Below are 54,100 nucleotides of genomic sequence, written 5' to 3'. Positions count from 1 at the left end.
GATGCTGCTCATCGAGGCCGCCCGCCAGGCGGCCCAGGCGGTACGGCATCCCGCGCCCGTCCTGCCCGCGGGCATGGAGACGGCCTTCCGCCGTTACGTCGAGTTCGACGCTCCCTGCTGGATAGAGGCGCAGCCTGTGGAGGGGGACGCGGACGCCGTCCGGGTCGTCGCCCGCCAGGACGACGAGGTGCGGTTCACTGCGGACGTACGGACGGTACGGACGCAGGCCTGCTAGGACAGGTCCGGAGCCGGCACGGCCGAGCCTGTCCTAGGAAGCCGCCGCGTCCCCGGCGTCGTACTGCTCCCGCGCCTCCCAGACCTCCTCGATGTGCGTCTCCGCCCAGTCCTTCACCGCGAGCAGCAACAGGCTCAGGCTGCGGCCCAGTTCGGTGAGTTCGTAGTCGACGCGGACCGGGACGGACGGGGTGACCGTGCGGGTGAGGATGCCGTCGCGTTCCAGTGCGCGCAGGGTCTGCGTGAGCATCTTGGGGCTGACGCCGGCGAGCCTGCGGGCGAGGTCGCTGTAGCGCAGGGGGCCGGGGGCGAGGGCGGAGACGACGAGGCTGACCCACTTGTCGCTGAGCCGGTCCAGGAGCTGGTTGGTGGGGCATCCCTTGAGGAACGCGTCGTACTCGGTGCGGGCCTCTTCGCGCCGCTGGGCCGCCGTCATGGTCGCCATGGCTCACCTCCGGGGTATGTACGCACCTGCGGGTAACTACTTCCCAATGGATAGTAACTCTTCCTAGGGTTGCCGGCAGCTGAGGAGATACCGAGGCAGTCAGTGATGTATGGGGAGTTGACGGACATGCGAGCTGCGGTGGTGACGACGTTCGGCGGGCCCGAGGCCGTGCGGATCGTGGAGACGGAGCTGCCCGAGCCGGCCGAGCGGCAGGTGCGGATCAAGGTGACGGCGGCCGCGCTGAACCCGGTGGACGCCGGGGTGCGGTCGGGGGTCTTCGGCGGCGAGGGCAAGCAGCTCGGGCTCGGCTGGGACGTGGCCGGGACGGTGGACGCGGTGGGTACCTCCGGGGGTGACTGGCGTGTCGGGGACGAGGTCGTGGCGCTCGACCACGGCATGGTCAATCCGCTGGGCACCCACGCCGAGTACGTGGTCGTGGACACGGACGCGGTGGCGCTCGCACCGAGGTCGGTCGACGCGGTGGCGGCCGCGACCCTGCCGCTGAACGCGCTGGCCGCCGCACAGGCCCTGGACCTGCTGGAGGTGACGCCGGGTCAGTCGTTGCTGGTGACGGGGGCCGCGGGCGCGCTCGGCGGATACGCCGTCCAACTCGCCGCGCACCGAGGGGTGTCGGTGACCGCGCTGGCCCGCGAGGAGGACGCGGAGCTCGTACGGTCGCTGGGGGCCTCGTCCTTCACCACCGGTGCCGTCGAGCCGGGCAGCGTCGACGCCGTGCTGGACGCGGCCATCGTCGGCGAGGCGGCCCTGGAGTGGGTGCGGGACGGGGGCGCCTTCGTCGCCGTCATTCCGGGGACGGCCCCGGACCCGGTGCGCGGAGTGCGGACGGCAGCCGTCGGAGTGAGCGCCGACGGGGCCCGGCTCGCCGAGCTGGTCGGCCTGGTGGACGAGGGGGTCCTGACCCTCCGGGTGGCCGAGACGTACGCCCTGGACGAGGCTGCGAAGGCGCACGCGCGGCTCGCGGAGGGCGGGGTGCGGGGGCGGCTGGTGCTGGTTCCCTGAGCGCCGGGCGGGGTCAGGCCAGTGCGCCCAGTGTCATGGCCGCGACCACCGGGGCGGCGTACACCAGCGGGAACGGGATGTGCGCGTACCACCGCGCCCGTACGACGGTGACGACCGCCCCGGCGAAGTACAGCACCAGCCCGGTCCCGGCCGCGATGCCGATGACCGGTACGAACAACCCGACCAGCAGGCCGACGGCTCCGGCGATCTTCGCCGCGCCGAGCCAGGGCCACCACGAGCTCGGCACCCGGTAGTCGGCCAGGGCCTTGGTGATCCACTCGGCGCGGGTGAGGACGACGCCCCCGGAGTAGCCGGCCATCGCGGCGGCCAGCAGGGTGACGACGGTGTGGGCGACGGACATGGGGTGCTCCTCGGTGGTGGGCTTCATCGCGTTCACCGGGTTGACGGGGAGCGGGGCGGGAGTGTGACAGGCCGGGGTCTTTTTTTCTTGCGCGGCGGACAAGTGCCGCGGAGGGCCGTCAGTGCACGCCTTGCGCGTACGCCGTCGGCGGGACCCCCACCGTCGCTGTGAAGTCCCGGACCAGATGGGCCTGGTCGGCGTAGCCGAGGTCGGCGGCCAGTGCCGCCCAGTCCACCGGCGCCTCCGTCTCCGCCCGTTCCAGCGCCTCGTGGATGCGGTGGCGCAGGATGACCCACTTGGGGCCGACGCCGACGTACGCGGCGAACAGGCGCTGCAGCAGTCGTACGGACATGCCCTCGGACCGCGCGAAGTCGGTGACGCGGCGGATCGTGCGGTCGGCGCCGATGCGGTCGACCAGGGTGGTGGCGAGGTCGGCCTGGGGGTCGGGCTGGGGGGCCAGGCCGAGGAGGAAGGTGTCGAGGGCGGCGACCCTGGCCTTCTCGTCGTCCGGGGAGAGGATCGTCAGGGGGTCCGTGTCCGGGAAGACCTCGGGGGAGCGGATCCGGTGGCCCGTCCAGTGTGTGACCGGGTGCTCCGGGGCGAAGGGGCGGAAGCCGCCGGGTCTGAACTTGATGCCGCACACTCGGCCCCGCCCCTCCAGTTTCTGCGCGAAGAGGCCGAGCTGGATGCCCGCCACCTCGACGAAGGGGTCCTGGCCCTCGAACCGCTGGAAGACGATGTTGACCGCCGGATGCGGGACGACATGGGAGACGTACGGCTCGGAGAGGTTCCAGTCGATCAGCCAGTACTGCTCGACATACCGGCGCAGCGGCTCCGCCGGCTCCACACGGCGGAAGTCCACGTGCGTGAAGAGCTCCGCGGCGTCGACGATGCCTCGGGTGTCACGGCGTACGGGGGCCATGAGGCGATCGTAGGGCGGGGCACGGACAGTCGACGGGTACGCGGGATGACGGGTGCGGGATACGGGTGCGGAATACGGGGGAGGGCGGGGCAGTTGTCAGGCTATAGTTGAACGGTCAACAACTTTGGAGGTTGAGCGACCATGCAGTTCGGGATCTTCAGCGTCGGCGACGTCACGCCGGACCCGACCACGGGCCGTACGCCGACCGAGCGCGAGCGCATCAAGGCCATGGTCGCCATCGCGCTGAAGGCCGAGGAGGTCGGGCTCGACGTCTTCGCGACCGGCGAGCACCACAACCCGCCCTTCGTGCCGTCGTCGCCGACGACCATGCTCGGCTACGTGGCGGCGCGGACGGAGAAGCTGATCCTCTCCACCTCCACCACCCTCATCACCACCAACGACCCGGTGAAGATCGCCGAGGACTTCGCGATGCTCCAGCACCTCGCGGACGGCCGGGTGGACCTGATGATGGGGCGCGGCAACACCGGCCCGGTGTATCCGTGGTTCGGGCAGGACATCCGCGAGGGCATCAACCTCGCCATCGAGAACTACGCCCTCCTGTACCGGCTGTGGCGCGAGGACGTCGTGAACTGGGAGGGGAAGTTCCGTACGCCTCTCCAGGGGTTCACGTCCACACCCCGCCCGCTGGACGGCGTACCGCCGTTCGTCTGGCACGGCTCGATTCGGTCCCCCGAGATCGCCGAGCAGGCCGCCTACTACGGCGACGGCTTCTTCCACAACAACATCTTCTGGCCGGCCGACCACACCAAGCGGATGGTCGAGCTCTACCGGAGCCGGTACGCCCACTACGGGCACGGCACCCCCGAGCAGGCGATCGTCGGCCTGGGCGGCCATGTCTTCATGCGGCGCAACTCGCAGGACGCGGTGCGGGAGTTCCGGCCGTACTTCGACGTCGCGCCGGTCTACGGGCACGGGCCGTCGCTGGAGGACTTCACCGACCAGACCCCGCTGACCGTCGGCTCCCCGCAGCAGGTCATCGAGAAGACGCTCGCCTTCCGCGAGTACGCCGGTGACTACCAGCGTCAGTTGTTCCTGGTCGACCACGCCGGGCTGCCGCTGAAGACCGTGCTCGAGCAGCTCGACATGCTCGGCGAGGAGGTCGTGCCGGTGCTGCGCAAGGAGTTCGCCTCGAGGCGTCCGGCCGGGGTGCCTCAGGCGCCGACCCACCAGTCGCTGCTCGCGGCCGCATCGAAGGGAGTGACCGTCGAATGAAGCTCGTCGTCGTCTCGGCCGGGCTGAGTGTCCCGTCGTCCACCCGTCTGCTGGGGGACCGGCTGGCCGCGGCCGTGGGCCGGGACCTGCCGGTCGAGGTCCAGGTCGTGGAGCTGCGCGACCTCGCCGTGGAGATCGCGCACAACTTCACCAGCGGGTTCCCGGGGAAGAAGCTGTCCGCCGCGATCGACGCGGTGACCGGGGCGGACGGGCTGGTCGTCGTCACGCCGGTGTTCTCCGCGTCGTACAGCGGGCTGTTCAAGTCGTTCTTCGACGTGATCGACAAGGACGCGCTGGCGGGCTTGCCGGTGCTGATCGCCGCGACCGGCGGTACGGCCCGGCACTCCCTCGTGCTGGACCACGCGCTGCGTCCGCTCTTCGCCCACCTGCGGGCCGTCGTCGTCCCGACCGGGGTGTACGCGGCCTCGGAGGACTGGGGCGCGGAAGGGCTGGACGGGCGGATCGAGCGGGCTGCGGGTGAGCTGGCGGCCCTGATGACGGGCATGTCGGCGGCCAGGCCCGACAAGGACGCCTTCGCAGCGGTCGTGCCGTTCGAGGAGCGGTTGGCCGCGTTGCGGGTGTGAGTGCGGGGTGGTGACGTCGGGTGGGCCGGGTGCGGCCGGGGCGGCGGGCCGCGGCCCGGCCCGGCCGCGTCGGTCTATCGGCGGCGGAAGGTGTTGATGACGGGGCTGTCCGCGGCCAGGCCCGTCACGGGCGCCTTCGCAGCGGTCGTGCCGTTCGAGGAGCGGTTGGCCGCGTTGCGGGTGTGAGTGCGGGGTGTGACGTCGGGTGCGGCCGGGGCGGCGGGTTGGCCGCACCCGGCCGGTCCAGGGCCTGGCCGGCGGATCATGCCGCAGACGCGGGGCAGCAGTGACATCAGCCGCTCCCCGGCGTTTTCGTCGCAGGTGCTCCGCATCGCTGCTCGACGCACCCTGCCCCGCTCACCCGCGTCGATCAGGCACCGCCGACGTCCTGCGACCTACCGGCGGCGGAAAGCGGCGTCCAGTGTGGACGTGCTGGTGTGCCACATGTTGTCGGCGACGTTGACCGTGTGGCCGGGCGGCACGATCTCGTCGATGCGGTCGAGGAGGTCGTCGGACAGCTCGATGCCGTCGGTGGTCAGGTAGGACTCCAGGTGGTCCATGGTGCGCGGGCCGACGATCGCCGAGGTGACCGCCGGGTGGCGGACGACGAACGCGATCGCCATCTGGACGAGCGTCAGCCCGGCCGCGTCGGCGAGCGCCCCCAGGGCGTCGGCGGCGTCGAGCTTGGCCGCGTTCTCCGGGGACGTGGCGTCGTAGGTGGCGGCGAAACGGGTCCGTCGGGCCACCGAACCCGGCCCGGCGATCTCCTGGCCCTTGCGGTAGCGGCCGGTCAGCCAGCCGCCGGCCAGCGGGCTGTAGGCCAGCACGCCCATCCCGTGGCGCAGGCAGGTCGGCAGCACGTCGTACTCGACGGCGCGGGCCAGGAGGGAGTACGGGGGCTGCTCGGTGCGGAACCGTTCGCGGCCGCGGCGCTCGGCGGTCCACTGCGCCTCGACGATCTCGGAACCGGAGACCGTCGAGGCGCCGAAGGCCCGGATCTTTCCGGCGTGGACCAGATCGGACAGGACGCCCAGGGTCTCGTCGATGTCGACGGACGCGTCGAGACGGTGCACCTGGTAGAGGTCGATCCAGTCGGTCCCCAGCCGGCGCAGCGAACCCTCGACCGCCTCCGTTATCCAGCGCCGCGAGGTTCCCCGTTGGTTGGGGTCCTCGCCGAACGGCAGACCGACCTTGGTGGCGAGCACGACGTTGTCACGCCGCCCGCCGGCGAGCGCCTTGCCCACGATCTCCTCCGACTCCCCGCCGGAGTAGAAGTCGGCGGTGTCGACGAAGTTGATCCCGGCGTCCAGGGCACGGTGGATGATCTTGGCCGAGTCGTCGTGCTCGCTGTTGCCGAAGGCGCCGAACATCATCGCGCCCAGGCACAGCGGGCTGACCGAGACGCCGGTGCGTCCCAGGGGGCGGTACTCCATGGTGGAGGCTCCTCGAATCGCCGCGAATCGAGCCGCGGCAGGTGGATAGAATCAGGCCGGACGCAGAAGCGGATAGCCTGTCCGTTCAGCGTAGCGGATAATCGGATAGCCTATCCACTTAGGAACGTGATGACCCCGGACCAGCCGCCGCCCACACCGTCGAGACGTGCCGACGCCGAGCGGAACCGCGACAAGATCCTCACGGCCGCCCGCGCCGCCTTCGCCGAGCCCGGCGTCCAGGTGTCGATGGCCGAGATCTCGCGGCGCGCCGGCGTCGGCATGGCGACGCTCTACCGCAACTTCCCCGGCCGCCGAGAGCTCCTGGAAGCCCTCTACCTCGACGAGGTCGACGCCGTCTGCGCGCCTGCCGAGACCGTCGACGGCCGGACGCCGGGAGCGGTGTTCACGGCCTGGCTGCACCGGTTCTTCGCCTTCGCCACCGGCAAGCACGACATCGCCACCGAGCTGCTGACGCACTCCGACAGCGAGGACGCCGTCTTCAGCGAGAGCCGCACCCGGGTGCTGGCCGCCGGCCGGCCGCTCCTCGTCGCCGCACAGCAGGCCCACGAGATCCGCGAAGACCTCACCCTCGAGCAGATCTGCGACATGATCATCGCCGTCGCCACGATTCACGGCACCCCCGACTACGTCGAGCCGATCCTGCGGGCCGCGCTCGACGGCCTGCGCCCGTGAGCTCCCCGGCGGGGAGAGTGAGAGGACGGTAGGGGTGCGCCCCCGGTTGCGCACCCGGCGGTGAGAGGGCAGTAAGAAGGGCGCCCGGTGAGCCGCTCATCACGTCGCGCGGGTCGGCGGGCTTGGCACACTGAGGGCGTGCCCCAAAACGTGCTGCTCGCCGAAGACGACCGCGCCATCCGCCATGCGCTGGAGCGCGCCCTGACCCTGGAGGGCTACCGGGTCACCGCGGTCGCCGACGGGATCGAGGCGCTGGCGCACGCCCACAAGAGTCCGCCCGACGTGCTCGTGCTGGACGTGATGATGCCCGGGATCGACGGACTGCAGGTCTGCCGGGTACTGCGCGCCGAGGGGGACCGGACGCCGATCCTGATGCTGACGGCGCTCGTGGAGACCCAGGACCGGATCGCCGGGCTGGACGCGGGCGCCGACGACTATGTGGTCAAGCCCTTCGACGTCGAGGAGGTCTTCGCCCGCCTGCGGGCACTGCTGCGCCGGACCAGCCCGGTCGGCGCGCTGAGCGGCGCACCGAAGCCGCAGGCGCTGGAGCACGCCGAGGGGCGGATCGAGGCGGGCGGGCTGCGGATGGACGTACAGGCGCGGCGCGCCTGGCGCGGGGGGCGGGAGCTGGAGCTGACCCGCACCGAGTTCGAGCTGCTGGAGCTGCTGGTCCGCAACGCGGGGATCGTCCTCGACCACTCCACGATCTACGACCGGATCTGGGGCTACGACTTCGGACCGGGCTCCAAGAACCTCGCCGTGTACGTCGGCTACCTGCGCCGCAAGCTCGACGAGCCCGGGGCGCCGCTGCTGATCCACACGGTCCGCGGTGTGGGTTACGTGCTGCGGGAGGACTGAACGGTGGGCCGCCTCGGGCGGCTGCCGGTGGGACGGCGGCTCCGGCTCCTGTCGCTGCGGACCACGTTCGCGGTGTCCTTCGCCGCCGTGACCGCCGCCGTCACCCTGCTGGTCGGCGTGCTGTCCTACAACGCCGCCGCCCGGCTGGTCCGGGTCGACCAGGAATCCGTGTTCGACCAGGTCGTGCAGGACCTGCGGGACGAGGTGCGCACGCACCGGATGACACCCGGCGACTTCTCCTCCACCGAGCCCGGCCACGACCTCGTCCGGCCCGCCCGCACGGACGTGCAGGTGCTCGGGCCGGACGGCAGCGTCGTCGACCCCGGCCGGCCGGGGCTGCCGGTCGTCGCCGGCGACCGGCGGATCGCGGCCGACGCCACCGCCGGGACGATGGTCGAGCACAAGGACGTCGACGTCGGCGACGACGTCTACCGGGTCGCGACCGTCGCCCTCGGGGACGGGCGGGGCGCGGTGCAGGTCGCGCAGGAGTTCAGCGACACCGAGGACCTGCTGCGGGCCCTGCAGCAGCGGACGCTGATCCTGATGCTCGCGGTCGTGACAGCGGCCGGGCTGTTCGGCTGGTGGCTGGCCCGGCGCATCACCCGCCGGCTGGTGATCCTCACCTCCGCCGCCGAGGACGTCGCCCGTACCCGACGCCTCGGCATCCAGGTGCCCGTCGCCGGCTACGACGAGGTCGGCCGCCTCGGCCGCGCCTTCGACCGCATGCTCGGGCGGCTCGCCCAGTCCGAGGAGGACCAGCGGCGGCTGGTCCAGGACGCGGGGCATGAACTCCGTACGCCGCTTACCTCCCTGCGGACCAACATCTCGCTGCTGCGCAGGATCGACGAGCTGCCTCCCGGCACCCGGGCCGAACTGGTCGCCGACCTCGGCCAGGAGGCCCGCGAACTCACCGACCTGGTCAACGAGTTGGTCGACCTCGCGGCCGGGCAGTCCGACACCGAGCCGCCCCAGCGGGTCGACCTCGCCGACATCGCCGAGGACGTCGCCGGGCTCGCGCGCCGCCGTACCGGGCGGGAGATCGTCGTCCGCGCGAGCGGTGACACGACGACCGACGGCCGCCCGGCGATGCTCCAGCGCGCCTTCTCCAACCTCGTCGAGAACGCGGCCAAGTTCGACCGCGACGGCAGAGGGCCCATCGAGATCAGGGTCAGCGGTCCGGCCGCCGGCACCGTCCGCGTCGAGGTCCTCGACCGGGGCCCGGGCATCGCCGACGCCGACCTGGTCCGCGTCTTCGACCGCTTCTACCGCGCCGCCGACGCGCGCTCCCTGCCGGGCTCGGGCCTCGGCCTGTCCATCGTGCGGGAGGTGGCCCTCGCGCACGGGGGCGCGCCGTTCGCCGTGCGGCGGAACGGCGGCGGGACGGTGATCGGGTTCACGGTGGGCGGGGATTGAGGCAGGCAGGGGCGCCCCTCAACGGTTCTCCGTGGCCAGCCACCCGGCCAGACCCAGCATGGCCGCACCGGTCAGCGCGTCCAGCCACCGGCGGGCGCGCCGGGCGAGCCCATGCGTTGCAGACGGCTGCCCAGAGCCGCGTAACCGCAGGCGCAGCAGAACTCGACGCCGATGTACGCGGCGCCGAGGGCCAGCAGCGGTACGGCGACGCGGTCGGCGTCGCGCGGCAGGAACAGCGGCAGGAACAGCGGCAGGAACACGGTGAACAGAATCAGCGCCTTGGGGTTCGAGGCGACCCGCCGCCGTTCAGGCCCTCGTCGGCAGGCTCGCCGCCGGCTGCGGCCCGCGACGCCTTCCCGCGTACGGCCGCCAGCAGCGTTCGCGCTCCCAGCCACCCCAGGTAGGCCACGCCGTACCACTTGATGACGTTGAACGCCACCGCGGACTCCGTGAGTACCGCTCCGAGCCCCGCCGCGACCGCGATCACCATCAGCGCGAACGCCGCGAAGCGTCCGAGGGACGCGCTGACGGCGGGCGCCAGTCCGTGCCGCAGCCCGTTGCGCAGCGCCAGTAACTGATTCGCCCCGGGCGTGGCCGCCAGCAGCAGCGCCGACGGGACGAACGTCGCCCACTCCACCTCAGTGATCACGACCGTACGGGTACCCGCGCGGGGGGAGCATCGCCTTCATGGCAGGTGCCTTTCGGGGCCCGCTCCACCCACGGCCCCGTCCTAGACGCGCGCGGCCGAGTCCCGGGCCACCGAAACCACGAGGTCCCGCAGCCCCTCGACGTACAGCCGCATGTTCTTGTACGCGACGTCGTTGTCGGGATAGCGGCTGGCGAACTGCAAGCCCTCGTGGAGCCGGTTCAGCCACACGCACACCTGGTCGCCGTACGAGACCCGCAGCAGTCCGGAGGCCTTCAGGTCCTGCCACCGCTCCGACCCCGGAGTGCCGCGCGTGTCGACGTACGAGACGATCGAGTACAGGTCGGGAGACGTGGGCCGGAAGTCGGAGCCCAGCAGGCCGAGCACGCGGGCGATGGGCATCCGGGCCAGTGACCGGTTCTCCCGCAGCGCGGTGCGGACCATCGCCAGCGCGCTGTCGAAATCCGCCGCCCGCGCGACCGGAACCTCGATCGGCGCGCCGCCCACGTACCAGCCCACCGAGTCCGACCACTGGGACTTCGCCCTGGTGTGAAACGGCACGACGGTGCGGTACACCTCCTGGCCGCCGATCTCGCGGACGACGAGGGCGGTGGCGGCGAGGATGCCGACCAGACTTCCGCCGTACGGACGGCAGTACGCCTCGAAGGCCGCTGCTTCCGCGTCCTCCACCAGCATCTCGCGCATGAGCTTCTGGGCGGGCAGCGGTCCTTCGGGGTCGAGACCGAGGTCGACGGGGAAGTTCGGCAGTTTGCCGTCGCATCGGGAGATGAACTCCCGCCAGCGGGCGACCGTCGCGTGCGAGTCGTCGATCCCGTCGGCACGCGTGCGCTCGGACGCGCAGAAGTCGACGTAGCTGGCGACCGGTGCCGTGTCGGCGGTGCGCCCCTGGAGCCCGGCCGCGTAGAGGTCGTGGATCTCGCCAGGGACGCGCTGCAGCGAGTACGAGTCGACGTTGCTGTGGTCGAACGCCATGTAGACACTCGTGCCGTCGTCCCTGACGACCGCGGTGAAAATGAAGTTCGGCCAGGTGAGCGCGTCCGCCGCGACGTCGAAACGGTCCTGCAGATAGCGGGTCAGCACCGCCGTGTCGGAGAAGGTGCCGATGTCCTCGCGGTGCAGCACGACCGCGTCGGCGTCCAGCGTGAAGCGTCGCATCTCGTCGTCGGTCCAGCGGAATCCGCTGCGCAGCGTCTCGTGCCGGAGTGTCCAGGCGCGCAACGCGCCTTGGAGTACGTCGAGATCGATCCGTCCCGGAATGTCGAAGGCCGCCCCGAGCCAGGTCGGTACGAACAGGCCGTCCTGCCGTACCGATCGCGTCGTTCGAACATGGGACTCCTGTACGTACGCGGGAGGGCGGGAATCGTCCGGCAACCTCATCGCGGCCTCGACGGTCGTCGGGTGCAGCGTCCATTCCACGAGACGTCCGGACCGAAGCTCGCAACGCTGGATGTCGGTGATTCGCAAGGGGCTCTCCGTTCGCGGCATCGCTCGATGGCCATGTGGCCCAACGAGAGATTGCTCCGAAAGAGACGCTACGGGCGGGTTCCGACGATTTCGGCATTCAAAAGGGCGGGGTCCGCAAACCCCGCCCGACTACCGGAAAACCTCAGCTCACGGCCACACAAGGCAGTACGGCTGATGCCCCGCCTCATGCAACCGGTGGCTGAAATCCTGCCACTCGTGCAGCAGTTGGTACACGTTGAACGCGTCCCGGGGCCCGCCCCGGTCCGGCACCGTCGACCAGATGAACGCCGCCGCGCCCACCGCCTCCTCGCCGATTCCGCGGAGCGGGTCGACGACCGTCATGGGGAGCTTGACCACCGCGTAGTCGGGGTGCAGGACGACGAGTTCCAGGGGCGGCACCTTGTGCAGGGGGACGCCCTCGATGCCGGTGAGGACCATCGCCGCCATGGTCTCCGGCTTGATCTTCGTGAACATGCCGTTCATCCCGAGCTCGTCGCCGCCGAGTTCCTCGGGACGCATCGAGATCGGGACACGGGCTGCGGTCGCGCCGTCGGGCGCGCCGAAGTACTTGTACGTCACCCCCACCCGACCACCATTCCTGCTCCCCGCCCTCAGCCGGTCGATCCGTCGGTCGGACCACTCCGACTCCTCACCAGGTACAACGTGTCCCTGGCGTGCTTCGTTCGATTCCTCCGCGTCGCGTCGGTGCTTCCCCCGCCGGGCACGTCGAGGACCCAGGTCGTCAGTCCCCTCGCCCAGTCCGCCACCGCGATGCATATCTCCACCCGACTGCTTTTCTAGGACGCGCGGGCCCCGCCGCGCAACCCGATCATCGTGTCAGTGACCTCCCCCACGGCCGCCCGCCGAAACGTGCGCTGAAACACCTGTCCGCAGGATCTTTGCAGCCCCTGAACAGGGCGCACCACAACATCGTCCCTGTGAGCTGTGTGTATCAGGTGCCAGTCTCGCAGATGACGGGGGCCCGGGACTGGTCGCCGGGTCAGTAGCCGTCTCGGCAGCCCCGTCCACAGCGCCCCCGCTGTCCTCGGTGCCCCCTGGCCTACCCTGAGGAGGTCACTGGCAAAACCGGAGTCCGAGCAGTCGGAGAAGGTCGGAGAAGTCGCAGGACATGAGCGAATTGCCCTATTCATACGATGCGCCTGTCTCGCAGGCCCTGTTCGACCGTGCGGCCGCCGTCACGCCCGGCGGCGTGAACTCCCCGGTGCGCGCCTTCCGTGCCGTGGGCGGAACGCCCCGGTTCATGGTGTCCGGCAAGGGTCCGTACCTCACCGACGCCGACGGGCGCGAGTACGTCGACCTGGTCTGCTCCTGGGGGCCCATGATCCTCGGGCACTCCCGCCCCGAGGTCATCGCCGCCGTACAGGACGCCGTCTCCCGCGGCACCTCCTTCGGTACGCCCGGTGAGGGCGAGGTCACGCTCGCCGAGGAGATGGTCGCCCGGATCGAGCCGCTGGAGCAGGTGCGGCTGGTGTCCAGCGGGACCGAGGCCACCATGTCGGCCATCCGGCTCGCCCGCGGGTTCACCCGGCGCACCAAGGTGGTCAAGTTCGCCGGGTGTTACCACGGTCACGTCGACTCGCTCCTCGCCTCCGCCGGATCCGGCGTCGCCACCTTCGCGCTGCCCGACACCCCCGGTGTCACCGGCGCCCAGGCCGCCGACACCATCGTCCTGCCCTACAACGACCTCGACGCCGTGCACGCCGCCTTCCAGGCCCACCCCGGCGAGATCGCCTGTGTGATCACCGAGGCCTCTCCGGGCAACATGGGCGTCGTACCGCCGCTGCCCGGCTTCAACCAGGGGCTGAAGGACGCGTGCGCGAAGAACGGCGCGCTGTACGTCTCCGACGAGGTCATGACCGGCTTCCGGACCAGCAAGGCCGGCTGGTACGGCATCGACGGCGTCCGGCCCGACCTGATGACCTTCGGCAAGGTGATGGGGGGCGGGTTCCCGGCCGCCGCCTTCGGTGGCCGCGCCGATGTCATGGGGCACCTCGCGCCCGCCGGGCCCGTCTACCAGGCCGGCACCCTCTCCGGTAACCCGGTCGCCACCGCCGCCGGTCTCGCCCAGCTGCGGCTCCTCGACGACGCGGCCTACGCCAAGGTCAACGACGTGTCGGCGCAGATCCAGGCGCTGGTCTCCGGGGCCCTCGCCAAGGAAGGCGTCGCGCACACCGTGCAGAACGCCTCCAACATGTTCTCCGTCTTCTTCACGGACCGCCCGGTCCGCAACTACGAGGACGCGAAGGCGCAGGAGTCGTTCCGCTTCACCGCCTTCTTCCACTCCCTGCTGGCGAACGGCGTCTACCTGCCGCCGTCGTCCTTCGAGTCCTGGTTCGTGTCCACGGCCCACGACGAGCGGGCCGTCCAGCGGATCGCCGACGCCCTTCCGGCGGCGGCCCGAGCGGCTGCGGAGGCCACGCACGCATGAGTGACAACGGCAACGGCAACGACGACATCACCGTCGTCCACCTGATGCGGCACGGTGAAGTCGCCAACCCGGACGGTGTCCTCTACGGCCGTCTCGCGGGCTACCACCTCTCCGAGCTCGGCCGGCAGATGGCCGACCGGGTCGCCGAGCACCTCGCCACCCGCGACGTGACACATGTCGTCGCCTCCCCGCTGGAGCGGGCTCAGGAGACGGCGATGCCGATCGCCAAGGCGCACGGCCTGGACATCGCGACGGACGAGCGGCTCATCGAGGCCGAGAACATCTTCCAGGGCAAGACCTTCGGGGTCGGGGACGGCGCGCTGCGGCGGCCGGAGAACTGGAAGCACCTGGTCAACCCGTTCAAGCCGTCGTGGGGCGAGCCGTACGTCGAGCAGGTCATCCGCATGATGGGCGCGCTGAACGCGGCGAAGGACCGGGCGCGCGGGCACGAGGCGGTGCTCGTCAGTCACCAGCTGCCGATCTGGATCGTGCGGTCGTACGTCGAGAAGCGGCGGCTGTGGCACGACCCGCGCAAGCGGCAGTGCACCCTCGCGTCCCTGACGACCTTCACGTACCGGGGCGACAAGATCGTCTCCGTCGGCTACAGCGAGCCGGCCCGCGATCTCGTCCCCGCTCATCTCCTCGCCGGCGCCAAGCCGGTGAAGGGGCAGGGCAAGGCCTTCGGGGCGTAAGCGCATTCTCGGCGCCTCTGTTACGGAATCCGTAAGTATCGGAGGAACCTCCCCGTTCGTCGCCGCCTCTGACTGGGTGACCACCAGAGAACGTGACGAACGGGGACGCAATGCGCACTCTCACCCGAAGGGGAGCACTCGGACTCGGCGCGGGCGCCGCGGCCGCCGTAGGACTGGCGGGGTGCGGCACGCTCACCCCGTCGGACGGGTCGAGCCATGCCGGAGGTTCCGGCGACGGCCGCCCGAGCGGCCCCAAGCCCACCGCCCGCCCCCTCGGCGACGGCTCCACCTCCTTCACCGGCAGTCAGCCCCACCAGCCCGCGAAGCCCGAGCCGTTGGAGCCGGGGCAGACCCCGCCGCAGTTCGTGATCTTCTCCTGGGACGGGGCCGGTGAGGTCGGCAACGGCCTCTTCCCGCGCTTCCTGGACCTCGCCAAGGAGCACGGCGCGAGCATGACCTTCTTCCTCTCGGGGCTGTATCTGCTGCCCGAGTCGAAGAAGCGCCTCTACGACCCGCCGAACAACCCGCGCGGCGCCTCCGACATCGGCTACCTCACCGACGAGCACGTCAGGGCGACGCTGACGAACGTCCGCCGGGCATGGCTCGAAGGCCACGAGATAGGCACCCACTTCAACGGCCACTTCTGCGCCGGCACCGGCACCGTCGGCAACTGGACGCCCCAGCAGTGGCGCAGCGAGATCGACCAGGCCAAGTCCTTCGTCAAGGAGTGGCGGACCAACACGGGATGGACCGACCTGCCCGCGCTGCCCTTCGACTACGACAAGGAACTCGTCGGCGGCCGCACGCCCTGCCTCCTCGGCCAGGACAACCTGCTGCCCACCGCCCGCGACCTCGGCTGGCGCTACGACGCCTCCTCGCCCGGCGGCCGCCAGGTCTGGCCGCAGCGGAAGGAGGGGATGTGGGACCTGCCCCTGCAGGCGATACCTTTCCCCGGTCGCCGTTTTGAGGTGCTTTCCATGGATTACAACCACTTGGCGAACCAGTCCGTCAACTCCACCAACGCGCCCGCCCACAACTACCCGGCCTGGCGCGAACAGTCCGCCGGCGCCTACATCCAGGGATTCCAGCGGGCATACGAGACAAACCGCGCACCCTTCTTCGTCGGCAACCACTTCGAGCAGTGGAACGGCGGCATCTACATGGACGCCGTCGAGGAGGCCTTCAAGCACATCGCGCGGGAGAAGGAGAAGGGCGAGGACGTACGCCTGGTCTCCTTCCGGCAGTTCGTCGACTGGATGGACGTCCAGAAGCCCGAGGTGCTCGCCAAGCTGCGTACGCTCGATGTCGGACAGCAGCCGGCCGGTGGCTGGAACGAGTTCCTGAAGGGCAGCCCCTCGACCGCCTCGGCGACCTCGGGAAACGCTGCCTGAAATGCGGGTTTCCGCCCGCAAGGGGGGTGCGCAAGATCCCCAGAACGGGCATGCGAAACTTTTCACATGAGTGCCGCCAGCCGTAGTCGCACCCGTCGCGCCGTCCTGCTCACCGCCGTTGCCTCGGCAGCCGCGGTGACCCTGTCCGCGTGCAGTTCGGGCGGTACGTCCGGCGGCGGCGGTGACACCAACTTCGTCACCGGCAACAACGGCATCGACACCGTCGCGCAGGGCAAGCGGGTCGCCGCCCCCGACCTCTCCGGCGCCACCATCGACGGCAAGCAGCTCGACGTCGCCGACTACCAGGGCAAGGTCGTCGTCCTCAACGTCTGGGGCTCCTGGTGCGGGCCGTGCCGCGCGGAGGCCAAGTACTTCTCCAAGATCTCCAAGGAGTACGCCGCCAAGGGCGTCCAGTTCGTCGGCATCAACACCCGGGACACCAGCACCGGAGTCGCGGTCGCCTTCGAGAAGGACTACGGCATCACCTACCCGAGCCTGTACGACCCCACGGGCAAGCTGATGCTCCGCTTCAAGAAGGGCACCCTGAACCCGCAGTTGATCCCCTCCACGCTCGTCATCGACAAGGACGGCAAGGTCGCCGCGCGGGCGCTGCAGGCCCTCGGCGAGGAGGATCTGCTCAGCATGCTCAAGCCCGTCCTCGCGGAGAAGTGACGTGAGCGCGCTGGTGACCCTCGCCGAGGCGACGGGCCGCAACGAGACCGTGTTCAGCGGCGCCCTGCTGGTCGCCCTGCCCGTCGCCCTGCTCGGCGGACTCGTCTCCTTCTTCTCGCCGTGCGTCCTGCCCCTGGTCCCCGGCTACCTCTCCTACGTCACCGGAGTCACCGGCACCGACCTGGCCGACGCCCGGCGCGGGCGGATGGTCGTCGGGGCCTCGCTGTTCGTGCTCGGCTTCACCGCCGTGTTCGTCTCCGGCGGGGCCCTGTTCGGGTACTTCGGGGAGACGCTGCAGGAGCAGAAGGGCATCCTGTCCAAGGTGCTCGGCGTGCTCATGATCCTCATGGGTGTCTTCTTCATGGGCCTGATGCCCTGGCTCACCCAGCGCGAGTTCCGCTTCCACAAGAAGCCGGCCACCGGACTGGTCGGCGCCCCCGTCCTCGGCGCCCTCTTCGGCATCGGCTGGGTGCCCTGCATCGGACCCACCCTCGCCTCCGTGCAGGCGCTGTCCTTCAGCCAGGCGAGTGCCGGCCGCGGGGCCATACTGACGGTCGCGTACTGCGTGGGCCTCGGCGTACCGTTCGTGGTCGCCGCGGTCGCCTTCCGCAAGGCGCTCGGCGCCTTCGGCTGGGTCAAGCGCCACTACGTCTGGGTGATGCGCCTGGGCGGCACCATGATGATCGTGACCGGTCTGCTGCTGCTGACCGGCGCGTGGGACCAGATCGTCTCCGAGATGCAGAACTGGTCCAACGGCTTCACTGTGGGGATCTGATCGATGAGCAAGACGACCACCGGCGCGCCCGCCGACGCGACCCCGGACGAACAGGACCTCGGGGCCGCCGGATCCCAGCTGTCCACCGCCCCCAAGGAAGAGCTGCCCAACCTGCCCTCCCTGGGCGTCATCGGCTGGGCCCGCTGGTTCTGGCGGCAGCTGACCTCCATGCGGGTCGCGTTGTTGCTGCTCCTGCTGCTGTCGCTCGGCGCGATCCCCGGCTCGCTGATCCCGCAGTCCGGGACCGACGAGACGAAGGTCGCCGACTTCCGCAACGCACACCCCACCCTGGGCGACGTCTACGACAAGCTCGGGCTCTTCCACGTCTACAGCTCGGTGTGGTTCTCCGCGATCTACATCCTGCTGTTCATCTCCCTCATCGGCTGCATCGTCCCGCGCACCTGGCAGTTCGTGGGCCAGCTGCGCGGCCGGCCGCCGGGCGCTCCCAGGCGGATGACCCGGCTGCCCGCCTACACCACCTGGCGCACCGAGGCCGAGCCGGAGCAGGTCCGCGAGGCCGCGCTCGCCCTGCTGAAGAAGCGCCGCTTCCGCGCCCACCTCGCCGGTGACGCCGTCGCCGCCGAGAAGGGCTATCTGCGCGAGGTGGGCAACCTCGCCTTCCACATCGCCCTGATCGTGATGCTCACCGCCTTCGCCTGGGGCCAGCTGTTCAAGATGGAGGGCAACAAGCTGATCGTCGAGGGCGACGGCTTCTCCAACACCATCACGCAGTACGACGACTTCAAGTCCGGCAACCTCTTCAGCCAGGACAGCCTGGACCCGTTCAGCTTCGTCCTGGACGACTTCACGGGCACCTACGAGCCGAGCGGCCCGAACAAGGGCACCCCGCGGACCTATCAGGCGACGCTCGACTACAGCGTCGGCGCCTACGGCAAGGACGAGAAGACCACCGTCAAGGTCAACGAGCCGCTGACGATCGGCGACTCCAAGGTCTACCTCACCGCCCACGGCTACGCCCCCGTCATCACCGTCCGCGACGGCAAGGGCAACGTCGTCTACAGCCAGGCCGTGCCTCTCCTCCCGCTCGACTCCAACGTCACCTCCTCCGGTGCGATCAAGGTCATGGACGGCTACCGCAACGCCAAGGGCGTGAAGGAACAGCTCGGCTTCCAGGCCTTCTTCCTGCCGACCTATGGCGGGGCCAATTCCGCGGTGGTCTCGCAGTTCCCGGCCCTGAACAACCCGGTGCTGAACCTGGAGGCCTACCACGGCGACCTCGGCGTCGACGCGGGCATCCCGCAGAGCGTGTACCAGCTCGACAAGACCCACCTGAAGGAGTTCAAGAACTCCAAGGGCACGCAGCTGCGGGAGAACCTGAAGCCCGGCGAGACCATGCAGCTCCCGGACGGCGCCGGCTCGGTCACCTACGAGGGCACCAAGGAGTGGGCCAACTTCCAGATCACCCGGCAGCCGGGCAGTGGCTGGGCGCTCGGCGGTTCGGTCGCCGCGATCTTCGGTCTGGCCGGCTCCCTGTTCATCCAGCGCCGCCGCGTGTGGGTGCGGGCCGTCAAGGGCGACGACGGTGTCACCGTCGTCGAGATGGCCGGCCTCGGCCGCAGCGAGTCCGCCAAGGTGCCCGAGGAACTCGGCGACCTCGCCGGGATCCTCTACGACCAGGCACCGGGCGCCCCCGAACCAGAAGACTCCGACGACACCCCCACCCCCGACCCCCAAGTCGTACCTGCCGAAGGGGCTGAGAAGTGACTCTCGCCGCCGCAACCGATCTGACCGCCGTGACGAACCTGGCCGCCGCCACCAACGAGAACCTCGCGAACCTCAGCAACACGCTGATCTACTCCGCGATGGCCGTCTACACCCTGGCCTTCTTCGCCTACATCGCCGAATGGACCTTCGGCGGCCGCAGCAAGATCGCCCGCACCGCCGCCGCGCTCACCTCCGAGAGGGCGGCGAAGGCGCCGGCCGTCACGGTGAAGGAGGGCGGCTCCACCGCCGTACTGGAGCGGCCGAAGGTCGTCGTGCGGGCGGCGGCCGGTTCGCGTGACGTGCCCGACGGGCCCGGCGCCCATGGTGGCGATGCGCAGGGCGACCTCTACGGGCGTATCGCCGTGTCCCTCACGGTGCTCGCGTTCCTCATCCAGCTGGGCGGGGTCATCGCCCGGGCTGCCTCGGTGGAGCGGGCGCCCTGGGGCAACATGTACGAGTTCAACATCACCTTCTCCACCGTGGCCGTCGGTGTGTACCTCACGCTGCTCGCTCTGAAGAAGAACGTGCGCTGGCTCGGACTGTTCCTGATCACGACGGTCCTCCTCGATCTCGGCATCGCCGTCACCGTCTTGTACACCGCCAGCGACCAGTTGGTTCCCGCCCTCCACTCGTACTGGCTGTACATCCACGTCTCGACCGCGATCCTGTGCGGCGCGGTCTTCTACGTCGGCGCCGTCAGCACGATCCTCTACCTGTTCAAGGACTCGTACGAGAACAAGCTGCAGAGCGGCGGCAGGCCCGGCCAGTTCGCCACCTCGTTCCTGGAGCGGCTGCCCGCCTCGTCGACCCTCGACAAGTTCTCCTACCGGGTCAACGCGGCCGTCTTCCCGCTGTGGACGTTCACGATCATCGCGGGCGCGATCTGGGCGGGCGACGCCTGGGGCCGCTACTGGGGCTGGGACCCCAAGGAGACCTGGGCGTTCATCACCTGGGTCGCCTACGCCTGCTACCTGCACGCCCGCGCCACCGCCGGCTGGAAGGGCCGCAAGGCCGCCTACCTGGCGCTGATCGCGTTCGGCTGCTGGCTGTTCAACTACTACGGCGTCAACATCTTCGTGAGCGGCAAGCACTCCTACGCGGGCGTGTGACCTGCGCGGGCGCGTGCGCCCGTAACCCCCTTACGGTGAAGGCCGGTTCCCTGTGACCTGGGTCACGGGAACCGGCCTTTGTCGTACGGACAGGTAGAGGGTGTGGATACGAATCTGCGAAGACGCATCCGCGCGGGGGACCACGACGCCTTCGGCGATCTCTTCGACGCGTACGCACGCTCCGTCTACAACCACGCCTATCGGCTCACGGGGGAGTGGGCGGTGGCCGAGGACGTCGTCTCGCTGACCTTCCTGGACGCCTGGCGGCTGCGCGACAAGCTCGACGAGGAGGGCGGCTCCCTGCGGCCCTGGCTGCTCGGCATCGCCACCAACGTCACCCGCAACACCCGCCGGGCCGCCCGAAGACACACCGCCGCCGTCGCCCGCCTGCCCCGGGACGAGACGGTGCGCGACTTCGCCGACGAGATCGCCGGACGCCTCGACGACGCCGCGCAACTGGCCGTCGTACGGACCGCGCTGGCGAAGCTGCGGCGGGCCGAGCGGGAGGTGCTGGCGCTGTGCGTGTGGTCGGGGCTGGACTACGCGGCGGCCGCCGAGGCGCTCGGAGTGCCCGTCGGCACCGTACGCTCACGGCTCTCCCGGGCGCGGGCAAAACTCGCGAAATATATGGAACCGCCTTCCGGACACGGACAGATGAGAGGTGACCGCACCACCGCGGTCAGGCCCATCAGGGAGGGAAACCGATGAACCAGCTTCCCGAACACGACCTTCCGCCGGGCCGTCACCGACTCCTGAAGGAGCATCTGATGACCGAGATCCGGCACACCGAGCCGCTGCCCGCCCGGAAGCGGAAGCCCTGGCTGCGGCCCGCGCTCGTGGCGACGGCCGTGGCCACCGCGGCCGCCGTCACCTTCGTCGTCCTGCCGTCGAACGAGGGCGCCGAGGCGAGCGCGCAGCCGCCCAGCAGGGCCACCGTCGCGCTGCTGGAGGACATCGCGCTGGCCGCCGAGCACGAGCAGCCGTCGTACGGAAAGGTCCGGGACGACCAGTTCACGTACGTGGACAGCAAGGTGTCGTACGGAGAGGCGTACGACGGGAAGTTCACCGTCCAGCCCCTGCACCGGATGGAGTTGTGGATGTCGGTGGACGGTCTGCACACCGGGATGGGGCGGGAGGCGGGGCGGGAGGACTGGGATCTGCCGACCGACGTCAAGCCGGGCGGCGAGGGCTGGGAGATCTCTCCCTCCTACAACAACGTGAAGACCCTGCCCACCGACACCGACGGGATGTACGACTACTTGTACGAGACGGCCCCGAAGTACAGCGGCCAAGAGCGGTACCAGGCCATGTTCGTGCTGGCCGGCGACCTGTTGAGGCAGGCGATCGTGCCTCCGGAGCAGAGCGCCGCGCTGTTCCGGGTGGTCGCCCGGATTCCCGGTGTGACCGTGATCGAGAACGCGGTGGACGCCGCCGGACGCCATGGTGTCGCCATCGCCCGCAAGGACCCGGACAACCCGAGCCGGGACGAGTGGATCTTCGACAAGGAGACCCATGAGTTCCTCGGGGAGCGCAGCGTGGCCACGGACGACTTCTCGGACGTGAAGGAGGGCACGGTCATCGCCAACACCGCGGTGCTCCGCCGGGCCGTCGTCGACCGCGCAGGTCAGCGGCCCTGAGGGATGCGCATTCCGTAGGCCGGAGGCAGGCTGGTGTCATGAGCGGTTCCGTCGAACAGGGCACCAGCCAGACCCACGGGGACACGCGCATCCTGCACTTCCTGGTGCGGCTCCCGAGGCCCATGGAGGCGGTCTGGCCGGCCTTGGCCACCCCGGAGGGGATCGCCGCCTGGTGGACGGCCGCCGACGTCCTCGAACCCCGCCTCGGCGGCGCGGTCACCCTGCGCGACCTCGGGTCCGGGCAGGTGACCGCGTGGGACGTGGACCGGGTCGCCGAGTACACGGTGGAGGGCGGCGGACGGATCAGGTTCCACCTGGAGCGGGACGGGGACGAGGGGTCCGCCCTGCGCTTCACCCACGAGTTCCGGGGGGACCGGGAGTCGGAGACCGAGGCACGCTGGCGGGCCCGCTTCGAGCGGCTGATCGGCGAGCTCGGAAAACGGCCCTAGGACGGCGGCAGGCACTCCTTCGCCGGTGGCTTCCCCTCCGGCCAGGCGATCTTCACGAAGCGGTTGGTGCCCTGCGGGGTGACCTCCACCACCGGTACGGCCTTGTTGTACGGGTTGCCGTGCACGTCCAGGCAGATCCAGCCGCTCGCCCCGCTCACCTTCAGCGAGCCCTTGACCTGCGGCCACTGCAGGCCGACGTCGGCGAGCGGCGGAACCACCTCGCCGTCGGGGGTGGCCTCGCGGATGCCCTTGACGGCCAGCTGCATGGCGTCGTAGGCGATGATCAGCTGGCCGTCCGAGAGGGTGATCGGGCCGAGCGGGCCGACCGGCTCGCGCTTGCTGCTCGCGAGCAGCCCGTTGAGCACCTCCGCGTCCTTCGCCGAGCCGCCGGTCTTCACCGGGTCCTTCGTCCAGGCGTCCGGGTGGGCGAGGGCGGTGTAGCGCACGGAGAGGTTGTGGGTGAGGGCGCTGCGGTCGAGTTCCTTGTCGCCCGTGAGGTAGGAGGCCTCGTCGCCGGTCAGGAGGGTGAACCTGCGGTCCTGGCAGCCGCGCCCGCCCAGCGCGTTGATGAACTGCCGCAGCTGGGTGTGCCGTCCGGCGAACAGGATGGTGTCGGTGTCCGGCGCGGTGTCGCACACGAGGTGGGTGATCTGCCGGAACGTGTTGGCGGTCGTGCCCTCCTGGCTGCGGTCGTCCGGCGGCGTGAAGGGCTGCGGCTCGTACGGCGAGCCCTCGATGAGGTCCGCGAACGACTTCTGCAGGGTCGTCGTGTACGGGTCGCCCGGCTTGTCGTACACCAGCAGCGCGTTGCCCGCCGTCACCTCGGCGAAGGACGCGAGCGCGCGGGCCTCGTCGGTGTTGGTGGGGGAGACTCGGGCCAGCCCCGGGAAGGGGTCGGTGCCGTCCTGTCCGTTGGCGAGGTCGTCGGCGGTGATGGAGGTGCCGATCACCGGAATCCCGCGCCGGGTCAGCTCGGCGACCGCCTTCTTGTTGTTCTCGGTGCTCAGCCCGACCCCGGTCACCGCCCGCAGCCGGTCCGGGCCCTCGGTCATCTTCTCCAGTTGGTCGACCGTGTGCTCCCAGTGGGCGCCGGTCGCCCCCGGGTTGGCCAGCACCAGCCGGATCGCCGGGGTCTGCCCGGCCGACCTGTGGTTGGCCTGGTACTGCGCGAGATACGCGCCCTGCAACTCGTGCAGCGCGTCCCCGAGGTTGTCGCTGTCGGTCGCGGTGAAGGGTTCGAGGAGGGCGACGGTGACATAGCTGTCCGCCTTGAGGGACCTGTTCTCCCGGTCGATCGCCCTCACCGTGTCCCGCAGTTGGGGCCGGTCGAAGTAGTAGTCCGTCGCCGACACGCCCACGCACTCGTCGCTGCCCTCGGGCCGCACGACCCCGGGGGCGCAGGATCGGTCGTCGTGCGCGAGCGCCCGTACAGCGAAGACCAGGCCGGTCACCACCGCGGCGGCGACCAGCAGGGCGAGGTAGCGGCGCAGGGGGATCTCCCAGACGCCCTCGCGCAACCGTGTGCCCAGTCCTCTGCCCGAACCCCCGCCCGCACCGCTCCCCGCCATCACGCCTCCCCGTCCGGTTCGTCCTCGTCGTCGTCCGGGACGCGCAACGGCCGCCCGGCGAGCGCGTCCTCGGGCCAGTCCCGCGAGGCCCGCCACAGCAGGGCGTTGCCCGCCGGGCGCAGGTTGGACAGCTGCTCCAGCTCGAACCGCAGCCGGTCGCACACCTTCGGGTCGGGCAGCGCGAGCGGGTCGGTGAGCTGCCACACGGCGTGCAGCAACCGCCGTATTCGCAGGTGCAGTACGGCGTCCGCGCCCTGAGGCACGACCTGTTCGGCGTCGGTGCGCCCGAGCGCGATCGCCGCCCGCCGGTCGTCCCGCGCCGCGAAGTCGTGGCCCTCGGCGTCGTGCGCGTGGAAGTAGGGCGCCGACGCGATGAACCGCAGCGACCGCAGCCAGACGCGGATGTCCAGGGTGGGGAAGCTGTCCCGCAGATACGCCACCGCCGACTCCGAGCGGCCCAGGGCGAGTTCGTGGTGCAGCCGGTAGCGGGCGCGGGCCGGATCGTCGTCGTCGGCCGCGTGCGCGTAGTAACGGATCAGCGTCTCGTGCGCCTGCCGCCACTGCCCATGGTCCGCGTCCCGGTGGTGCAGCCGCAGCAACAGCAGGGTCCGTACGAAGGAGTCCCCGACGAACCGGCCCGGCGCTTCCACCAGACCCTCCGCCACGAGCCGGGTCTGCAACGCCCGTACGTCCGCCGGGCCGAAGTCGTCCGGCAGCAGCGCCTCGGCGAGCGCGCAGGCCGAGTCGTGGTCGTGGGCGGCGGCCAGCACGGTCAGCTCGTCCAGACGGTCGGCGGGCACCAGCCGGTCCAGGAGTTCGAGGTAGGTGGGCCGCGCGTCGCGGTCGTCGTCCAGCCGCACGTCCGCCGTCAGCAGCTCGCCCAGGGAGGCGGCGCCCGGCAGGTTCTGTGCGGCGGAGTCGGCGAGGTGGACGATCCCCAGCGGGTTGCCGCCGGTCAGCCGGTGGGTGGCGTACGGCAGTTGGGGCGGCACCGGGACCTCGGCGCAGGCGGCGCCCACCAGGTGCAGGGTGTCGTCCGGGTTGAGCGGCGGCAGCGCCACCAGCAGGGCCCTGGAGGAGGGGGACGCCGGGTCAGGCACCCAGTCGCTGCGCCGCGCGACCTCCGCCAGCGTCCGCCGTACCGCGTTGCGCAGGACCGGGCGGTCGGTGCCGCGGAGGCCGCCGACGAACACGACCTGGTCGGCGATCCCCTCGGCACGGTCGCGCAGTATGGCGTCCACCAGCCCGGGGCCGGGAGCCCGGTGCGCGTTGTCGACGAGGACGACGGGCCGCCCCAGCCGCTGCATCCGCGGCAGCATCCCCGCGTAGGCGTCGGTCAGGTCGGCGAGCAGCGCCCGTACGAGATACCGCTCGGCGTGCTCCCGCGAGGTGCCGCCGGCCCGGAAGTGCCCGGACAGCAGCATCAGGCCGCGGCGGGCGTCGGCGCCCGCGTTCGGGTAGGCGCGCCACCAGGCGGAGGCCCGCTGCTGGCGCCGGTTCACGAAACTGTCGGAGAAGGACTCCAGGGTCGCCTCGATCGCCGACGCCACGAGCGGACCGGTGCCGCTCACCGCCGAGACGACGTTGGCGGTGACCCGGCCCGCCATCCGCCCCGCGAACCCGGCGACCCACGACCCGCCCTCGTTCAGCAGCAGGATCCGCTCCACCTCGCGCCGGATCCGCTCCGAGTCCGCGTCGTCCCAGCCGCCCGCCGCGACCGCGACCAGGCCCGACATCAGCCGCGGGAACGTGATCCGCCCGGCCCCGGTCACCGGCTCGGCCAGCTGCTCGGCGACCACCAGCAGCGCCTGCGACACCGGCGACCAGGCCTCCAGGGGCCGCCCGCCGGTCGGCCGCGCGAACTGGACGTCCTCGCAGTCGATCGACGCGACCGGCGTGTGCCCCTTGTAGGCGTCCCGCAGCTCACCGAGCACCGCGCTCTTGCCGAGCCCCCGCCCGCCGGTCAGCAGCACGAAGGGCAGCTCCTTGGGATGCTCCACGGGAGTGGCCCGGTGCTGGTGCGGACGCAGGCCCACGAGCCGCGGAGCAAGGCCGGCCGGATCGGTGTCGAACAACGCCCCGCGCCCGTGCAACCGTCTGCCCACCGCATCTCTCCCCCCAGAGACTCCAACCTCAGGGTAAAGAGAGGGAGTTGGTGCGGGCCAGACCCCGTGATGTCCGTTGGGTTACGAAACTCTCGACCGGTCAGTCCACGGTGATCGAGTCCAGCTTCGCCCGCAGGTACGTGTGCGAGTCGACGGGCTCGTACGCCACCCGCCCCACCGGCGCGGGCAGCGATTCCACCAGCGTGCCCGGCGTGCACTCCCCGAAGTAGACGAGGGACATCAGCTCCTCGGCGGGCGCGTCGGCCGGCGGGGGCAGCACGCGGTGGCGTCCCGAACGCCAGCGGTCGCCGGTCCAACGGGCCATCAGGTCACCGATGTTGATGGTGAACGCCTCCGGGTCGAAGGGCGCGTCCTCCCAGCCGCCCGCCTCCGTGTAGACCTGCAGCCCGCCCTTGCCGGCCTGCCGGTCGAGGATCGTCACCGTCCCGAAGTCGGTGTGCGGGCCGATGCGGAACTGCCCCGGCTGCGGCTCCCCGACGACCTCGGTCCCCGGGTACCAGTTGATGTTGAAGCCGTACGTCGGATGGTCCATGTGCTTGGAGAAGAAGTCGGCGTCGAGCCCGAGCGCCTCGCCGAGCAGGGACAGCAGCTCCTTCTCCAGGTCGGCCATCCGCGCCAGGTACTCCTCGCAGAGGTCCCGGAGCTCGGGCACCTCCGCGGGCCAGACATTGGGCGCGGCCCACTCCGCGTCGACCACGGGGTCCTCGAAGTGCTCGTGCGTCGCGAACGTCAGCGACTCCTTCAGGTCCGGCGGAGTCTGAGTACCCTCCGAATACCCGTTGGCCTCCGCCCCCGGCCCGAGCCAGCCGCGCCCGCCGACCTTCGCCGTGTACGGCTGCTTGACGTCGACCGGCATCCGGAAGAACGTCCGCGCGGCCTCCCGGATGCGGGAACGCAGGGCCGGGGCGACCCCGTGCCCGGTGACCAGCAGGAATCCGGCGGTCTGGAGGGCCTCGTCGACGGTGCGGGCGATCTCGGCGCGGGTGTCGGGGGTGCCTTCGACCCAGGGCTTCAGGTCGATCGTGGGAATGCGGGGCTTACTCACCGATGTCCTCGTTCCACAGTGCCGGGTTGTTCTTGATGAAGTCGCGCATCATCTCGACGCACTCGGGATCGTCCAGGAGCACGATCTCCACGCCGTGCTCCGCCAGCCAGTCGTGCCCGCCGTGGAACGTGGCCGCCTCCCCGACGACCACCCGCGAGATGCCGAACTGGCGGACCAGGCCGGAGCAGTACCAGCACGGCGAGAGGGTGGTCACCATCGTCGTACCGCGATACGACCGCTGCCGTCCCGCGTTCCGGAAGGCGGCCGTCTCCGCGTGCATCGAGGGGTCGTCGTCCTGGACGCGGAGGTTGTGGCCGCGGCCGAGGAGGGTGCCGTCGGCGCCGTAGAGGGCGGCGCCGATCGGGATGCCGCCCTCGGCGAGCCCGGCGCGGGCCTCGTCGACGGCGGTGGCCAGCCAGGTACGTGCTGTCGCCTGATCCAAAGGGTCCATGCCTTCACTCTCCTGTGGCGGAAACACGAGGGCAACGTGCGGAAAGTACTCTCCGGGCATCCCGCAGCCGGACGAACTGTCAGCGGAACTGTCAGCGCCCTGGAGGTTCCCGTGCCCGCACTCACCCTCCGCGAGATCCTGGAACTGGACCCGGTGCGGGCCGCCGAACCCCGGCTCCTGGCGGGCGAGGGCTCGCTGGACCGTCCCGTGCGCTGGGTGCACTCCAGCGAGGTGTACGAGGGCGCGAACTTCCTGGACGGCGGGGAACTGCTGCTGACCAACGGCTTCGGGCTGACGGACGCGGACGAGGAGGTCCGGAGGCGGTACGTCCGCGAGCTGGCGGCACGGGACGCGGCCGGGCTCGCGGTGGAGGTGGGGCGCTCGCTGCCGTCGATGCCGGACGAGGTGACCGACGAGGCCCGCCGGCTGGGCCTGCCGCTGCTGGCCCTGCACCGGGTCGTGCCCTTCGTACGGATCACGGAGGCCGCGAACCGCGCGATCGTGGCCCGGGGCCTGTCGGGGCGGTCGGTCGTCCGGCCGTGGGGCGACGACCATACGGCGGCCCTGCTGGCGGACCTGGCCGACCGGGCGGCGCTGAATCAGCCCGAGGTGGAGGCGCGGGCGGCCCTCGCGGGCTTCCACCCGGGCCCGGGGGCTCGCCTGCTCGGCGTGTCCCTGCACGGCACGCGGGACGTGAGCACGGTGGACCGTGCGGTACGGCTGCTGGGCGGATCGGGGGTGCTGCGGGCGGCGTTTCCGGGCGATGTACTGGCGCTGCTGTCCCTCCCCGGCTCACGTGCCGGTGACCCCGTACGGGCCGTCCAGGACGCGTTCCGCACGGCAGCCGAGCCCGGCCTGACCGTCGCGGTCGGGCACGCCGTCGCCGTCGGCGGAGGCTGGCTGCGCTGGAGCGACACGCTGCGGGCGGCCCGTACGACGCTGGAGCTGGCGCTGACCGTGCCGGCCGCCGAACCGGGCATGGCGGGCGGCCCGCTGGTGACGTCGTCGCGGGCGCTGGCCCTGGAACGGGAGCTGACCCGGGGCGGCGTGGACGCCAACCGGGAGCGGCTCGCCGGGCTGGTCCAGCACGCCCTGGGCCCGCTGCTGGCCTGGGAGGCGGCCCACCCCAGCGACCTCGTCCGCACCCTGGAGGTCCACCTGCGGCACGGCTGCTCCCCGACGCGTACGGCCGCGTTGCTGCACATCGGCCGTCAGTCCCTCTACCAGCGGCTGGAGCGGATCGAGTCGTTGCTGGGGCTGGAGATCGGCGACCCGGACCTGCTGGGCGAACTGCTGACGGCGGCCTGTGCGCATCGGGTGGTGCGGGGGACGAGCCCGGCGGTGGCGGGCGGGCTGCGGACGGTGGCCTAGAGCGGGCTCCTTCCCCGCGAAATGCCCAGCCGACCGGGCAGGTAACCTGTGCCGATCACCGCCGCGTCAGCGGCAGTTGGGCCCCCCTTGGAGGAACGTTCATGGTTGCTGCTCCGGTTCTGGAGGAGCTGCGCGAGGTCTGCCAGCCGCAGGCCAAGCTCGCGAGCCGCAACGGCGAGCACTGGGCGGGCCGGCTGTACATGCGGCGCGTCTCGCTGCGGTTCACCCGGCACCTCGTGCGCACGCCGGTCACTCCCGACCAGCTGACCTGGACGATGGTGGTGTGCGGGGTCGCGTCCGGGGCCGCGCTGATGATCCCGGGGCTGACGGGTGCCGTACTGGCGGTCATCCTCATGCAGTTGTTCCTGCTCTTCGACTGCGTGGACGGTGAGGTCGCCCGCTGGAAGGGCCAGAACAGCGCGTCCGGCATCTACGTCGACCGCCTGGGCGCCTACCTCGCCGACGCGGCCCTGCTGGCGGGCGCGGGTTACCGCGCCGCCGAGTCCGGCGTCGGCGGCTGGCTCTCGATCGGCATCGCCACCGCGCTCGGCGTCGTCCTCCTGAAGGCCTCGACCGACCTCGTGGACGTGGCCCGGGCCCGGCGCGGACTGGGTGTCGTCGACGACGAGGCGACCCGCCCGCGCTCCCAGGGCGTGGCGACGGTACGCAAGCTGGCCGCCGCCTTCAAGATCCACCGCGTGACGAACGGCATCGAGGCGTCGCTGGTGCTGCTCGTCGCCGCCGTCGCCGACCAGATCACCGGCGGCATCGAGCCGACCCGCTGGGCGCTGGGCGCGCTGGCCGTCATCACGTGGGTGATGGTCCCGGCCCATCTGCTGTCGATCCTGTCGTCGTCGCGGCTGAGGTGAGTGCATTCACTGGACAGTCGGTTGCAGGCGGAGCATCGGAATGCCTGGCCGTACCTTGGCGATGGCCGCGAAGTCGTCGTCGACGTGGAGGACGGTCAGACGGTGGTGTTCGGCGGTGAGGGCGATGAGGATGTCGATCGGTGACGGGCCTCGGTGGTGGCCGATCTTCAGTAGTTCACGCTGTACGGCGACGATCCTCGGCCAGGCGTCGTCGAGCGCCGGTACCCAGCCGAAGGTCTGCCCGAGCATGGTGAAGAAGGGCTTGTAGTCGCGGTCCGCGCGCACCCCGCGCATCAACTCGGCCTCGACAGGAGGGGAGATGGCCACCAGGCCGCGCGCGACCTGTTCGGGCCAGGGAGCTTCGATCTGCCCCCGCAGAAGTCGCCAGACCGCCGAAGTGTCGGCCAGGTAGGTCACTGCCCCGATCGCTCCAGTTCCTCGAGGGCCTCGAAGTCGAGGTAGTCGTCCGCGTTCTCCTGCAACCAGCGCAGCGCCCGTGCCCGGTCGTCCGCGCTGACCGCGGCCGCTATCGTCAGGGCGCGGTTGATGGTGTCCCGCTTCGTCTTGGTACCGAGCTGCTGCTGGGCGAAGGCCAGCATGTCGTCGTCGATGTCGACCAGGGTCCTGGACATGTGGCCTCCCGAGCTGACGCTTTGATATACAAGTTCATGCCAGTATATCAAACGCTGTATCACGCGGCCGGAGGGTCTCGCTGCCATGCTCTTGGTGCAGGTCCCGGCTCACGGGCGTTCGAACACCGCGTAGTCCGCGAAGCTGCGGCGGTAGCGCAGATGACGGGTCTCCTGGGTGTGCCGGCGTTGCCACTCCTCGACCTCGGCAGGAAGGGTACGAGCATCATGAACAGCCACGATCTGAGTGCGGCGACGTGGATCAAGAGCAGCCACAGCGGAGCAAACGGAGGCGACTGCATCGAAGTGGCCCCCGGATTCCGCACCGTCGTTCCCGTCCGCGACAGCAAAACCCCTGACGGCCCGGTCCTCCTGCTCTCCCGTACCGCCTGGGCTGCCTTCACGTCCACTGTGCGCTGACCCGCATCCGGGTACCCGAGGGAAGGTACGAGCATCATGGACACGCACGGCCTCGGCGCGGCGAGTTGGATCAAGAGCAGCTACAGCGACGACAACGGCGGCAACTGCATCGAAATAGCCCCCGGTTTCCCCACCGTCGTCCCCGTCCGCGACAGCAAGAACCCTGACGGCCCCGTCCTGCTCCTCGCCCCCGCCGCCTGGTCGGCGTTCACGTCCGCTCTCCGCTGACGGCTGTTTCGCTACTTGAGCTGTTCGGCGGTGTAGTAGCGGTTACTGATCAGCATCTCGTAGTTGGTCTTGTCGACGCTCTCCGGCTGCAGCAAGTGGACGGGCACGTCCTTGACGCCGTTGTTGTAATCCCGCCTGTTGTCCACGTTCGGTATGCGGCCGGTGAGTATGTCGTCGACCAGCTCCGTGGCGGCCCTGGCGAGCTCGCGGATGTCCTTGAAGACGGTCTGCGACTGTTCACCCGCGATGATCGACTTCACTGAGTCCAGCTCGGCGTCCTGGCCGGTGACGATCGGAAGGGGCTTGCCGTCGGTGCCGTAGCCGTCCGACTTCAGCGCGGACAGGACGCCCCGGGAGATGCCGTCGTACGGCGACAGGACCGCGTCGACCGTCTGGTCGCTGTACCACTCGGTGAGGAGGTCGCTCATGCGCTTTTCCGCGGTGGGCCCGTCCCAGCGCAGGGTGGTGATCTTGTCGAGCTCGGTCTCGCCGGACTGGACGATCAACTGCTTGCTCTCCAGGAACGGCTCCAGGAGCGCCATCGAACCGTCGAAGAAGTACTTGGTGTTGTTGTCGTCGGGGGAACCGGCGAACAGCTCGATGGTGAACGGGCCGCCCTTGCCGTCCTCCAGGCCGAGCTTCTCGATGATGTGGCGGGCCTCTTGCCGGCCGACCATCTCGTTGTCGAAGGAGACGTAGTAGTCGACGTTCTTGGTGCCGAGGATGAGCCGGTCGTAGGAGATCACCGGAATGTCCGCGTCGGCGGCCTGTTGCAGCACGCCGTTCAGCGACTTGGCGTCGATGGCCGCGATGATCAGTGCGTCGACGCCCTGCTTGACCAGGGTCTCGATCTGCGAGGACTGGACCTTCGGGTCGTCGTCGCCGTAGACCAGCGTGCTCTTGTACCCCATGCCCTTCAGGTTCTCGACGACGCTCTTGCCGTCGGTGAGCCAGCGCTCGGAGGCCCGGGTCGGCATGGCGATGCCGACGGTACCGCTCTCGGAGCTGTCCTCGGAGCCGGCCTCGGTGCTCTGGCCGCAGGCGGACAAGGTGAGGGCCATGGAGGCCACTCCGCCGAGGAGGGCAAGGGCGGCTCTTCGGGTGACCATGGTGATCGTTCCTTGTTCTTCTTGGGTGGGGGGATGACGGCGTAGCGGACGTCGATGCCCTGGACGGGCAGAACTGGTGGATCCGCACGCAGCCACCGAGGTCGTCGGGGGTCGGCGTACAGCTTTGAAGGCGAGTGAACGACCGGCGGACCCCGGTGTTCGAAATCTCGTCCCACGTTCCAAATGTGGGCGTGACGTTAAGGGGGAGTGCGGGAGGTGTCAACGGGGTGAACTGGAACGGTTACAGAAAGTTCTCTTCCGTCAACCTGTGCGCGAGGAGCCCGAACCTTCGCCTCCCTCCCGGCGTCACAGTTCCGACAGCGAGGGACGGCGAGGGACAGCAAGGGACGGAGGGGGACATGAGGGGTATCAGGCACCGCACCTGGATCGCGGCGGGCCTCGCGACCGCCGGCGTGGCCGTGGGCGCCGGGCTGTACATCGAGGAGTTGCAGACCGGCCACACCGACGGGGGGTACCGCGTGGCACCCGCCCAGATCAAAGCCGCGGCCACGGACAAGAGTTGCGTCGGCACCCGCCCCGCCCCCACGGCCGGTGACGCCGTCCACTACACCCCGCTGGACCGGACCGTGGACCACCTCGGCAAGCTGACCTCAGGCCGTCACACCGCCGTCTACACCGGTCTGTCCGTCGACGACGACGACAACGCGGCGGACGTCTGGCGCATCCCGTCCGCCGCCTTCGACACCGCCGCCTGCGCCGCCGCAGAGAAGGGCGTGACCGTACGGCTGCACAGCACCGACGTGAACCGCAAGGACCTGAATGCCCTCGCCGACCGCATCAGCGAGGACATGAGCCGCTGGGACGGCGCCTTCCAGCTGCGCGAAGTCGGCGTGGACGAAAGCGGGTTCGTCTTCGTCGGCGTCGACGACCCGGAGAGGGCCGAGCCGATCCTCGAGGACACCTTCGGCGTGCGGTACATCAGGGTCGAGCACGTGGAACAGGCCCACACACTGCCGTTGGAAGTCCCCGAGGTCGGCTAGGGCCTGTCCGGCGGATCAGGTCGCAGACGCGGGGCCGCAGTGACATCAGCCGCTCCGCGGCGGGCGCCGATCTGCGGCGTTGTCGTCGGTTGCCGATTCCCCCACTCTCGACTTCGCTCGAGCGGGGGGACCCCCATCGCATCGACGCCCTCCTCCGCCTTGCAGCTCGACGCTCCCCCACGCTCGAACAACCTCGCGCGGGGGGACCCCCATCGCCCCCGCTCACCTGCGTCGATGAGGCGCCGCCGATTTCCTGCGACCTGATCCGCCGGACAGGCCCAGGCGCACTCGGTCAGCTGCTCGGCGTCATCCGAACATGCCGACCTGGTAGTCGCCGGCGGGCTGCTGGATGATGACGTTCCCGCGGTTGAAGGCGTTGATGACCGCGATCAGCGACACCAGCGCGGCGAGCTGGTCCTCGTCGTAGTGCTTGGCGGCGTTCGCCCAGGCCTCGTCCGTGACGCCGCCGGCGGCGTCGGCGATGCGGGTGCCCTGCTCCGCGAGTTCCAGGGCGGCCCGCTCGGCCTCGGTGAACACCTTGGCCTCGCGCCAGGCCGCGATCAGGTTGAGGCGCTGGGCGGTCTCCCCGGCGTGCGCGGCGTCCTTGGTGTGCATGTCGGTGCAGAAACCGCAGCCGTTGATCTGGCTGGCACGGATCTTCACCAGCTCCTGCGTCGCGGCCGGCAGCGTCGTGCCCTCGACCGCCTTGCTCGCGGCGACGATGTGCTTCCAGATCTTGGTCGCGACCGGGTTGCCGAGGAGGTTCATGCGGGCTTCCATGGTGCACTCCTTGCCGTTGTCGATGGCTGCCGTTCAAATGACGGCTACACCACTCGGACGGAACGGCCCCGCCAGGATGTGACACGGCCCGAATGTGACCTGCGTCTCTCGGCGTTGTCCTGCGGCGGGGTCCTTCAGCGGGGCGCCCGCCGCAGCACCGCGTACAGCCCCGCGCTCACCGCGAACCCGACCAGGCAGGTGATGTCACCGAAGGACGGCCACTGCTCCGGTACCCAGCCCACGTACTTCTCCTGGTTGGAGAAGACCGGCACGGACACCGCGATACCGGTCAACAGGGCGGCGATACCGGGCCAGTTGGCGAACGTCCGGTCGCTGAGCCGGGCCGCCAGCTGCTCGACCGGCGTCCGCGCCTGCAGCCACCGCTCGACCAGCACGACCCCGAGCCACGGCCCCACCCAGTACGCGATGACCAGCAGGAACGCCTCGTACGCGTGCCCCGCGTCCGCCAGTGAGGCCCACGCCGCCGCCGTACCGGCGACACCGCACAGGACGACGATCGCGCTGCGGCCCAGCCACGGCGGGAGCTTGAGGCCCAGTGAAGTGATCGACATGGCCGACGAGTACACGTTCAGGGCGTTCGCGGAGACCGCGCCCAGGATGATGGCCAGCAACACCAAGTCGCTGAGCCAGCCCGGGAGGTGGCCCGTGAACGCGGCCGTGGGAGAGGCGCCCTCGGGGGCGACGATCGTCGCCGACGCCGCGCCGATCACGGAGACGATCGCGACCGACACGAAGAGGCCGACGGCCGGGTAGAAGGCGGTCTTGAAGCGGCTCGCCGTACGCGGGAGGTAGCGGGAGTAGTCCGAGGCCCCCGGGTTCCAGCCGGCCGTGTAGCCCCAGGCCGCGCTGAAGGCGAGGAGGAAACCGCCGATGCCGCCGCCCGCGCCCGCCCCGCCCAGGTCGGCCTCCTTGAAGGTCCAGACACCGGCCAGCAGGAAGATCACCGCCAGCGCCGGGAAGGCGTACTTCTCGAAGACGTGGACGAAGTTGTGGCCGATGAAGCCGATCGCGATCTCGGCGACCACCACCAGCAGGAGGGAGGGGAGCGGGCGCAGGTCCGTCAGCGTGTTGAGGGCGAAAGCCGCGCTCACACTGTTCACGGCGAACCAACCGACGCCCGCGACCAGCGCGTTCACACCCGCCGGCAGCAGATTGCCCCGGAAACCGAAGGAGAAGCGGCCGACCGCCATCTGCGGGACGCCGAAGCGCGGGCCGTCCAGGGACAGGATCCCGTGGGTCAGCGAGCCGAGTGCCGTGCCCAGCAGCAGTGCCGCCGTCGCCTGCCAGAAGTCCAGCCCGAAGAACAGGACCGAGATCACGCCGATGTACACCGTCGCGAACTCGATGTTCGGGGACGCCCACGTCCACAGCAACTGGAGCGGGCTGCCGTGCCGTTCGGCGTCGGGGATCGGTTCCGAGCCCGCCGTCTCGACGGCGATGACCTTGTCACCGTATTCGGGGGTGAGCGTGGTGCCGGTGGAGTCGGCGGGAGCAGTCGTCATGCGAGGTAAGTGTCCGGCCCCCGCCCGCCGCCGCCCAGGGGCGCATTGTCCGCTTCGGGCGGCCCACCGGCGTACACCTTGTCAGGTGCGGAGAACTCAGGCGGTGGGGTCCTCGCCGCCGTCCTTCTTGCCCTGGTCCTTGTTGTCCTCGTCCTTCTTGTCCTCATCCTTCAGGGACTTGAGGAACTCGGGATTGTCGTCGGGCGCCACCCACCGCTGCCCGCCGCCCCGGCGCCACGGGGAACCGGCGGAACCCGCGGGGCCGCCCGCGCCGGCCGGGTGCCGCTTCTTGCCCGCGATGAGCCAGGAGAGGGAGCCGGCGAGCGGGAACACCAGGACGAGGATGGCCCACAGCGGCTTGGGCATGTAGCGGACGTCCTCGTCCTTCGTGCTGATGCAGTCGATGAACGCGTACACGCTCAGCGCCAGTGGGACGAGGAACATCAGTACCCGGAGCATGGGGCCTCTCCAATGGAACGGTCGTCGGGGCCACGAGCACGGGACCCCAGGTACCGGGCCAGGGTAGCGGCTCGGGGATACTTGGCCCCATGGCTTACGACGATCTTCGCTCCCTGCTCAGGGCCCTGGAGCGCGAGGGCGACCTCAAGCGCATCAAAGCCGAGGTGGACCCGTACCTGGAGGTCGGGGAGATCGTCGACCGGGTGCAGAAGTCCCAGGGCCCGGCGCTGCTCTTCGAGAACGTGAAGGGCTCCGCGATGCCCCTCGCGATGAACGTCTTCGGGACCGACCGGCGACTGCTGAAGGCCCTCGGGCTGAAGTCGTACGGCGAGATCTCCGAGAAGATCGGCGGGCTGCTGCGGCCCGAGCTGCCGCACGGCTTCGTGGGCGTGCGGGAGGCATTCGGGAAGCTCGGCGCGATGACGCACGTACCGCCGAAGAAGGTGAAGGAGGCCCCGGTCCACGAGGTCGTCCTGCACGGCGACGACGTCGACCTCGACCAGCTGCCCGCCCTCTTCACCTGGCCGAAGGACGGCGGCTCCTTCTTCAACCTGGGGCTCACCCACACCAAGGACCCCGAGAGCGGCATCCGGAACCTGGGCCTGTACCGCCTCCAGCGCCACGACAAGCGCACCATCGGCATGCACTGGCAGATCCACAAGGACAGCCGCAACCACTACCAGGTCGCGGCGCGGCGGGGCGAGCGACTGCCGGTCGCGATCGCCTTCGGGTGCCCGCCCGCCGTGACGTACGCCTCCACCGCGCCCCTTCCCGGTGACATCGACGAGTACCTCTTCGCCGGGTTCATCGCGGGCAGGCGGATCGAGATGGTCGACTGCAAGACGGTGCCGCTCCAGGTGCCGGCGCAGGCGGAGGTCGTGATCGAGGGCTGGCTGGAGCCCGGCGAGATGCTCCCGGAGGGCCCCTTCGGCGACCACACCGGGTTCTACACCCCCCAGGAGCCCTTCCCCGCCCTGACGATCGACTGCGTGACGATGCGGAAGCGGCCGCTGTTGCAGTCGATCGTCGTAGGCCGCCCTCCGACGGAGGACGGACCCCTGGGCCGTGCGACGGAGCGGTTCTTCCTCCCCCTGCTGAAGATCATCGTGCCGGACATCGTGGACTACCACCTGCCCGAGGCGGGCGGCTTCCACAACTGCGCGATCGTCTCGATCGACAAGAAGTACCCGAAGCACGCGCAGAAGGTGATGCACGCGGTCTGGGGGGCGCACATGATGTCCCTGACCAAGCTGATCGTGGTCGTGGACGCCGACTGCGACGTCCACGATCTGCACGAGGTCGCGTGGCGGGCCCTCGGCAACACGGACTACGCCCGTGACCTCTCGGTCGTCGAAGGCCCCGTCGACCACCTCGACCATGCCTCCTACCAGCAGTTCTGGGGCGGCAAGGCGGGCATCGACGCGACGAAGAAGTGGCCCGAGGAGGGCTACACACGCGACGGCGGCTGGCCCGACATGGTGCTGTCCGACCCGGAGACGGCGGCGAAGGTCGACCGCCGGTGGAAGGAGTACGGCCTGTGAGTTCAGCTTCTGCGGCGCTCCCGCAGCCAGGACGCACGAAGGCTTTCCTCCGCCTGGTGATGATCGAGCACTCGGTCTTCGCCCTGCCCTTCGCGTACATCGCCGCGCTCACCGCGATGTTCCAGTGGGACGAGAACATCCACTGGGGCCGCCTCCTCCTGGTCACCGTCTGCATGGTCGGCCTGCGGACCTTCGCGATGGCGGTCAACCGGATCATCGACCGGGAGATCGACGCCCGTAACCCCAGGACCGCGCACCGCGAGCTGGTGACCGGCGCGATGTCGGTGAAGCACGCCTGGACCGGCGCGCTGGTCGCGCTGGTGATCTTCCTCGGCTCGGCGGCCCTGCTGAACCCCCTGTGCCTCGCGCTCGCCCCCATCGCGGTGATCCCGATGGTGGTCTATCCCTACGGCAAGCGGTTCACGAACTTCCCCCAGGCGATCCTCGGCCTCGCCCAGGCGATGGGCCCGGTCGGCGGCTGGCTCGCGATCAGCGGCGAGTGGTCCTGGGACGCGGTGATCCTCGGTCTCGCCGTCGGCATCTGGATCGGCGGCTTCGACCTGATCTACGCCTGCCAGGACGTCGACACCGACCGCGAGATCGGCGTGATGTCGGTGCCGGCCCGCTTCGGCATCCCGGCGGCGGTCTGGGGGGCGCGGGTATGCCACGCGCTCACGACCGCGCTGTTCGTCTGGTACGCGGTCGCCACCGACGCGGGCACCTTCTTCTGGTTCGGCCTGATGATCGTCGCGGGCGCGTTCGTCTACGAGCACTCGATCGTGCGGCCCCATGACCTGTCCCGTGTGAACAGGGCGTTCTTCAGCGTCAACGGGTTCATCGGGATTGCCCTGTTCGTGTGTGCGTTGCTGGATCTCTTGGTTCGGGGTCTGACCGTGTAAGTACGGTGCGGCCTACCATCGAGGGCAGGACCTCAGGAGGCCACCGTGACCGTCTCGGACCGTGACCGCCTGCACTCGCAGCTCAGCAGGCTGGAGGACATGTTCCCCGGCTATCTGACCGAGATTGTCGAGGGCAGCATCGTGATGAACCCGGTCAGGCCGGTCCACGGGAAGAGCATCCAGCGTCTGTGGTCGATCGTGGAAGACCAGCTCCCGCCGGGGTGGGCCCTGGTGAGTGACGTGGCGTTCCCGTTCGACGACGCCAACGAGTTCTGTCCGGACCTGGCGGTCATTCCGGCCGAGGCCGAGGCCGAGAACCGCAGCGAGTACTCGCCCGACCTGATCGAGTTTGTCGCCGAAGTCGTGTCGCCCAGCAGCATCCGCCGTGACTACGAGGTGAAGCCGCGCTGGTACGCCTCCCGAGGTATCGCCAACTACCTGGTCCTCGACCCACTCAAGGGCCACTGCGTCACGATGTGGAACCCCGGCCCCGACGGCTACCGTGGCCGCGACACCATCCCTTACGGCACCGACCTGACCGTCGACTCTTCCCTCGGCAAGCTCACGGTCGCCACCGCGGGCCTTCCGGTCGACCCGAAAGTGCGCGACCAGTCCTGAGTGTGCCGTGACCCGCCGGTAGGCTCAGGGTGTGAACGCAGGAGAAACGCAGCGCACGCCTTGGATCGTGGGGGTGTCCGGAGCATCCGGTACGCCGTATGCCGCCGCCGTGCTGCGCGCACTGCTGGCCGCGGGCGAGAGCGTCGACCTGGTCGTGTCGCGAGCCTCCCGGCTGACTCTCCTCGACGAGACCGGGATCTCCTTCCGGGACGCGCACTGGCGCGGCGACCTGCGGGAATGGCTGTCCAGGGGCGCCGACGGGAAGCCGGGGACCTTCGACGTGGACGTCGAGGGCGTACGGCACTGGAGCGCCGGGGACCTGGCGGCGGGGCCGTCCTCGGGGTCGTACCCCGCGAAGGGGATGCTGATCGTGCCGGCCTCCACCGCGTGCGTCGCCGGAGTCGCGCTGGGCCTGTCCAAGGACCTGCTGCAACGGGCCGCGAGCGTCACGCTGAAAGAGCGCCGGACGCTGGTCGTGGCCGTGCGGGAGACCCCGCTGAACGGGCAGACCCTGCGGCACCTGGTCGCCCTGGACGACGCGGGCGCCAGCGTCGTACCCGCCTCGCCCGCCTTCTACGCGGGCGCCACGCACATCCAGGACCTGGTGGACTTCGTCGCCGGACGGGTCCTCGACGCGGCGGGCGTCGGACACGGGCTGTACCGCCGGTGGCAGGGCGAGATCGGCGGGGGCTCCAGGCCGCCTGAGTGAGCACCAGGTACAGGCACCGGGCAACAGGAGCCACGCAGCACGCAGCACGCACCACGCACCACGCACCACACAAACCTCTCTTCAGTCTCTTCATCGGAAGGCTTCGATCGCATGGACGCGGTGGACAGGCAGCTCATCCAGGCCCTGAGGGAGAACGGCCGGGCCTCCTACGCGGAGCTGGGACGCCTCGTCGGCCTGTCGGGACCCAGCGTCACCGACCGCATCAACCGGCTGGAGGCGGCCGGCGTCATCACCGGCTACCGCGCCACGGTCGACGCCGCCTCGCTCGGCCTCGGCGTCATCGCCCTGATCGGCATCTCGCTCTCGGACGCCGCCGACCACGAGGACGTGGCCCGCCGGCTGAAGGACCTGTCCGAGATCGAGGACTGCTGGTTCATCGCGGGCGACGACTCGTTCATGCTCAAGGTGCGGGCGACCGACGTCGACGGCCTGGAGAAGATCATCCGGCGGCTCAGCGGAACCAAGGGCGTGTCCCGGACCCGCACCACGATCGTGCTCTCCACGAAGTGGGAGAACCGGGTCGGGGAGCTGCCCGAAGAGGCATAGACGTACGGTGGGAAGTCGTCGGAGAAAGGTGTGGGTATGGACGTCGGACTCAAGCGCGAGCTGGAGCAGAAGGTCAGGGCCGGTGAGCGGCTGACCCGTGAGGACGGCATCGCGCTGTACGAGTCGGACGACCTGGCCTGGCTGGGCGGCCTCGCGCACGAGGTGCGGACGCGCAAGAACGGCGATGTCGTCCACTTCAACGTCAACCGCCACCTCAACATGACCAACGTGTGCACGGCGTCCTGCGCCTACTGCTCCTTCCAGCGCAAGCCGGGCGAGAAGGACGCGTACACGATGCGCATCGAGGAGGCGGTCAAGCTCGCCAAGGCGATGGAGAACGACAACCTCACCGAGCTGCACATCGTCAACGGCCTGCACCCGAACCTGCCGTGGCGCTACTACCCGCGGTCGCTCAAGGAGCTCAAGGCCGCCCTGCCGAACGTGTCGCTGAAGGCCTTCACCGCCACCGAGATCCACCACTTCGAGACCATCTCGGGGCTCAGCGCGAGCGAGATCCTGGACGAGCTGATCGACGCCGGTCTGGAGTCGCTGACCGGCGGCGGCGCCGAGATCTTCGACTGGGAGGTCCGGCAGCACATCGTCGACCACCGCACGCACTGGGAGGACTGGTCGCGGATCCACCGGCTGGCGCACGAGAAGGGGCTGAAGACCCCGTGCACCATGCTCTACGGCCACATCGAGGAGCCCCGCCACCGCGTCGACCACGTGCTGCGGCTGCGTGAGCTCCAGGACGAGACCGGCGGCTTCCAGGTCTTCATCCCGCTGCGCTACCAGCACGACTTCGTGGACATGAAGGACGGGAAGGTACGGAACCGGCTGCAGGCCCGGACCCAGATGGCCACCGGTGCCGAGGCCCTCAAGACCTTCGCGGTCTCCCGGCTGCTCTTCGACAACGTTCCGCACGTCAAGGTCTTCTGGGTCATGCACGGCGTCCAGACCGCCCAGCTCGCGCTCCAGCACGGCGCCGACGACATGGACGGCTCGGTCGTCGAGTACAAGATCACGCACGATGCCGACAACTACGGCACGCCGAACAAGCTGACCCGCGAGGACCTGCTGGACCTCATCCGGGACGCCGGTTTCCGGCCGGTGGAGCGGAACACCCGGTACGAGATCATCCGGGAGTACGACGGCCCGGACCCGGCGCGTCGGGAGTCGCCGCAGCCGATGCGGGTGTGACTTCGACTGCGGGTGCGCTGTGGCTGGTCGCGCAGTTCCCCGCGCCCCTGGGTCGGCACACTCAGCTTTGCTGCGGAGCCCTCAGGAACCTGGTGCTCACCATGCCGGCCGGGTACCCAAGCCAGGGGCGCGGGGAACTGCGCGACCAGCCCCCACGCAGCCGCGGACGACATGGGTCCGAACCCCCACGGCGGGTACTCGGGCCCCATGCCTCCCGAGGACGCATATACCGCCGAACCCTTCGTCCCGGACGGTGGCGGCCTCCCGGCCCTGCGCAAGGCCGCCGCCGACTGCCGCGGCTGCCCCCTGCACCGGGACGCCACGCAGACCGTGTTCGGGGCCGGGGCGGCCGACGCCCGCGTCATGCTCGTGGGCGAGCAGCCCGGCGACCAGGAGGACCGGCAGGGCAAACCCTTCGTCGGCCCCGCCGGCAAGCTTCTCGACAGGGCCCTGGAGGAAGCCGGCATGGACCCGGCGGACGCGTACGTCACCAACGCCGTGAAGCACTTCAAGTTCACGCAGGCCGAGCCGCGTAAGCGCCGGATCCACAAGGCGCCGTCCCTGCGCGAGATGACCGCGTGCGGGCCGTGGCTGGCCGCCGAGCTGGCCGTCGTGGAACCCGAGCTGATCGTGGTGCTCGGTGCCACGGCGGGCAAGGCGCTGCTCGGGTCGTCGTTCCGGGTCACGCAGGTGCGCGGGACGGTGCTGGAGGAGGAGATCCACGGGCGTCCGGAGCGGCTGGTGCCGACCGTGCATCCCTCGTCGGTGCTGCGGGCGGACGACCGGGAGGCCGCGTACAGCGGGCTGCTCTCCGATCTGCGGGTCGCCGCCCGCGCCCTCGGGTCCGGGTGAACCGCCGGCCACCACCGGTGCACCGCTTTCGGAAACGTTGATTTAACGCCCCGGTGTCTACGCGTGTTGATCAACGGCGACTACAGTCTTGGCCTTCAAGTCGCTTTCCGGTCAACTGGCCGGGCAACACGGGGAGTTGCGGCACATGGGGCTGAACGGTCAGGGGTTCGTCATCTTCGACGTGCCGCCACTGGGGGAGGCGGCGCTGACGGAGTTCGAGACGCTCCCGCTGGACAAGTACACGGGCTCGCGGCAGCGCTATCGCCGGTACTCGCAGTTCCGGCTCACCCATGAGGGCGGGGCGTGGACGCCGCGGGTGCTGCCGCACCGGGAGTTCGCCCAGGCGCGGGAGTACAACGCGCTGGTCGGCGGGCAGCCGCGGTCCTTCGAGCCGCTGGGCGTCGTGCCCGAGCCGCTGATCCGCGCCGCCGCCGAGGCGATCGGCCTCGACCGGGACGCGTCCTGGCAGCTCAACGTGCACCAGGTGCGCATCGTCTCCGCGCCCGGCGTGAAGGGCGTCGCCGTCCCCGAGGGACCGCACCGGGACGGGCACCACTACACCGTCACCGCGGTCAGCCGCCGGCACAACATCAGCGGCGGCGAGACCCAGCTGATGCCGCCGGGGGGCGGCAAGCCGTTCTTCCGTACGGTGCTGCAGCCGGGGCAGGCCATCGCGCTCAACGACCGCGAGATGTTCCACCACGCCACCGACATCGACCACCTCGACGACAGCGGCGGCCTGCGCGACGTCTGGCTGATCGCGGTGAACCCCTGGGACGAGCGCCGGTACGGGGAGGAGTGGGAGGCGAAGGTCCTGGAGGGGCAGCGGGCGTCGGCGTGATGACGACCGAGGCGCTCAAGGCTCCGGTCACGGACCTCTACGACCGGATCGGCATCGGCTACTCCTCCGTACGGCGGCCCGACCCGCGGTGGGCGGCCGCGATCCGCGACGCCGTCGGCGACGCGCGCAGCGTCATCAACGTCGGCGCCGGCGCGGGCTCCTACGAACCGCGGGACGTCCCGCTGCTCGCCGTCGAACCGTCCGCCGCGATGCGCGCCCAGCGGCCCGCCGGTGCCGCCCCCTGTCTCACCGGGCGGGCCGAGGAACTTCCCTTCGACGACGCCCAGTTCGACGTCGCCCTCGCCGTCCTCACCGTCCACCACTGGACCGACCTCGCCGCCGGGATCGCCGAACTGCGGCGCGTGGCAGGGCGGTTCGTGGTCGTGACGTACGACATGGCGGTACAGCGGGAGTTCTGGCTCACCCGCGAGTACCTGCCCGAGATCGCCGCCGCGGAGGAGAGCAGGGTGCCGTCGCTGCCGCGGCTCACCGGGCTCCTCGGCGAGTGCGAGGTCCGGCAGCTGCCCGTGTGGCACGACTTCACCGACGGCTTCATGACCGCCTTCTGGCGGCGGCCGCACGCCTACCTGGACCCGGTGCGCCGCCGCTCCTGCTCGGCGTTCGCGCTGACCGACCCGGCCGCGGTGGAGCGGGGCGTCGGGCGGCTGGCCGCCGACCTGGAGTCCGGGGCGTGGGAACGCGGGCACGCCGGGCTGCTGGAGCTGGACCACATCGACGCCGGGTTCCGGCTGATCACGGGAGCGGGAGGCGAGGGATGACGACCGGCTGGGACGAGGAGCGCCTCGCGGACATCGCCGGGCGGCACGGCACCCCCGTGCACGTCCTCGACGTGCGGCGGGCCGAGCGGTCCGCCGACGAGCTGCTGGGCGCGCTCGGCGGGCTGGGGCGGCCGGGGCGGGCGTACTACTCGGTGAAGACCAACTATCTGCCCCACCTGTGCGAGCGGTTCGCGGCGCGCGGGCTCGGTGCCGACGTGGTCTCCGGATACGAGCTGCGGGCCGCGCTGCGCGCCGGGTTCGCGCCCGGCGACATCGTCTTCAACGGACCGGTGAAGACGCCGGAGGAACTCGCCCTGGCCGTACGCAACTCGGTGCGCGTCAACATCGACGGCGAGCACGAGATCGCCGCGCTGGAGCGGGCGGCGGCCGAGGCGGGGACCGTGGCGGAGGTCGGGATACGGCTGTTTCCGGGGCTGCCCGTCACCGCATCCGACGACCCCGCGTTCCTCGCGCAGGCCGAACGGACCGCCCGGCGCGGACGGTTCGGCTGGCCGACGGGAAGCGGGCAGCTGGCGCGGGTGCTGGCCGCCGTGGACGCCGCGCGGCATCTGAGTCTCACCGCCGTGCACGCGCACCTCGGTAGCCAGATCGTCCACCCCGAGCCGCTGCTCGCCGCCCTCGACCCGGTACTGGAGGAGGCCGCGCGGCTCGGCGTGCGGGAGGTGAACATCGGCGGCGGGTTCGGCGTGCCCGGGATCCTGCGGCCGCGCGGCACGGACCGGTCGCCGGGGCCGGGACTCGACCCGGCATCCTTCCTCACCGCCGTGGACAAGCGGATGACCGAACTCGGCCTCGGTGACGCGGTGCTCGCGTGCGAGCCGGGGCGGCTGCTGGTGTCCGACGCGATGTGCCTGCTCACCCGGGTGATGTCCCGCAAGGAGCTGCCGGATGCCCGCTGGCTGATCCTCGACGCGGGCCACCACATCGCCCCCTGGACCGGCACCGGCGAGGTGCACCGCTTCACGCCGCTGGGGCGGGAGTTCTCCGGCGACCTCACCCCGTGGTCCCTCGCCGGCCCCCTCTGCTACGAGGCCGACGTCCACGCCCCGGCCACCGACCTGCCCGCCGACCTCGGCATCGGCGACCTGCTCGCCATGCACGACTCCGGCGCCTACTCGCTGGGCCGCAGCAACAACTTCATCCGCCTGCGCGCCGGGGTCGTCGCGATCGACGGGGAGCGGGAGGACCTGGTGTGGCGGGCGGAGACGGACGAGGACGTGTTCCGGTTCGCGGTGGGAGTCACGGCATGAGTGGCCTCTTCGCCAAGTACGCCGAGCTGCTCCGCCTCCCCGGCGCCCGCCCCGCCGTCGTCCCCGCCGCCTGTGCCCGCCTCGCGGTGACCATGGTGCCGGTGGCGCTGCTGCTGAGTGTCGTCGAGGCGGGGCGGTCGTTCGCCGTGGCGGGCGGGGCCGCCGGTGCCTACGCGGTCGGCAGCGCGTGCGGGCAGCCCTTCGCCGGGCGGGCCATGGACCGGCTGCGTCCGGCGCCCGTGCTGCGGGTGCTGGGCACGGGGGTGTGCGTGGCGCTGGTCTGCGTCGCCGTGGCCGGGCTGCGCGCGCCGGTCGCCGTGCTGTTCGCCTGCGCCTGTCTCGCCGGGGCGTGCGCGCCGCCGGTCGGGGCCTCCGTGCGGGCGCTGTGGAGCAGGCTGACCGAGGACGAGGGCCTGCGGCAGCGGGCGTACTCCTTCGAGGCCACCCTGACCGAGTTCCTCTTCATCGCGGGCCCCTCCCTGATCACCCTGCTCGCCGCGACCGTCGGCGCGCGCCCCGCGCTGATCACCGCGGCGGTGGTGATGGGCGCTGGCACCTGGGCCTACGCGCAGGCTCCCGCCGTACGGCGGCAGCGCCCCGCCCCGGACGCCGGAAAGCCCCGCAAACGCGGCGCGCACCGGCCGGTCGCCGCGCTCACCGTCCTCGTCGCGATCGGTCTGACCGCCGCCCTGTCCAGCGCGCTCGCCGTCGCCGTCGCCGCGCTGCTGGACGGGGAGCGGTCGGACACCGCGTTCGCGGGCGTGCTGCTCGCCCTGCAGTCCGCGGGGAGTGTGGCCGGCGGCCTCGTCTACGGGGCGAAGCTGCGGCCCGGCTCGACCTACGGCCGCTATCTGCGGCTCCTGGTCGTCCTCACCGCCGGGCTCGCGCTGCTGCCGCTGGCCGGGCTCGCGGACGGCACCACGGCCGTCGTCCTCCTGGCGGTCCTGCTGATCGCCAGCGGAACGCCCATCGCGCCCGCCGGCGCCGAGGAGTTCCAGCTCATCGGCGACATGACGGAGACCGGGCGGATGACCCAGGCCTTCGCGGGCGTCGGCAGCTTCATCCAGGCCGGCAGCGCCGCCGGTTCCGCGGTGGCCGGGGTGGTCGCCGAGCGGCTCGGGGCGTCGGCCGCGCTGCTCGTGCCCGCCGCCTGTACCGCCCTCGCCCTGGTCCTCGTCCTCGCCGCCCGCCACCCCATCGCGGTGGCGACCGCACTCCCCGCACCGGCCCTCGAAGGGAAGACCGCATGAGCACCACCCCCGTGATCGCCGTCGTCGAGAGCCAGCTCTCCGACTTCGGACTCACCCCGCTTCGCGCCGCCCACGAACTCGGCTACCGGGCCGTGCTGGTGAGCAACGCCCCCGACCGCTACCGGATCGTCTCCACCGCCGACGAGGTGTACGCCAAGTACATCGACGGCATCCTCACCGCCGATACCAACTCCGTCGCCGCGGTCGTCGAGGCGCTCGCTCCCTTCCACGCCGAGGGCGTGCTGGCCGGGGTGATGACGGTCACCGACTACAACATCCCGATCGTCGCCGAACTCGCCGCGCACTTCGGGCTGCCCGGCATGAACGCCGCCGCGGCCGCCGCCTGCCGCGACAAGCTCGTCCAGCGCGAACTGATGCGGGACGCCGGGGTCGCCGTACCGCGCTTCACGCAGGCCGTCACCGAGGCGGACGCGCTGGCCGCCGCAGAGGAGTACGGGCTGCCCGTCGTGGTGAAGCCGATGACGGAGTCGGCGAGCATCGGCGTCAGCCTCTGCCGCACACCGGAGGAGGTGGCCGCCGCCCACCACGCCATCGCGTCCGTCCCGCTGAACTTCCGCGGCCAGCCGCGCCGGCCGGGTGCGCTCGTCGAGGAGTACCTGATCGGCTACGAGCTCAGCGCGGAGATCGTGTACGACGGTGAGACGCATGTCGTGATCGGTCTGACCGACAAGGCGCTGGGCCCGCACCCGTACTTCGCCGAGCTGGGCGAGGTGTTCCCGTCGCTGCTGTCGTCGCAGGTGCGCGAGGCGTGCGAGGAGCTGGCCGTACGGGCCCTCCGGTCCGTCGGGCACGACTTCGGCGCCGCGCACGTCGAGGTCAAGGTCACCGAAGGCGGGCCGTACGTCGTGGAGATCAACGGGCGGATGGCGGGGGCGGAGATCCCCCGACTGATCCTCGAATCCACCGGCATCCACCTGCAGCGCGAGGTGGCCAAGCTGCATGCCGGGGTCCCGGCCGACCTGACCCCGACCCAGTCCCGGGCCGCCGCGTCCCGGTACCTCACCGCACGGTCGGCGGGGATCCTCGCGCGTGTCGAGGGCGCGGACCTGGCCCGCCGGGTGCCCGGCGTGGTCACGGTCGTCCTCCAGCCCAAGGCGGGCAAGCCGGTCAAGCCGGCCGAGAGCAATCTCGACTACCTGGGCACGGTGGTCGCCACCGCCGACACGGCCGGGGACGCGCTGCGGTGCGCGGACGCGGCGATCGGGCAGCTGACGCCGGTGGTGACCGAGGCGGAGGGGGAGTGACGGACATGACCGACAGCCCCGGCCGCCTCACCCTCGCCGTCCACCGCGGCCCCCACGCCCTCGACCCGGCCTGGGACTCCGCCTTCGGCGCCCGGTCCTTCTTCTCCGCCACACCCTGGCTCCGGCACGCCCACGCCACGGCCGCCACCGCCCCGTACTACTTCACCGCCCGCTCCCCGGGCGGGGACCTGCTCGCCGCCCTCCCCGCCCACCCCCTGGAAGACGACGCCCCCTACGTCTTCTGCCGTCCCGACTTCGTCCTCGGCCGCACCTACGACGCCCCCTGGACCCCGGACCTCATGCCCGCCCTCGCCCTCGGCGGCCGCAACCCGTCCCACGGCAAGGCCGCCGGCGCGGACCCGGACGCCCTCGGCGCCCTCCTCACCACCGCCGAGGAACAGGCCCGCGAGGACGGCATGCGCTCGGTCTGCTTCCTCTACGTCGACGAGGACGACGACGTCCTGCGCACCGCCCTCACCGGCGCGGGCTACACGGACCTCGCCTTCGAGACGGCGTACTCCCTCGACGTCCCCTCGGCGGCCGACGGCGGCTTCGACGCCTACCGTGCCCGCTTCGGCCGCGAGACCCGCCGCCGCATCCGCCGTGACCTGCGGCGGCTGGAGGAGGCGGGAGCGCGCTACGAGCTCTCGCCCCTCACCGACGACCTCATCGACCGTATCGCCCCCCTGGAACTCAACCTCTACGCCAAGTACGGCACCCCGGCCGACGCCGACGCCTTCCGCCGCGTCCTGACCAGCGTCGCGACCAACACCGGCGACACGGCCCGGGTCCTCACCGCCGAGCTGGACGGACGCCTCGCCGGATTCGTGCTCTTCTTCACCCACCGCGGCGAGATGTACGCCCGCCAGACCGGCTACGACTACGAAGCGAAGGGCGACACCCCCCTCTACTTCGGGCTCCTCTACTACGAGCTGCTGCGCCTCGCCGTCACCGAGGACGTGACGGCGATCCACTACGGCACCGGCTCCGGAGACGTGAAACTCTCCCGCGGCTGCACAGGACGCGCCCAGCTCGCCTACGTGAAGGCCTTCGACCCGCAGACGGGCGTACGCCTGGCCGAACTTAAACTTGCCGACCATGGAGCTGATATTCCGGCCTGACCCCGACCTCACGCCCGCGCTGCTGGACGAGCTGACCCGGTTGTGGACGGACGTCAACAACACGGGCGGAGCGGTCGGTTTCACCGGCGACACGACGTACGAGGAGGTACGTCCCGAGATCGACCGGTACGCGGAGTCGGTCGCGGCCGGACGCCACCGCCTGATCGCCGGGCTCGACCCCGACGGGCGGCTGCGCGCCACGGCCTTCCTCGGCTTCAACACGCACCGCCTCCAGGGCCACTACGCCTGGCTGACCACCGTCATGGTCGACCCCTCCCTCCAGCGCGGCGGCCACGGCCGGGCCCTGCTCGCGGCGGCCGAGGAGCACGCCCGCGACCTCGGCCTGGAGGCGCTCAAGCTGACCTGCCGGGGCGGGATGGGCCTGGAGGACTTCTACGCCTCCGTCGGCTACCAGGAGGTGGGCCGGGTGCCGGGCGGGCTGCGGGTCGCCGCGGACGACTACCGGGACGACATCATGATGTGGCTTCCCCTGACACCCCCTGCAAGATCGCATGCCGGGCGTGCTTCACTGGATGGTGCGTTCGGGAACATTCGGTCGGAACGGAAGAGTGGATTGAGATGCTCCGCTACACACTGATGCGCCTCGGGATCTTCGTGGGCTGCCTCGTTGTCGTCTGGGGCCTCGTCTACTCCGGTGCCGTCCCGCGCGGCGTGGGCGACGCCAACGGCATGTGGGTCGTCCTGCTCGCCCTCGTGCTCTCCGCGCCGATCAGCTTCGTCGTGCTGCGCAAGGAGCGGGACCGCGCCTCGCTCCAGGTCGTCCAGAAGGTGGACCGTATGAAGTCCAACCTGGAGGCCAACCGCAGCCAGGAGGACGGGGCCGACGACAGCGCCCGGGCGCAGGGACAGGCTCCCCAGGCCTCGTAGGAGAGCCGCTCACGGCCGTACCCAATTAGTCTTCCGGTATGGGTGCCGTGAAGAGCAAGCGGATGCCGCGTGCCGTCCGTGAGCAGCAGATGCTGGACGCCGCCGTGCGGACCTTCGGGCAGCGCGGGTACATGGCCGCGTCGATGGACGAGATCGCCGAACTCGCGGGCGTGTCCAAGCCGTTGGTGTATCTGTACCTGAACTCGAAGGAAGACCTCTTCACCGCCTGCATCCGCCGTGAGGCCAAGGCCCTCACCGTGGCCGTCCGGGCCGGCGTCGATCCGGCGCTGCCCGCCGACCGCCAACTCTGGGACGGTCTGCGGGCGTTCTTCACCCACACCGCGCGGCACCCGGACGCCTGGTCGGTCCTGCACCTCCAGGCCCGCACCCACGGCGAGCCGTTCGCCGCCGAGGTCGCCTCGATGCGCGAGGAGATCGTCGCCTTCGTGACCGGGCTGATCGTCGTCGCCGCCCGAGCGGCCCACCGCGACCCCGACCTCGCCGAACGCGAGGTCGCCGGTCTCGCCGAGGCCCTGGTCGGCGCCGCCGAGTCCCTCGCCGCCTGGGCCAACGTCACGCCCGGCGTCAGCGCCCGACAGGCGGCGGCGACCCTGATGAACTTCGCGTGGGCGGGGCTGGGGAACCTGATGGACGGGCAGCCATGGTCGCCGCCCGAGCCGGTTCACGAGGCCATCGGGTAGACCCCGCCGCTCACCTGCACCCGGCCCCCGCCGCGCAGTTCGAACCGCTCGCCGTCCGCGGCGTACGTCACCGTGCCCGGCAGCAGCACGGGCGCCTTGAACTCCGCCCGCACCAGGGCGGCTTGTGGCGTGCCGTGCGCGGCCAGGCAGCGGGCCACGGTCCACATGCCGTGCGCGACGGCCCGGGGGAAGCCGAAGAGGCGGGCGGTGAGCGGGTGCAGGTGGATGGGGTTGCGGTCCCCGGAGACCGCGCCATAGCGCCGCCCCACGTCACCGGCCAGCCGCCACTCGGCCACGGCGGGCAGCGGCTCGTGGGCCAGCGCGCCGGTCTCAGCGGTACGGCCGTCCGTGCGGTGCCGCGCGAGATACGTGCTCCTCGACTCCCACACGACGCTCCCGCCCGCCCGCACCTCGGTGATGACGGCCGCCTCCGTGCCGCGCCGGTGCGGCGCCAACCCGTCGACGTACACGGTGAGTTCGCACTCCCCGGTGGCCGCGAGCGCGGTGTGCTGCGCGATCTCGACCGAGGTGTGGACGAGCCCGAGCAGCGGCAGGGGGAAGTCCCGTCCGCTCATCAGGCGCATCGCGAGCGGAAAGCCCAGCACGTGCGGATACGTCACCGGCAGCGCGTCGTCCCCGGTCGCGAAGCCGCACACCCGCTCGTACGCCGCGAGCCGGGCGAGGTCGACGCGCAGGCCGGGCAGGACCAGCCGGGTGCCGGGGAATTCGGCGGCCGGGCGGGGCCGCTTGAAGGGGGACAGCAGGGCGCCGCGCGCGAGGAGGGGCGCGAGGGCGGGGGACCGGGTGAAGACGACGGACACCGACCTAACGTTACCGCAGGTAATGCCACGTCACACGGGGCGAACCTGAGGGTCGCTCACATAACCTCCGAGGTTGCACATCCCCGGCTCCGTACCACCTCCGAACCCGCACGAACCTTCCACGCGGGCCCCGTACGATCACCGTCTTAACCCGCGGTAACCCGTCAGCCGCGCGCCGCTGGTGAACGCCCTGGTATGTCCCGTGCGTACCACATGCAGCAGAGCGGAACGCTGCTGCACGCCTCTGGAGCTGCCCATGTCCCTCGCCTACACGTCCGGTCACGACTACGACGGCGCGCCCGTGCTCGTGGAACCGGAGCTCCGGCGGCTGGACGGAGAGGTCCGGGAGGTCTTCGTACCGCCGATGGTCCCGCCGCTGAGCCACGGATCGCTCGCCGACCTGCCCTTCGACAACGCCGACACGGCGCCCGAGCACCGGGTGCTCAGCCGCCGTACGGCGGAGGGCGGCTGGGCGGACGTCACGGCGGCCGAGTTCGCCGGGGAAGTGCTCGCCCTGGCCAAGGGGATGATCTCGGAAGGGCTGATGCCGGGCGACCGGATCGCGATCATGGCGCGGACCACGTACGAGTGGACGCTCCTCGACTTCGCCGCGTGGGCCGCCGGCCTGGTCACCGTCCCGATCTACCCGACCTCCTCCGTCTACCAGACCCGGTGGATCCTCCAGGACTCGGGCGCGGTGGCCCTGGTCACGGAGACCGTCGCCCAGGCGTCCGCGCTGGGCCCGGAACTCAGCCACGTCCCCGACCTGCACCATCTGTGGATCCTCGAAAAGGGCCACCTGGAGCGCGTCGCCGAACTCGGCCAGGGCGTCGCCGACCAGGAGATCGCCGTACGGCGTGGGGTGCTGGTCCCGGACACGCTCGCCACCATCGTCTACACCTCGGGCACCACCGGCCGCCCCAAGGGCTGTGCGCTCACGCACGGCAACTTCCTCGCGGAGGTCGACAACGCGATCGAACTCCTGCACCCCGTCTTCAAGTCGAAGACGGCGTCCGAGGACCTCGCCACCCTCCTCTTCCTCCCGATGTCACACGTCTTCGGCCGCATGGTGGCCGTCGCCTGCATCCGCGCCCGGGTCCGTCTCGGCCACGCGCCGAGCCTGCAGTCGGAGGACCTGCTGGCGGACCTCGGCAGCTTCAAACCGACGTTCCTGCTGGTCATCCCGTACATGCTGGAGAAGGTCTTCAACAACGCGCGCGCCAAGGCGGAGAGCGGCGGCCGCGTCAAGGTCTTCGACCGCGCGACCAACGTGGCCTGCCGCTACGCCGAGGCGGTCGAGGCCCGCCTGGCCGGCACGGGCTCCGGCCCCGGCGCCTCCCTCAAGGCGGCCCGCACCTTCTACGACCCCCTGGTCTACCGCCGCATCCGCAGCGCCATGGGCGGCCGCATCCGCCACATCATCTCCGGCGGCTCCCCCCTCGGCCGCCGCCTCGCGGCCTTCTACGCGGGCGCGGGCATGGAGATCATCGAGGGCTACGGCCTCACCGAGTCCACCGGCGCCGCCACGGTCACCCCGCCCCTCAAACCCCGCCTGGGCACGGTCGGCTGGCCGTTGCCCGGCACCAGGATCCGCATCGCCGCGGACGGCGAGATCCTCCTGAGCGGCGGCCAGGTCTTCCGCGGCTACTGGGACCCGCACGGCAGCGGCCTCATCCCCGCCTCCCCCGACGGCTGGTTCCAGACGGGCGACATCGGCCGCCTGGACGACGAGGGCTACCTGACGATCACGGGCAGGAAGAAGGAGATCCTGATCACGGCGGGCGGCAAGAACGTGGCCCCGGCGCCCTTGGAGAACTGGCTCCGCTCCCACCCCCTGATCTCCCAGTGCATGGTCGTGGGCGACACCCGCCCCTACATCTCCGCCCTCATCACCCTCGACATGGACGGCGTCACCCACTGGCGCCAGATGAACGGCAAACACCCCGTCCCGGCGGAACTCCTCGTGAACGACGAGGAGTTGCGATCCATCCTCCAGCGGGCGGTGGACGAGGCCAACAAGCTCGTCTCCCGCCCCGAGTCCATCCGCCGCTTCACCATCCTCCCGGTGGACTTCTCGGAGCGGGCCGGCCACCTGACCCCGTCGATGAAACTGCGCAGGGAAGCGGTCATGAAGGACTTCGCGCAGGAGGTGGAGGGGCTGTACGAGCGGTGAGCCAGTGCCCCGAAAGGCAGGGCACACCTCACGCGGCTTCGAACACCTCCGTGTTCTGGCAGGCGGTGAGCCGCCACTCACCGTCCTCCTTGGACATCACGTACATCGGGCTGCCGGGGTTGCCGAGCGGCTCGCCGTCGGGGGTCCGGTACTGGGCGCGGACCTTCACGGCGGCCACGTCGGGCCGGATGAACAGCACGTGTTCCACCTCGTAGGTCACCGTCGACTCGCGCATGGCGCCGGGGAGGACCTGCCGCGTGAAGGCGGCGATGTCCTCCCGTCCGAAGAGTCGCCGTCCGTGTCCCGTCGTCCAGATCGCGTCGGCGCGGAACAACCCGACGAACTCCTCCGGGAGTTCGTTCCGCTGGGCGTGCTCCACCCTGGCCACCACCTGGGTGATCGCCTCGATCTCCATCGCCTCGAACTCCACCGCCGCCTGCGACTGCTCTGTCGTCGTCATGCGGCGATCCTCGTACCTCAAGTCCGGTCGAGGTCAAGGGCGTTGTGGTCGGCGCACGGCTCTTGACTTCACAAGACCCCCGCGCGACATTCCCGTCCCTCATCCCTTGAATTCCCTTGGATTCGTTCCCGAGCGGGCTGGAGTGCTGCCATGACCACGAGCGCGGACCGTGTGAGATCGGGCGTCAGGCCTACTGGACGCCCGTCCCGAAGACACCTCCTGGCAGGCGCCGCCGGTGCCGGGCTCGCCGTCGCCACCGGGGTGCGGCAAGGAGCCCGGGCGGCCGATCTGCCTCCGCTCGGTACGTACGACGTCGTCGTCATCGGGTCCGGCGCGGCC

62 protein-coding genes (2 of these 62 running past the window's edge) are annotated in these 54,100 nt (G+C 70.8%); 40 read left to right on the top strand and 22 right to left on the bottom strand.

The annotated features are described in order from the left end of the window. Positions 1 to 235, top strand: the end of a protein-coding gene (locus OG252_RS22750) for a ScbA/BarX family gamma-butyrolactone biosynthesis protein (RefSeq protein WP_266435541.1). 689 nt of this gene lie to the left of the window's left edge; only the last 235 of its 924 coding nucleotides appear in the window; its start codon lies beyond the left edge, outside the window; the stop codon is at positions 233 to 235. A gap of 33 nt (positions 236 to 268) precedes the next feature. On the opposite strand, the gene OG252_RS22745 is transcribed toward OG252_RS22750, so the two are convergent. Then, complete coding sequence (locus OG252_RS22745; protein ID WP_266435538.1) at positions 269 to 679, bottom strand: winged helix-turn-helix transcriptional regulator; 411 nt, start codon at positions 677 to 679, stop codon at positions 269 to 271. A gap of 126 nt (positions 680 to 805) precedes the next feature. Between OG252_RS22745 and OG252_RS22740 the strand changes: the two genes are divergently transcribed. Beyond that, a complete protein-coding gene (locus OG252_RS22740) occupies positions 806 to 1,699 on the top strand; it encodes an NADP-dependent oxidoreductase (RefSeq protein WP_266435535.1) in 894 nt (297 codons plus the stop codon). Between the two features lie 13 nt (positions 1,700 to 1,712). Here OG252_RS22740 and OG252_RS22735 read toward each other — a convergent pair whose 3' ends face one another. Continuing rightward, positions 1,713 to 2,060: a DoxX family protein gene (locus OG252_RS22735; RefSeq protein WP_266448198.1), complete on the bottom strand. Its 348-nt coding sequence runs from the start codon at positions 2,058 to 2,060 to the stop codon at positions 1,713 to 1,715. 118 nt (positions 2,061 to 2,178) lie between these two features. Further along, complete coding sequence (locus tag OG252_RS22730; RefSeq protein ID WP_266435532.1) at positions 2,179 to 2,982, bottom strand: helix-turn-helix domain-containing protein; 804 nt, start codon at positions 2,980 to 2,982, stop codon at positions 2,179 to 2,181. Positions 2,983 to 3,123: 141 nt separating this feature from the next. Between OG252_RS22730 and OG252_RS22725 the strand changes: the two genes are divergently transcribed. Further along, the gene (locus OG252_RS22725; RefSeq protein WP_266435529.1) at positions 3,124 to 4,215 is read left to right on the top strand and encodes an LLM class flavin-dependent oxidoreductase; all 1,092 of its coding nucleotides are present in this window, start codon (positions 3,124 to 3,126) and stop codon (positions 4,213 to 4,215) included. Continuing rightward, the gene (locus OG252_RS22720) at positions 4,212 to 4,799 is read left to right on the top strand and encodes an FMN reductase (protein ID WP_329338272.1); all 588 of its coding nucleotides are present in this window, start codon (positions 4,212 to 4,214) and stop codon (positions 4,797 to 4,799) included. The genes OG252_RS22725 and OG252_RS22720 overlap by 4 nt, the downstream gene beginning before the upstream one ends. A gap of 74 nt (positions 4,800 to 4,873) precedes the next feature. On the opposite strand, the gene OG252_RS22715 is transcribed toward OG252_RS22720, so the two are convergent. Together OG252_RS22715 and OG252_RS22710 are read right to left on the bottom strand one after the other, a co-directional pair. Then, positions 4,874 to 5,092 (bottom strand): hypothetical protein, encoded by a 219-nt coding sequence (locus OG252_RS22715; RefSeq protein ID WP_266435523.1) that lies wholly within the window; start codon positions 5,090 to 5,092, stop codon positions 4,874 to 4,876. Between the two features lie 102 nt (positions 5,093 to 5,194). Then, on the bottom strand, positions 5,195 to 6,232 hold the full coding sequence (locus tag OG252_RS22710) for an aldo/keto reductase (protein WP_329338270.1): 1,038 nt from the start codon (positions 6,230 to 6,232) through the stop codon (positions 5,195 to 5,197). A gap of 129 nt (positions 6,233 to 6,361) precedes the next feature. On the opposite strand from OG252_RS22710, the gene OG252_RS22705 reads away from it, so the two are divergent. From OG252_RS22705 to OG252_RS22695, 3 genes are all read left to right on the top strand, one after another. Beyond that, on the top strand, positions 6,362 to 6,925 hold the full coding sequence (locus OG252_RS22705) for a TetR/AcrR family transcriptional regulator (protein WP_266448196.1): 564 nt from the start codon (positions 6,362 to 6,364) through the stop codon (positions 6,923 to 6,925). Positions 6,926 to 7,063: 138 nt separating this feature from the next. Beyond that, the gene (locus tag OG252_RS22700; protein WP_266435519.1) at positions 7,064 to 7,783 is read left to right on the top strand and encodes a response regulator transcription factor; all 720 of its coding nucleotides are present in this window, start codon (positions 7,064 to 7,066) and stop codon (positions 7,781 to 7,783) included. Positions 7,784 to 7,786: 3 nt separating this feature from the next. Continuing rightward, positions 7,787 to 9,196, top strand: coding sequence for a HAMP domain-containing sensor histidine kinase (locus tag OG252_RS22695; protein ID WP_329338266.1), 1,410 nt, complete (start codon positions 7,787 to 7,789; stop codon positions 9,194 to 9,196). A gap of 71 nt (positions 9,197 to 9,267) precedes the next feature. Here OG252_RS22695 and OG252_RS22690 read toward each other — a convergent pair whose 3' ends face one another. The 4 genes from OG252_RS22690 to OG252_RS22675 all read right to left on the bottom strand — a co-directional run bounded on the left by OG252_RS22690 (position 9,268) and on the right by OG252_RS22675 (position 11,912). Further along, on the bottom strand, positions 9,268 to 9,456 hold the full coding sequence (locus OG252_RS22690; protein WP_329338264.1) for a hypothetical protein: 189 nt from the start codon (positions 9,454 to 9,456) through the stop codon (positions 9,268 to 9,270). An 11-nt stretch (positions 9,457 to 9,467) separates the two neighbouring features. Continuing rightward, the gene (locus OG252_RS22685; RefSeq protein ID WP_329338262.1) at positions 9,468 to 9,845 is read right to left on the bottom strand and encodes a LysE family translocator; all 378 of its coding nucleotides are present in this window, start codon (positions 9,843 to 9,845) and stop codon (positions 9,468 to 9,470) included. Between the two features lie 81 nt (positions 9,846 to 9,926). After that, the gene (locus OG252_RS22680) at positions 9,927 to 11,327 is read right to left on the bottom strand and encodes a condensation domain-containing protein (protein WP_266435509.1); all 1,401 of its coding nucleotides are present in this window, start codon (positions 11,325 to 11,327) and stop codon (positions 9,927 to 9,929) included. A gap of 147 nt (positions 11,328 to 11,474) precedes the next feature. Continuing rightward, positions 11,475 to 11,912 carry a hypothetical protein gene (locus OG252_RS22675; protein ID WP_003974483.1) on the bottom strand — a complete coding sequence of 146 codons (438 nt, stop codon included), beginning with the start codon at positions 11,910 to 11,912 and terminating at the stop codon, positions 11,475 to 11,477. A gap of 544 nt (positions 11,913 to 12,456) precedes the next feature. On the opposite strand from OG252_RS22675, the gene hemL reads away from it, so the two are divergent. From hemL to OG252_RS22625, 10 genes are all read left to right on the top strand, one after another. After that, positions 12,457 to 13,776, top strand: a complete 1,320-nt coding sequence (hemL, locus tag OG252_RS22670) for a glutamate-1-semialdehyde 2,1-aminomutase (RefSeq protein WP_266435496.1) — start codon at positions 12,457 to 12,459, stop codon at positions 13,774 to 13,776. Then, on the top strand, positions 13,773 to 14,468 hold the full coding sequence (locus tag OG252_RS22665; protein ID WP_266435493.1) for a histidine phosphatase family protein: 696 nt from the start codon (positions 13,773 to 13,775) through the stop codon (positions 14,466 to 14,468). Before hemL ends, OG252_RS22665 begins: the two co-directional genes overlap by 4 nt. A 110-nt stretch (positions 14,469 to 14,578) precedes the next feature. Beyond that, positions 14,579 to 15,859, top strand: coding sequence for a hypothetical protein (locus OG252_RS22660; RefSeq protein WP_266435490.1), 1,281 nt, complete (start codon positions 14,579 to 14,581; stop codon positions 15,857 to 15,859). Positions 15,860 to 15,925: 66 nt separating this feature from the next. Next, the gene (locus tag OG252_RS22655; RefSeq protein ID WP_266435488.1) at positions 15,926 to 16,531 is read left to right on the top strand and encodes a TlpA family protein disulfide reductase; all 606 of its coding nucleotides are present in this window, start codon (positions 15,926 to 15,928) and stop codon (positions 16,529 to 16,531) included. Position 16,532: 1 nt separating this feature from the next. Next, complete coding sequence (locus OG252_RS22650) at positions 16,533 to 17,306, top strand: cytochrome c biogenesis CcdA family protein (RefSeq protein ID WP_266435485.1); 774 nt, start codon at positions 16,533 to 16,535, stop codon at positions 17,304 to 17,306. Positions 17,307 to 17,309: 3 nt separating this feature from the next. Continuing rightward, positions 17,310 to 19,031, top strand: a complete 1,722-nt coding sequence (gene resB, locus OG252_RS22645; protein ID WP_266435482.1) for a cytochrome c biogenesis protein ResB — start codon at positions 17,310 to 17,312, stop codon at positions 19,029 to 19,031. Beyond that, on the top strand, positions 19,028 to 20,140 hold the full coding sequence (gene ccsB / locus OG252_RS22640) for a c-type cytochrome biogenesis protein CcsB (RefSeq protein WP_329338256.1): 1,113 nt from the start codon (positions 19,028 to 19,030) through the stop codon (positions 20,138 to 20,140). The genes resB and ccsB overlap by 4 nt, the downstream gene beginning before the upstream one ends. A gap of 102 nt (positions 20,141 to 20,242) precedes the next feature. Further along, a complete protein-coding gene (locus OG252_RS22635; RefSeq protein WP_329338254.1) occupies positions 20,243 to 20,848 on the top strand; it encodes an RNA polymerase sigma factor in 606 nt (201 codons plus the stop codon). Then, on the top strand, positions 20,845 to 21,777 hold the full coding sequence (locus tag OG252_RS22630) for a CU044_5270 family protein (protein WP_329338252.1): 933 nt from the start codon (positions 20,845 to 20,847) through the stop codon (positions 21,775 to 21,777). Before OG252_RS22635 ends, OG252_RS22630 begins: the two co-directional genes overlap by 4 nt. Before the next feature lie 38 nt (positions 21,778 to 21,815). Further along, positions 21,816 to 22,226, top strand: coding sequence for an SRPBCC domain-containing protein (locus OG252_RS22625; protein ID WP_329338250.1), 411 nt, complete (start codon positions 21,816 to 21,818; stop codon positions 22,224 to 22,226). On the opposite strand, the gene OG252_RS22620 is transcribed toward OG252_RS22625, so the two are convergent. From OG252_RS22620 to OG252_RS22605, 4 genes are all read right to left on the bottom strand, one after another. Next, positions 22,223 to 23,794: a hypothetical protein gene (locus OG252_RS22620; protein WP_329338248.1), complete on the bottom strand. Its 1,572-nt coding sequence runs from the start codon at positions 23,792 to 23,794 to the stop codon at positions 22,223 to 22,225. The genes OG252_RS22625 and OG252_RS22620 overlap by 4 nt on opposite strands. Then, positions 23,794 to 25,899 carry a hypothetical protein gene (locus tag OG252_RS22615; RefSeq protein ID WP_329338246.1) on the bottom strand — a complete coding sequence of 702 codons (2,106 nt, stop codon included), beginning with the start codon at positions 25,897 to 25,899 and terminating at the stop codon, positions 23,794 to 23,796. The genes OG252_RS22620 and OG252_RS22615 overlap by 1 nt, the downstream gene beginning before the upstream one ends. A gap of 100 nt (positions 25,900 to 25,999) precedes the next feature. Further along, the gene (locus OG252_RS22610) at positions 26,000 to 26,965 is read right to left on the bottom strand and encodes an isopenicillin N synthase family dioxygenase (protein WP_329338244.1); all 966 of its coding nucleotides are present in this window, start codon (positions 26,963 to 26,965) and stop codon (positions 26,000 to 26,002) included. Then, positions 26,958 to 27,416, bottom strand: a complete 459-nt coding sequence (locus OG252_RS22605) for a nucleoside deaminase (protein WP_266435463.1) — start codon at positions 27,414 to 27,416, stop codon at positions 26,958 to 26,960. Before OG252_RS22605 ends, OG252_RS22610 begins: the two co-directional genes overlap by 8 nt. A 111-nt stretch (positions 27,417 to 27,527) precedes the next feature. Here OG252_RS22605 and OG252_RS22600 point away from each other — a divergent pair, with 111 nt between their 5' ends. Further along, positions 27,528 to 28,787, top strand: a complete 1,260-nt coding sequence (locus tag OG252_RS22600; protein ID WP_266435460.1) for a PucR family transcriptional regulator — start codon at positions 27,528 to 27,530, stop codon at positions 28,785 to 28,787. Between the two features lie 101 nt (positions 28,788 to 28,888). Further along, a complete protein-coding gene (locus OG252_RS22595; RefSeq protein WP_329338241.1) occupies positions 28,889 to 29,656 on the top strand; it encodes a CDP-alcohol phosphatidyltransferase family protein in 768 nt (255 codons plus the stop codon). 6 nt (positions 29,657 to 29,662) lie between these two features. Here the strand turns inward: OG252_RS22595 and OG252_RS22590 are convergent, their stop codons facing one another. From OG252_RS22590 to OG252_RS22580, 3 genes are all read right to left on the bottom strand, one after another. Further along, the gene (locus tag OG252_RS22590) at positions 29,663 to 30,073 is read right to left on the bottom strand and encodes a PIN domain nuclease (protein ID WP_266435455.1); all 411 of its coding nucleotides are present in this window, start codon (positions 30,071 to 30,073) and stop codon (positions 29,663 to 29,665) included. Next, positions 30,070 to 30,288, bottom strand: a complete 219-nt coding sequence (locus OG252_RS22585) for a type II toxin-antitoxin system VapB family antitoxin (protein ID WP_266435452.1) — start codon at positions 30,286 to 30,288, stop codon at positions 30,070 to 30,072. Before OG252_RS22585 ends, OG252_RS22590 begins: the two co-directional genes overlap by 4 nt. Before the next feature lie 108 nt (positions 30,289 to 30,396). Continuing rightward, complete coding sequence (locus OG252_RS22580) at positions 30,397 to 30,525, bottom strand: hypothetical protein (protein WP_329338238.1); 129 nt, start codon at positions 30,523 to 30,525, stop codon at positions 30,397 to 30,399. Between OG252_RS22580 and OG252_RS22575 the strand changes: the two genes are divergently transcribed. Both OG252_RS22575 and OG252_RS22570 read left to right on the top strand, forming a co-directional pair. After that, the gene (locus tag OG252_RS22575; RefSeq protein ID WP_329338235.1) at positions 30,514 to 30,705 is read left to right on the top strand and encodes a DUF397 domain-containing protein; all 192 of its coding nucleotides are present in this window, start codon (positions 30,514 to 30,516) and stop codon (positions 30,703 to 30,705) included. The two genes, OG252_RS22580 and OG252_RS22575, sit on opposite strands and share 12 nt — an antisense overlap. A 36-nt stretch (positions 30,706 to 30,741) precedes the next feature. Next, positions 30,742 to 30,933, top strand: a complete 192-nt coding sequence (locus tag OG252_RS22570) for a DUF397 domain-containing protein (RefSeq protein WP_266435447.1) — start codon at positions 30,742 to 30,744, stop codon at positions 30,931 to 30,933. 11 nt (positions 30,934 to 30,944) lie between these two features. Here OG252_RS22570 and chvE read toward each other — a convergent pair whose 3' ends face one another. After that, positions 30,945 to 32,042: a multiple monosaccharide ABC transporter substrate-binding protein gene (gene chvE / locus OG252_RS22565; protein WP_266435444.1), complete on the bottom strand. Its 1,098-nt coding sequence runs from the start codon at positions 32,040 to 32,042 to the stop codon at positions 30,945 to 30,947. A 359-nt stretch (positions 32,043 to 32,401) separates the two neighbouring features. On the opposite strand from chvE, the gene OG252_RS22560 reads away from it, so the two are divergent. Continuing rightward, entirely contained in the window at positions 32,402 to 33,043 is a 642-nt protein-coding gene (locus OG252_RS22560) for a hypothetical protein (RefSeq protein ID WP_266435440.1), read from the top strand. Positions 33,044 to 33,349: 306 nt separating this feature from the next. Here the strand turns inward: OG252_RS22560 and OG252_RS22555 are convergent, their stop codons facing one another. From OG252_RS22555 to OG252_RS22545, 3 genes are all read right to left on the bottom strand, one after another. After that, positions 33,350 to 33,823 (bottom strand): carboxymuconolactone decarboxylase family protein, encoded by a 474-nt coding sequence (locus tag OG252_RS22555; protein WP_266435437.1) that lies wholly within the window; start codon positions 33,821 to 33,823, stop codon positions 33,350 to 33,352. A gap of 134 nt (positions 33,824 to 33,957) precedes the next feature. Continuing rightward, on the bottom strand, positions 33,958 to 35,346 hold the full coding sequence (locus OG252_RS22550; protein WP_329338231.1) for a purine-cytosine permease family protein: 1,389 nt from the start codon (positions 35,344 to 35,346) through the stop codon (positions 33,958 to 33,960). A 96-nt stretch (positions 35,347 to 35,442) separates the two neighbouring features. Continuing rightward, on the bottom strand, positions 35,443 to 35,805 hold the full coding sequence (locus OG252_RS22545; RefSeq protein ID WP_329338229.1) for a PLD nuclease N-terminal domain-containing protein: 363 nt from the start codon (positions 35,803 to 35,805) through the stop codon (positions 35,443 to 35,445). Between the two features lie 89 nt (positions 35,806 to 35,894). Between OG252_RS22545 and OG252_RS22540 the strand changes: the two genes are divergently transcribed. The 16 genes from OG252_RS22540 (at position 35,895) to OG252_RS22465 (ending at position 50,307) form a co-directional block, all read left to right on the top strand. Next, complete coding sequence (locus tag OG252_RS22540) at positions 35,895 to 37,346, top strand: menaquinone biosynthesis decarboxylase (RefSeq protein ID WP_329338227.1); 1,452 nt, start codon at positions 35,895 to 35,897, stop codon at positions 37,344 to 37,346. Further along, positions 37,343 to 38,245, top strand: a complete 903-nt coding sequence (gene mqnP / locus OG252_RS22535; RefSeq protein WP_266435429.1) for a menaquinone biosynthesis prenyltransferase MqnP — start codon at positions 37,343 to 37,345, stop codon at positions 38,243 to 38,245. Before OG252_RS22540 ends, mqnP begins: the two co-directional genes overlap by 4 nt. A 45-nt stretch (positions 38,246 to 38,290) precedes the next feature. Then, positions 38,291 to 38,863: a Uma2 family endonuclease gene (locus tag OG252_RS22530; RefSeq protein ID WP_266435427.1), complete on the top strand. Its 573-nt coding sequence runs from the start codon at positions 38,291 to 38,293 to the stop codon at positions 38,861 to 38,863. A 31-nt stretch (positions 38,864 to 38,894) separates the two neighbouring features. Further along, positions 38,895 to 39,572, top strand: coding sequence for a UbiX family flavin prenyltransferase (locus OG252_RS22525; RefSeq protein ID WP_266435425.1), 678 nt, complete (start codon positions 38,895 to 38,897; stop codon positions 39,570 to 39,572). A gap of 111 nt (positions 39,573 to 39,683) precedes the next feature. Continuing rightward, complete coding sequence (locus OG252_RS22520) at positions 39,684 to 40,139, top strand: Lrp/AsnC family transcriptional regulator (RefSeq protein WP_266435423.1); 456 nt, start codon at positions 39,684 to 39,686, stop codon at positions 40,137 to 40,139. A 36-nt stretch (positions 40,140 to 40,175) separates the two neighbouring features. Next, positions 40,176 to 41,339, top strand: a complete 1,164-nt coding sequence (gene mqnE / locus OG252_RS22515) for an aminofutalosine synthase MqnE (RefSeq protein WP_266435421.1) — start codon at positions 40,176 to 40,178, stop codon at positions 41,337 to 41,339. Positions 41,340 to 41,546: 207 nt separating this feature from the next. Further along, complete coding sequence (locus OG252_RS22510; RefSeq protein ID WP_266435419.1) at positions 41,547 to 42,191, top strand: UdgX family uracil-DNA binding protein; 645 nt, start codon at positions 41,547 to 41,549, stop codon at positions 42,189 to 42,191. Positions 42,192 to 42,336: 145 nt separating this feature from the next. Further along, positions 42,337 to 43,032 carry a 2OG-Fe dioxygenase family protein gene (locus OG252_RS22505; protein WP_266435417.1) on the top strand — a complete coding sequence of 232 codons (696 nt, stop codon included), beginning with the start codon at positions 42,337 to 42,339 and terminating at the stop codon, positions 43,030 to 43,032. Continuing rightward, positions 43,032 to 43,811, top strand: coding sequence for a class I SAM-dependent methyltransferase (locus OG252_RS22500; protein WP_266435415.1), 780 nt, complete (start codon positions 43,032 to 43,034; stop codon positions 43,809 to 43,811). Before OG252_RS22505 ends, OG252_RS22500 begins: the two co-directional genes overlap by 1 nt. Next, positions 43,808 to 45,082, top strand: a complete 1,275-nt coding sequence (locus tag OG252_RS22495; protein WP_329338219.1) for a diaminopimelate decarboxylase family protein — start codon at positions 43,808 to 43,810, stop codon at positions 45,080 to 45,082. The genes OG252_RS22500 and OG252_RS22495 overlap by 4 nt, the downstream gene beginning before the upstream one ends. Then, positions 45,079 to 46,332 (top strand): MFS transporter, encoded by a 1,254-nt coding sequence (locus tag OG252_RS22490; RefSeq protein ID WP_329338218.1) that lies wholly within the window; start codon positions 45,079 to 45,081, stop codon positions 46,330 to 46,332. The genes OG252_RS22495 and OG252_RS22490 overlap by 4 nt, the downstream gene beginning before the upstream one ends. Beyond that, positions 46,329 to 47,597 carry an ATP-grasp domain-containing protein gene (locus OG252_RS22485; RefSeq protein WP_266435409.1) on the top strand — a complete coding sequence of 423 codons (1,269 nt, stop codon included), beginning with the start codon at positions 46,329 to 46,331 and terminating at the stop codon, positions 47,595 to 47,597. The genes OG252_RS22490 and OG252_RS22485 overlap by 4 nt, the downstream gene beginning before the upstream one ends. Positions 47,598 to 47,602: 5 nt before the next feature. Further along, complete coding sequence (locus tag OG252_RS22480; RefSeq protein ID WP_266435407.1) at positions 47,603 to 48,718, top strand: GNAT family N-acetyltransferase; 1,116 nt, start codon at positions 47,603 to 47,605, stop codon at positions 48,716 to 48,718. After that, positions 48,696 to 49,316, top strand: coding sequence for a GNAT family N-acetyltransferase (locus OG252_RS22475; protein WP_329338215.1), 621 nt, complete (start codon positions 48,696 to 48,698; stop codon positions 49,314 to 49,316). Before OG252_RS22480 ends, OG252_RS22475 begins: the two co-directional genes overlap by 23 nt. Beyond that, the gene (locus OG252_RS22470) at positions 49,298 to 49,606 is read left to right on the top strand and encodes a DUF4229 domain-containing protein (protein ID WP_329338213.1); all 309 of its coding nucleotides are present in this window, start codon (positions 49,298 to 49,300) and stop codon (positions 49,604 to 49,606) included. Before OG252_RS22475 ends, OG252_RS22470 begins: the two co-directional genes overlap by 19 nt. A 38-nt stretch (positions 49,607 to 49,644) precedes the next feature. After that, a complete protein-coding gene (locus OG252_RS22465; RefSeq protein ID WP_266435403.1) occupies positions 49,645 to 50,307 on the top strand; it encodes a TetR/AcrR family transcriptional regulator in 663 nt (220 codons plus the stop codon). Here OG252_RS22465 and OG252_RS22460 read toward each other — a convergent pair. Then, positions 50,289 to 51,128 (bottom strand): MaoC family dehydratase, encoded by an 840-nt coding sequence (locus OG252_RS22460; RefSeq protein WP_329338209.1) that lies wholly within the window; start codon positions 51,126 to 51,128, stop codon positions 50,289 to 50,291. The genes OG252_RS22465 and OG252_RS22460 overlap by 19 nt on opposite strands. 256 nt (positions 51,129 to 51,384) lie before the next feature. Between OG252_RS22460 and OG252_RS22455 the strand changes: the two genes are divergently transcribed. Next, complete coding sequence (locus OG252_RS22455) at positions 51,385 to 53,301, top strand: AMP-dependent synthetase/ligase (protein WP_329338207.1); 1,917 nt, start codon at positions 51,385 to 51,387, stop codon at positions 53,299 to 53,301. A 28-nt stretch (positions 53,302 to 53,329) separates the two neighbouring features. Here OG252_RS22455 and OG252_RS22450 read toward each other — a convergent pair whose 3' ends face one another. Further along, positions 53,330 to 53,761: an SgcJ/EcaC family oxidoreductase gene (locus tag OG252_RS22450; protein ID WP_329338205.1), complete on the bottom strand. Its 432-nt coding sequence runs from the start codon at positions 53,759 to 53,761 to the stop codon at positions 53,330 to 53,332. A gap of 150 nt (positions 53,762 to 53,911) precedes the next feature. Here OG252_RS22450 and kstD point away from each other — a divergent pair, with 150 nt between their 5' ends. Beyond that, a protein-coding gene (gene kstD, locus OG252_RS22445) for a 3-oxosteroid 1-dehydrogenase (RefSeq protein ID WP_329338203.1) crosses the window boundary here: on the top strand, positions 53,912 to 54,100 show its start. The gene runs 1,605 nt beyond the window's last position; only the first 189 of its 1,794 coding nucleotides appear in the window; it begins with the start codon at positions 53,912 to 53,914; its stop codon lies beyond the right edge, outside the window.

Source organism: Streptomyces sp. NBC_01352 (assembly GCF_036237295.1).
In the GTDB taxonomy this organism is placed as follows: Bacteria; Actinomycetota; Actinomycetes; order Streptomycetales; family Streptomycetaceae; genus Streptomyces; species Streptomyces plumbiresistens.
The sequence above is the reverse complement of the archived record's forward strand: the minus strand, read 5'-3'. Positions and strand labels throughout refer to the sequence as shown.

What these genes read in the sequence shown, in the direction of transcription:
- mqnE (WP_266435421.1), top strand. Translation starts at nt 40,176, where the DNA reads ATGGACGTCGGACTCAAGCGCGAGCTGGAGCAGAAGGTCAGGGCCGGT.
- hemL (WP_266435496.1), top strand. Translation starts at nt 12,457, where the DNA reads ATGAGCGAATTGCCCTATTCATACGATGCGCCTGTCTCGCAGGCCCTG.
- chvE (WP_266435444.1), bottom strand. Translation starts at nt 32,042, where the DNA reads ATGGTCACCCGAAGAGCCGCCCTTGCCCTCCTCGGCGGAGTGGCCTCC.
- OG252_RS22505 (WP_266435417.1), top strand. Translation starts at nt 42,337, where the DNA reads ATGGGGCTGAACGGTCAGGGGTTCGTCATCTTCGACGTGCCGCCACTG.
- OG252_RS22740 (WP_266435535.1), top strand. Translation starts at nt 806, where the DNA reads ATGCGAGCTGCGGTGGTGACGACGTTCGGCGGGCCCGAGGCCGTGCGG.
- OG252_RS22570 (WP_266435447.1), top strand. Translation starts at nt 30,742, where the DNA reads ATGGACACGCACGGCCTCGGCGCGGCGAGTTGGATCAAGAGCAGCTAC.
- OG252_RS22560 (WP_266435440.1), top strand. Translation starts at nt 32,402, where the DNA reads ATGAGGGGTATCAGGCACCGCACCTGGATCGCGGCGGGCCTCGCGACC.
- OG252_RS22575 (WP_329338235.1), top strand. Translation starts at nt 30,514, where the DNA reads ATGAACAGCCACGATCTGAGTGCGGCGACGTGGATCAAGAGCAGCCAC.
- OG252_RS22465 (WP_266435403.1), top strand. Translation starts at nt 49,645, where the DNA reads ATGGGTGCCGTGAAGAGCAAGCGGATGCCGCGTGCCGTCCGTGAGCAG.
- OG252_RS22510 (WP_266435419.1), top strand. Translation starts at nt 41,547, where the DNA reads ATGCCTCCCGAGGACGCATATACCGCCGAACCCTTCGTCCCGGACGGT.
- OG252_RS22715 (WP_266435523.1), bottom strand. Translation starts at nt 5,092, where the DNA reads ATGTCACTGCTGCCCCGCGTCTGCGGCATGATCCGCCGGCCAGGCCCT.
- OG252_RS22725 (WP_266435529.1), top strand. Translation starts at nt 3,124, where the DNA reads ATGCAGTTCGGGATCTTCAGCGTCGGCGACGTCACGCCGGACCCGACC.
- OG252_RS22550 (WP_329338231.1), bottom strand. Translation starts at nt 35,346, where the DNA reads ATGACGACTGCTCCCGCCGACTCCACCGGCACCACGCTCACCCCCGAA.
- OG252_RS22555 (WP_266435437.1), bottom strand. Translation starts at nt 33,823, where the DNA reads ATGGAAGCCCGCATGAACCTCCTCGGCAACCCGGTCGCGACCAAGATC.
- OG252_RS22745 (WP_266435538.1), bottom strand. Translation starts at nt 679, where the DNA reads ATGGCGACCATGACGGCGGCCCAGCGGCGCGAAGAGGCCCGCACCGAG.
- OG252_RS22485 (WP_266435409.1), top strand. Translation starts at nt 46,329, where the DNA reads ATGAGCACCACCCCCGTGATCGCCGTCGTCGAGAGCCAGCTCTCCGAC.
- OG252_RS22705 (WP_266448196.1), top strand. Translation starts at nt 6,362, where the DNA reads ATGACCCCGGACCAGCCGCCGCCCACACCGTCGAGACGTGCCGACGCC.
- OG252_RS22595 (WP_329338241.1), top strand. Translation starts at nt 28,889, where the DNA reads ATGGTTGCTGCTCCGGTTCTGGAGGAGCTGCGCGAGGTCTGCCAGCCG.
- OG252_RS22490 (WP_329338218.1), top strand. Translation starts at nt 45,079, where the DNA reads ATGAGTGGCCTCTTCGCCAAGTACGCCGAGCTGCTCCGCCTCCCCGGC.
- OG252_RS22540 (WP_329338227.1), top strand. Translation starts at nt 35,895, where the DNA reads ATGGCTTACGACGATCTTCGCTCCCTGCTCAGGGCCCTGGAGCGCGAG.
- OG252_RS22480 (WP_266435407.1), top strand. Translation starts at nt 47,603, where the DNA reads ATGACCGACAGCCCCGGCCGCCTCACCCTCGCCGTCCACCGCGGCCCC.
- OG252_RS22450 (WP_329338205.1), bottom strand. Translation starts at nt 53,761, where the DNA reads ATGACGACGACAGAGCAGTCGCAGGCGGCGGTGGAGTTCGAGGCGATG.
- OG252_RS22470 (WP_329338213.1), top strand. Translation starts at nt 49,298, where the DNA reads ATGCTCCGCTACACACTGATGCGCCTCGGGATCTTCGTGGGCTGCCTC.
- OG252_RS22585 (WP_266435452.1), bottom strand. Translation starts at nt 30,288, where the DNA reads ATGTCCAGGACCCTGGTCGACATCGACGACGACATGCTGGCCTTCGCC.
- OG252_RS22495 (WP_329338219.1), top strand. Translation starts at nt 43,808, where the DNA reads ATGACGACCGGCTGGGACGAGGAGCGCCTCGCGGACATCGCCGGGCGG.
- OG252_RS22520 (WP_266435423.1), top strand. Translation starts at nt 39,684, where the DNA reads ATGGACGCGGTGGACAGGCAGCTCATCCAGGCCCTGAGGGAGAACGGC.
- OG252_RS22735 (WP_266448198.1), bottom strand. Translation starts at nt 2,060, where the DNA reads ATGTCCGTCGCCCACACCGTCGTCACCCTGCTGGCCGCCGCGATGGCC.
- OG252_RS22620 (WP_329338248.1), bottom strand. Translation starts at nt 23,794, where the DNA reads ATGGCGGGGAGCGGTGCGGGCGGGGGTTCGGGCAGAGGACTGGGCACA.
- OG252_RS22710 (WP_329338270.1), bottom strand. Translation starts at nt 6,232, where the DNA reads ATGGAGTACCGCCCCCTGGGACGCACCGGCGTCTCGGTCAGCCCGCTG.
- OG252_RS22720 (WP_329338272.1), top strand. Translation starts at nt 4,212, where the DNA reads ATGAAGCTCGTCGTCGTCTCGGCCGGGCTGAGTGTCCCGTCGTCCACC.
- OG252_RS22655 (WP_266435488.1), top strand. Translation starts at nt 15,926, where the DNA reads ATGAGTGCCGCCAGCCGTAGTCGCACCCGTCGCGCCGTCCTGCTCACC.
- OG252_RS22665 (WP_266435493.1), top strand. Translation starts at nt 13,773, where the DNA reads ATGAGTGACAACGGCAACGGCAACGACGACATCACCGTCGTCCACCTG.
- OG252_RS22475 (WP_329338215.1), top strand. Translation starts at nt 48,696, where the DNA reads ATGGAGCTGATATTCCGGCCTGACCCCGACCTCACGCCCGCGCTGCTG.
- OG252_RS22660 (WP_266435490.1), top strand. Translation starts at nt 14,579, where the DNA reads ATGCGCACTCTCACCCGAAGGGGAGCACTCGGACTCGGCGCGGGCGCC.
- OG252_RS22730 (WP_266435532.1), bottom strand. Translation starts at nt 2,982, where the DNA reads ATGGCCCCCGTACGCCGTGACACCCGAGGCATCGTCGACGCCGCGGAG.
- OG252_RS22625 (WP_329338250.1), top strand. Translation starts at nt 21,816, where the DNA reads ATGAGCGGTTCCGTCGAACAGGGCACCAGCCAGACCCACGGGGACACG.
- resB (WP_266435482.1), top strand. Translation starts at nt 17,310, where the DNA reads ATGAGCAAGACGACCACCGGCGCGCCCGCCGACGCGACCCCGGACGAA.
- OG252_RS22630 (WP_329338252.1), top strand. Translation starts at nt 20,845, where the DNA reads ATGAACCAGCTTCCCGAACACGACCTTCCGCCGGGCCGTCACCGACTC.
- OG252_RS22455 (WP_329338207.1), top strand. Translation starts at nt 51,385, where the DNA reads ATGTCCCTCGCCTACACGTCCGGTCACGACTACGACGGCGCGCCCGTG.
- OG252_RS22500 (WP_266435415.1), top strand. Translation starts at nt 43,032, where the DNA reads ATGACGACCGAGGCGCTCAAGGCTCCGGTCACGGACCTCTACGACCGG.
- OG252_RS22545 (WP_329338229.1), bottom strand. Translation starts at nt 35,805, where the DNA reads ATGCTCCGGGTACTGATGTTCCTCGTCCCACTGGCGCTGAGCGTGTAC.
- OG252_RS22605 (WP_266435463.1), bottom strand. Translation starts at nt 27,416, where the DNA reads ATGGACCCTTTGGATCAGGCGACAGCACGTACCTGGCTGGCCACCGCC.